Annotated in this window: 50 protein-coding genes and 1 pseudogene (2 of these 51 running past the window's edge); 26 read left to right on the forward strand and 25 right to left on the reverse strand. The window is 60.5% G+C overall.

The features are described from left to right. On the forward strand, positions 1-1,024 hold the 3' portion of the coding sequence (gene apbC / locus LOY28_RS05605; protein ID WP_018926592.1) for an iron-sulfur cluster carrier protein ApbC. The gene continues 71 nt to the left of window position 1, outside the view; only the last 1,024 of its 1,095 coding nucleotides appear in the window; its start codon lies off the left edge, out of view; its stop codon occupies positions 1,022-1,024. 64 nt (positions 1,025-1,088) lie between these two features. Here the strand turns inward: apbC and LOY28_RS05610 are convergent, their stop codons facing one another. Beyond that, entirely contained in the window at positions 1,089-1,847 is a 759-nt protein-coding gene (locus LOY28_RS05610; protein ID WP_018926591.1) for an SDR family oxidoreductase, read from the reverse strand. Between the two features lie 165 nt (positions 1,848-2,012). On the opposite strand from LOY28_RS05610, the gene LOY28_RS05615 reads away from it, so the two are divergent. The 4 genes from LOY28_RS05615 (at position 2,013) to groL (ending at position 5,522) form a co-directional block, all read left to right on the forward strand. Then, on the forward strand, positions 2,013-2,744 hold the full coding sequence (locus tag LOY28_RS05615) for a HugZ family protein (RefSeq protein ID WP_258613191.1): 732 nt from the start codon (positions 2,013-2,015) through the stop codon (positions 2,742-2,744). A gap of 66 nt (positions 2,745-2,810) precedes the next feature. Continuing rightward, positions 2,811-3,287, forward strand: coding sequence for an FxsA family protein (locus LOY28_RS05620; RefSeq protein WP_018926589.1), 477 nt, complete (start codon positions 2,811-2,813; stop codon positions 3,285-3,287). 245 nt (positions 3,288-3,532) lie between these two features. After that, positions 3,533-3,826 carry a co-chaperone GroES gene (locus LOY28_RS05625; protein WP_018926588.1) on the forward strand — a complete coding sequence of 98 codons (294 nt, stop codon included), beginning with the start codon at positions 3,533-3,535 and terminating at the stop codon, positions 3,824-3,826. 49 nt (positions 3,827-3,875) lie between these two features. Beyond that, entirely contained in the window at positions 3,876-5,522 is a 1,647-nt protein-coding gene (groL, locus tag LOY28_RS05630; protein ID WP_018926587.1) for a chaperonin GroEL, read from the forward strand. Positions 5,523-5,697: 175 nt separating this feature from the next. Here the strand turns inward: groL and LOY28_RS05635 are convergent, their stop codons facing one another. Then, positions 5,698-6,441 (reverse strand): phosphatase PAP2 family protein, encoded by a 744-nt coding sequence (locus LOY28_RS05635; protein ID WP_258613192.1) that lies wholly within the window; start codon positions 6,439-6,441, stop codon positions 5,698-5,700. A 53-nt stretch (positions 6,442-6,494) separates the two neighbouring features. Then, positions 6,495-8,444 (reverse strand): LTA synthase family protein, encoded by a 1,950-nt coding sequence (locus LOY28_RS05640; protein ID WP_258613193.1) that lies wholly within the window; start codon positions 8,442-8,444, stop codon positions 6,495-6,497. Between the two features lie 201 nt (positions 8,445-8,645). Between LOY28_RS05640 and colR the strand changes: the two genes are divergently transcribed. The 5 genes and pseudogenes from colR to LOY28_RS05660 all read left to right on the forward strand — a co-directional run bounded on the left by colR (position 8,646) and on the right by LOY28_RS05660 (position 11,778). Continuing rightward, positions 8,646-9,329: a two-component system response regulator ColR gene (gene colR / locus LOY28_RS05645; RefSeq protein WP_007938890.1), complete on the forward strand. Its 684-nt coding sequence runs from the start codon at positions 8,646-8,648 to the stop codon at positions 9,327-9,329. Continuing rightward, on the forward strand, positions 9,319-10,599 hold the full coding sequence (locus LOY28_RS05650; RefSeq protein ID WP_018926584.1) for a HAMP domain-containing sensor histidine kinase: 1,281 nt from the start codon (positions 9,319-9,321) through the stop codon (positions 10,597-10,599). The genes colR and LOY28_RS05650 overlap by 11 nt, the downstream gene beginning before the upstream one ends. 141 nt (positions 10,600-10,740) lie before the next feature. Beyond that, positions 10,741-11,409, forward strand: coding sequence for a class I SAM-dependent methyltransferase (locus LOY28_RS05655; protein ID WP_064616321.1), 669 nt, complete (start codon positions 10,741-10,743; stop codon positions 11,407-11,409). Between the two features lies 1 nt (position 11,410). Further along, positions 11,411-11,554, forward strand: a pseudogene (locus tag LOY28_RS29905) (InaA protein); the annotation flags it as partial. Beyond that, positions 11,551-11,778, forward strand: coding sequence for a hypothetical protein (locus LOY28_RS05660; RefSeq protein WP_082920824.1), 228 nt, complete (start codon positions 11,551-11,553; stop codon positions 11,776-11,778). The pseudogene LOY28_RS29905 and the gene LOY28_RS05660, both read left to right, overlap by 4 nt. Positions 11,779-11,835: 57 nt before the next feature. On the opposite strand, the gene LOY28_RS05665 is transcribed toward LOY28_RS05660, so the two are convergent. From LOY28_RS05665 to LOY28_RS05710, 10 genes are all read right to left on the reverse strand, one after another. Further along, positions 11,836-14,862 carry a multidrug efflux RND transporter permease subunit gene (locus LOY28_RS05665; protein WP_028939448.1) on the reverse strand — a complete coding sequence of 1,009 codons (3,027 nt, stop codon included), beginning with the start codon at positions 14,860-14,862 and terminating at the stop codon, positions 11,836-11,838. Between the two features lie 13 nt (positions 14,863-14,875). Continuing rightward, positions 14,876-16,024, reverse strand: a complete 1,149-nt coding sequence (locus LOY28_RS05670) for an efflux RND transporter periplasmic adaptor subunit (RefSeq protein ID WP_018926580.1) — start codon at positions 16,022-16,024, stop codon at positions 14,876-14,878. A 214-nt stretch (positions 16,025-16,238) separates the two neighbouring features. After that, positions 16,239-17,336 (reverse strand): DUF1513 domain-containing protein, encoded by a 1,098-nt coding sequence (locus LOY28_RS05675; protein WP_018926579.1) that lies wholly within the window; start codon positions 17,334-17,336, stop codon positions 16,239-16,241. 14 nt (positions 17,337-17,350) lie between these two features. Then, positions 17,351-18,415, reverse strand: coding sequence for an imelysin family protein (locus LOY28_RS05680; RefSeq protein ID WP_019651380.1), 1,065 nt, complete (start codon positions 18,413-18,415; stop codon positions 17,351-17,353). Between the two features lie 27 nt (positions 18,416-18,442). Then, the gene (locus tag LOY28_RS05685; RefSeq protein ID WP_019651381.1) at positions 18,443-19,870 is read right to left on the reverse strand and encodes a di-heme oxidoredictase family protein; all 1,428 of its coding nucleotides are present in this window, start codon (positions 19,868-19,870) and stop codon (positions 18,443-18,445) included. Positions 19,871-20,068: 198 nt separating this feature from the next. Further along, positions 20,069-21,403 carry an imelysin family protein gene (locus LOY28_RS05690; protein ID WP_018926576.1) on the reverse strand — a complete coding sequence of 445 codons (1,335 nt, stop codon included), beginning with the start codon at positions 21,401-21,403 and terminating at the stop codon, positions 20,069-20,071. Positions 21,404-21,685: 282 nt separating this feature from the next. Further along, the gene (locus LOY28_RS05695; protein WP_258613194.1) at positions 21,686-23,737 is read right to left on the reverse strand and encodes a bifunctional diguanylate cyclase/phosphodiesterase; all 2,052 of its coding nucleotides are present in this window, start codon (positions 23,735-23,737) and stop codon (positions 21,686-21,688) included. A 342-nt stretch (positions 23,738-24,079) separates the two neighbouring features. Continuing rightward, positions 24,080-24,676: a superoxide dismutase gene (locus tag LOY28_RS05700; protein WP_007938876.1), complete on the reverse strand. Its 597-nt coding sequence runs from the start codon at positions 24,674-24,676 to the stop codon at positions 24,080-24,082. A 176-nt stretch (positions 24,677-24,852) separates the two neighbouring features. Beyond that, positions 24,853-25,455: a LysE/ArgO family amino acid transporter gene (locus LOY28_RS05705; RefSeq protein WP_018926574.1), complete on the reverse strand. Its 603-nt coding sequence runs from the start codon at positions 25,453-25,455 to the stop codon at positions 24,853-24,855. 7 nt (positions 25,456-25,462) lie between these two features. Further along, entirely contained in the window at positions 25,463-25,864 is a 402-nt protein-coding gene (locus LOY28_RS05710; protein ID WP_258613195.1) for an ACT domain-containing protein, read from the reverse strand. A 96-nt stretch (positions 25,865-25,960) separates the two neighbouring features. Between LOY28_RS05710 and LOY28_RS05715 the strand changes: the two genes are divergently transcribed. From LOY28_RS05715 to LOY28_RS05725, 3 genes are all read left to right on the forward strand, one after another. Further along, positions 25,961-26,854: a LysR family transcriptional regulator ArgP gene (locus LOY28_RS05715; protein ID WP_258613196.1), complete on the forward strand. Its 894-nt coding sequence runs from the start codon at positions 25,961-25,963 to the stop codon at positions 26,852-26,854. 61 nt (positions 26,855-26,915) lie between these two features. Then, positions 26,916-27,908, forward strand: a complete 993-nt coding sequence (locus tag LOY28_RS05720; RefSeq protein ID WP_258613197.1) for an NAD(P)-dependent oxidoreductase — start codon at positions 26,916-26,918, stop codon at positions 27,906-27,908. Between the two features lie 116 nt (positions 27,909-28,024). Then, positions 28,025-28,891, forward strand: coding sequence for an ATPase (locus LOY28_RS05725; protein ID WP_258613198.1), 867 nt, complete (start codon positions 28,025-28,027; stop codon positions 28,889-28,891). Between the two features lie 248 nt (positions 28,892-29,139). Here the strand turns inward: LOY28_RS05725 and LOY28_RS05730 are convergent, their stop codons facing one another. Beyond that, the gene (locus tag LOY28_RS05730) at positions 29,140-30,657 is read right to left on the reverse strand and encodes an MDR family MFS transporter (RefSeq protein WP_018926569.1); all 1,518 of its coding nucleotides are present in this window, start codon (positions 30,655-30,657) and stop codon (positions 29,140-29,142) included. A 78-nt stretch (positions 30,658-30,735) separates the two neighbouring features. Continuing rightward, the gene (gene pobA / locus LOY28_RS05735) at positions 30,736-31,929 is read right to left on the reverse strand and encodes a 4-hydroxybenzoate 3-monooxygenase (protein ID WP_018926568.1); all 1,194 of its coding nucleotides are present in this window, start codon (positions 31,927-31,929) and stop codon (positions 30,736-30,738) included. 179 nt (positions 31,930-32,108) lie between these two features. Here pobA and LOY28_RS05740 point away from each other — a divergent pair, with 179 nt between their 5' ends. Then, complete coding sequence (locus LOY28_RS05740; RefSeq protein ID WP_018926567.1) at positions 32,109-33,020, forward strand: helix-turn-helix domain-containing protein; 912 nt, start codon at positions 32,109-32,111, stop codon at positions 33,018-33,020. Between the two features lie 20 nt (positions 33,021-33,040). Here LOY28_RS05740 and LOY28_RS05745 read toward each other — a convergent pair whose 3' ends face one another. Next, entirely contained in the window at positions 33,041-33,217 is a 177-nt protein-coding gene (locus tag LOY28_RS05745) for a hypothetical protein (RefSeq protein ID WP_167331182.1), read from the reverse strand. Between the two features lie 94 nt (positions 33,218-33,311). Continuing rightward, positions 33,312-34,217: a LysR family transcriptional regulator gene (locus LOY28_RS05750; protein ID WP_019581528.1), complete on the reverse strand. Its 906-nt coding sequence runs from the start codon at positions 34,215-34,217 to the stop codon at positions 33,312-33,314. 114 nt (positions 34,218-34,331) lie between these two features. On the opposite strand from LOY28_RS05750, the gene LOY28_RS05755 reads away from it, so the two are divergent. After that, positions 34,332-35,213: an MBL fold metallo-hydrolase gene (locus LOY28_RS05755; protein WP_258613199.1), complete on the forward strand. Its 882-nt coding sequence runs from the start codon at positions 34,332-34,334 to the stop codon at positions 35,211-35,213. 208 nt (positions 35,214-35,421) lie between these two features. Then, a complete protein-coding gene (locus LOY28_RS05760; RefSeq protein ID WP_138866899.1) occupies positions 35,422-36,036 on the forward strand; it encodes an NAD(P)-dependent oxidoreductase in 615 nt (204 codons plus the stop codon). A gap of 130 nt (positions 36,037-36,166) precedes the next feature. On the opposite strand, the gene LOY28_RS05765 is transcribed toward LOY28_RS05760, so the two are convergent. After that, positions 36,167-37,048, reverse strand: a complete 882-nt coding sequence (locus tag LOY28_RS05765; protein WP_018926562.1) for a LysR substrate-binding domain-containing protein — start codon at positions 37,046-37,048, stop codon at positions 36,167-36,169. A 159-nt stretch (positions 37,049-37,207) separates the two neighbouring features. Here LOY28_RS05765 and LOY28_RS05770 point away from each other — a divergent pair, with 159 nt between their 5' ends. From LOY28_RS05770 to LOY28_RS05795, 6 genes are all read left to right on the forward strand, one after another. Then, on the forward strand, positions 37,208-38,845 hold the full coding sequence (locus LOY28_RS05770; RefSeq protein ID WP_258613200.1) for a 5-guanidino-2-oxopentanoate decarboxylase: 1,638 nt from the start codon (positions 37,208-37,210) through the stop codon (positions 38,843-38,845). Between the two features lie 8 nt (positions 38,846-38,853). Beyond that, positions 38,854-40,302, forward strand: a complete 1,449-nt coding sequence (locus tag LOY28_RS05775) for an aldehyde dehydrogenase family protein (protein WP_258613201.1) — start codon at positions 38,854-38,856, stop codon at positions 40,300-40,302. Between the two features lie 218 nt (positions 40,303-40,520). Then, entirely contained in the window at positions 40,521-41,624 is a 1,104-nt protein-coding gene (locus LOY28_RS05780) for an extracellular solute-binding protein (protein WP_019651395.1), read from the forward strand. A gap of 203 nt (positions 41,625-41,827) precedes the next feature. Further along, a complete protein-coding gene (locus LOY28_RS05785) occupies positions 41,828-42,736 on the forward strand; it encodes an ABC transporter permease (RefSeq protein WP_019581522.1) in 909 nt (302 codons plus the stop codon). After that, positions 42,733-43,581, forward strand: a complete 849-nt coding sequence (locus LOY28_RS05790; RefSeq protein WP_258613202.1) for an ABC transporter permease — start codon at positions 42,733-42,735, stop codon at positions 43,579-43,581. The genes LOY28_RS05785 and LOY28_RS05790 overlap by 4 nt, the downstream gene beginning before the upstream one ends. An 18-nt stretch (positions 43,582-43,599) precedes the next feature. Next, a complete protein-coding gene (locus LOY28_RS05795; protein WP_018926556.1) occupies positions 43,600-44,655 on the forward strand; it encodes an ABC transporter ATP-binding protein in 1,056 nt (351 codons plus the stop codon). 123 nt (positions 44,656-44,778) lie between these two features. Here the strand turns inward: LOY28_RS05795 and LOY28_RS05800 are convergent, their stop codons facing one another. Further along, positions 44,779-45,708, reverse strand: coding sequence for an AraC family transcriptional regulator (locus tag LOY28_RS05800; RefSeq protein WP_258613203.1), 930 nt, complete (start codon positions 45,706-45,708; stop codon positions 44,779-44,781). A 336-nt stretch (positions 45,709-46,044) separates the two neighbouring features. Between LOY28_RS05800 and LOY28_RS05805 the strand changes: the two genes are divergently transcribed. Together LOY28_RS05805 and LOY28_RS05810 are read left to right on the forward strand one after the other, a co-directional pair. Then, the gene (locus LOY28_RS05805) at positions 46,045-46,398 is read left to right on the forward strand and encodes an antibiotic biosynthesis monooxygenase family protein (RefSeq protein ID WP_258613204.1); all 354 of its coding nucleotides are present in this window, start codon (positions 46,045-46,047) and stop codon (positions 46,396-46,398) included. 41 nt (positions 46,399-46,439) lie between these two features. Then, a complete protein-coding gene (locus LOY28_RS05810; RefSeq protein WP_018926553.1) occupies positions 46,440-46,670 on the forward strand; it encodes a hypothetical protein in 231 nt (76 codons plus the stop codon). Here LOY28_RS05810 and LOY28_RS05815 read toward each other — a convergent pair whose 3' ends face one another. Further along, positions 46,671-47,300 (reverse strand): flavin reductase family protein, encoded by a 630-nt coding sequence (locus LOY28_RS05815; RefSeq protein ID WP_018926552.1) that lies wholly within the window; start codon positions 47,298-47,300, stop codon positions 46,671-46,673. A gap of 160 nt (positions 47,301-47,460) precedes the next feature. Next, positions 47,461-47,652 (reverse strand): hypothetical protein, encoded by a 192-nt coding sequence (locus tag LOY28_RS05820; RefSeq protein WP_018926551.1) that lies wholly within the window; start codon positions 47,650-47,652, stop codon positions 47,461-47,463. A 206-nt stretch (positions 47,653-47,858) separates the two neighbouring features. On the opposite strand from LOY28_RS05820, the gene LOY28_RS05825 reads away from it, so the two are divergent. After that, a complete protein-coding gene (locus LOY28_RS05825; RefSeq protein WP_018926550.1) occupies positions 47,859-48,614 on the forward strand; it encodes a membrane protein in 756 nt (251 codons plus the stop codon). A 66-nt stretch (positions 48,615-48,680) separates the two neighbouring features. Here LOY28_RS05825 and LOY28_RS05830 read toward each other — a convergent pair whose 3' ends face one another. The 4 genes from LOY28_RS05830 to LOY28_RS05845 form a co-directional block, all read right to left on the reverse strand. After that, complete coding sequence (locus tag LOY28_RS05830; protein ID WP_018926549.1) at positions 48,681-50,000, reverse strand: MFS transporter; 1,320 nt, start codon at positions 49,998-50,000, stop codon at positions 48,681-48,683. A 265-nt stretch (positions 50,001-50,265) separates the two neighbouring features. After that, positions 50,266-51,609, reverse strand: a complete 1,344-nt coding sequence (locus LOY28_RS05835) for a sigma-54 dependent transcriptional regulator (protein WP_258613205.1) — start codon at positions 51,607-51,609, stop codon at positions 50,266-50,268. Continuing rightward, on the reverse strand, positions 51,609-53,369 hold the full coding sequence (locus LOY28_RS05840) for an ATP-binding protein (protein WP_086944484.1): 1,761 nt from the start codon (positions 53,367-53,369) through the stop codon (positions 51,609-51,611). The genes LOY28_RS05835 and LOY28_RS05840 overlap by 1 nt, the downstream gene beginning before the upstream one ends. Before the next feature lie 217 nt (positions 53,370-53,586). Then, positions 53,587-55,110, reverse strand: coding sequence for a fumarate hydratase (locus LOY28_RS05845; RefSeq protein ID WP_007938826.1), 1,524 nt, complete (start codon positions 55,108-55,110; stop codon positions 53,587-53,589). 566 nt (positions 55,111-55,676) lie between these two features. Between LOY28_RS05845 and LOY28_RS05850 the strand changes: the two genes are divergently transcribed. Further along, on the forward strand, positions 55,677-56,581 hold the 5' portion of the coding sequence (locus LOY28_RS05850; protein WP_026286454.1) for a diguanylate cyclase. It continues 202 nt past the right edge of the window; 905 of the gene's 1,107 nt are visible here — the first part of the coding sequence; it begins with the start codon at positions 55,677-55,679; its stop codon lies off the right edge, out of view.

Here is a 56,581-nt window from a genome sequence, read left to right on the forward strand (position 1 = left end):
CCCGGTCAGCGCCGGGTGCGTGCGCAGCATCGATATTCAGGGCGATCGCGTCAGCGTCCAGCTGGAGCTGGGTTACGCCGCCGGTCTGTTCAAGAGTGGCTGGGCGCAGTTGTTGCAGATGGCCATCGAGGGCCTGGATGGCGTGGTCACTGCCCGTGTCGAGATCACCAGCGTGATTGCCGCGCACAAGGCCCAGGCACAGATTCCGGGGTTGGCCAACGTCAAAAACGTGGTGGCCGTGGCGTCTGGAAAGGGAGGCGTGGGCAAATCCACCACGGCCGCCAACCTGGCGCTGGCGTTGGCTCGTGAAGGTGCCAAAGTGGGGATTCTCGACGCGGACATCTACGGTCCGAGCCAGGGCATCATGTTCGGCATCCCTGAAGGCACCCGTCCTCAGGTCAAGGATCAGAAATGGTTCATTCCGATCGAGTCCCATGGCGTCGAAGTGATGTCCATGGCCTTCCTGACCGACGACAACACGCCGATGGTCTGGCGTGGGCCGATGGTGTCCGGCGCCTTGTTGCAACTGGTCACGCAAACGGCCTGGGGCGACCTGGATTACCTGGTCATCGACATGCCGCCAGGCACCGGCGACATCCAGTTGACCCTGGCGCAAAAAGTCCCGGTGGCCGGTGCGGTGATCGTGACCACCCCGCAGGATCTGGCATTGCTGGATGCGCGCAAGGGCGTGGAAATGTTCCGCAAGGTCAACATCCCGGTGCTGGGTGTGGTCGAAAACATGGCCGTGCACATCTGCTCCAACTGCGGGCATGCCGAGCATTTGTTCGGTGAGGGCGGGGGTGTGAAGCTGGCCAACCAGTACGGCGTCGAACTGTTGGCTTCGTTGCCGCTGTCGATGCTGATCCGCGAACAGGCCGATGGCGGCAAGCCAACGGTGATCGCCGAGCCTGACAGCCAGATTGCGATGGTTTACCAGGAACTGGCCCGCCATGTCGGCGCGCGGATCGTGTTGCAGGAAGCTGCGACGCCGGCGATGCCGAACATCACCGTCAGCGACGATTAAATCGCTGAAAAGAGATCGCAGCCTCGCTTCGCTCGACACGAGGCTGCGATCTTTTGATATTGCTTTAGATACGCAACCCGCCATCCAGCTCCAGAATCCGACCGGTGTAGTAGTCATTCTCGAAAATGTAGGCCGCCGACTGGGCGATCTCTTCGGGTTTGCCCATGCGCTTGAGCGGAATCCCGGACGTCATCTTTTCCAGCGCTTCAGGTTTCATGCTCAGGGTCATTTCAGTTTCGATGAAGCCCGGCGCAATGCCCGCCACACGAATCCCGTAGCGCGCCAGTTCCTTGGCCCAGGTCACGGTCGCCGCAGCGACACCGGCCTTGGCGGCGGAGTAGTTGGTCTGGCCGATATTGCCGGCGCGTGAGATCGACGAGATATTGATGATCGCGCCGCTGTTGTTCAGCTCGACCATTTTTGCCGCGACTTCACGGGTGCACAGGAACACGCCGGTCAGATTGACGTCGATCACCGCTTGCCATTGGGCCAGGCTCATCTTGGTCATTTCGCCATCCTTGACCTTCAGCAACAGGCCGTCACGCAAAATGCCGGCGTTGTTGATCAGGCCATGGATCGCGCCGAAATCGTCGGCCACCTGGCTGACCATGTGGGTCACTTGCTCTTCATCGGCGACGTTGCACAAGTAGGCACGGGCCTCGACACCCTTGGCCTTGCAAGCGGCGACGGCGGCGTCGAGTTTTTCCTGGTTCAGGTCCACCAGGGCCAGCTTGGCGCCACGACCTGCAAGATACTCGGCCATGGAGCGGCCTAAACCCTGGCAACCGCCGGTGATAATGATTACTTTGTCAGTGAGTTGCATTCGCATAGCCCCATAGCCGATCGGAGTGTTTCTCCTTCTAGAGGGCCTCTCGATCTGAGCCTGATGTGGCCTGGCTGCACATGAGAACTGCCCCTGTGGCGTACTGGAACTTTCACCCAGACGCCTGTCCGTTTTTTCGACGGAATCTATATAAGGAGTCATAAATTGAGCGTTGTAGTGGCTAAGCATGCCCGAGAATTGCTTCTCAAGGAATACCGTGGAGTGCTCTCGACGCACTCCAAAGCGATGCCCGGTTTCCCGTTTGGCTCCGTGGTTCCGTACTGTCTGGACGAACAGGGCCGGCCGCTGATCCTTATCAGCCGCATCGCACAGCACACTCACAACCTGCTGAAGGATCCGAAATGCTCGCTGCTGGTGGGTGAACGCGAGGCCGAAGACGTGCAAGCCGTTGGTCGGCTGACCTACCTGGCCGAAGGGGAAAAACTCGAGGACACCGCAGCCATCGAAGCGGCAGCCGAGCGTTACTACCGCTATTTCCCGGATTCGCAGAACTATCACAAGGCCCACGACTTCGATTTCTGGGTGCTCAAACCGGTACGCCACCGTTACATCGGCGGCTTCGGCGCGATTCACTGGGTCGACCAACTGACCCTCGCCAACCCGTTCGCCGGCAAGGCCGAAGTGAGTATGGTCGAGCACATGAATGCCGATCACGCCAAAGCCATCGCCCACTATGTCGACTTGGCGGGCCTGCCGAAAACCGTGCTGGCGCAATTGGTCGGCATCGACAGCGAAGGCATGCACTTGCGCATCGGCCAGGGGCTTTACTGGCTGCCGTTTCAAGCGCCTTGTAATACGCCGACACAAGTCCGGGAAGCCTTGGTTTTCCTGGCTCACGCCGAACATTGGCCGAAAAATCAAGTGGCCGATGCTTGAATTCACGAAACGGCGACGTCATCTAAGGAACACTGGCAAGGCTTACTTGCGTTGAGGAACCATTTGATGCGCCCTTTTTTGTTGCTCTTTGTACTGTTTCCGGTGTTGGAGCTGTTCGTATTCGTCAAGGTCAGCGCAGCGATCGGGTTTTTCCCGGCCCTGCTGCTGATCATTCTCGGCTCGATGCTCGGCGTGTTCGTGCTGCGTATCGCCGGTCTGGCTACTGCGCTGCGCGCTCGTGAAAGCTTGAGCCGCGGCGAGTTGCCGGCCCAGACCATGCTCGAAGGCCTGATGCTGGCCCTGGCGGGTGGTCTGCTGATTCTGCCGGGCTTCGTCACCGACGTGCTGGGTCTGATTATGTTGCTGCCGATCTCTCGTCGACTGCTGGCCAATAAAATGCGCCAGCGCGCCGAGGAACAAGCGATGCGCCAGCGTGCGTTTGCCGATGACCTTCAGCCGCGGGGCGGTCCTGCTCCACGTCAGCCGTTGGGCCGTGAGCCTAACGTGATCGAAGGCGAGTTCGAACACCGCGACTCCAAGTAACATGTCCATCGACACGGCACCTTTGGGTGCCGTGTTCATTTTCAGGGTATCGACGTAAAAATTTCGCTCTCGGCCCTTGAAATAGGCTCGCGCGCCCTTATGTAACGGTCACCGCAAGGTTTCTGGCAATTGCGCCAGACAGACTTCCGCGGTTCGCTCGACGAACCGCACCCGGCGCCGCCGGATTTGTTAAACCCGCCGGGACTACACCGGCCGATGAAAACCACAATTAGGAGAGATCGACAATGAAGCTTCGTCCTCTGCATGACCGCGTCGTTATCCGTCGCAGCGAAGAAGAAAAGAAAACCGCTGGCGGTATCGTCCTGCCAGGTTCGGCTGCTGAGAAGCCAAACCAGGGTGAAGTCCTAGCTGTAGGCCCAGGCAAAGTGCTGGACAACGGCGAAGTGCGTGCACTGTCCGTGAAAGTGGGTGACAAGGTGGTGTTCGGCCCGTACTCCGGCAGCAACACTGTGAAAGTCGATGGCGAAGACCTGGTGATCATGGCTGAGAACGAGATTCTCGCTGTTGTCGAAGGCTGATTCCCCGCTCATTTTCCCGCTACTACAAAGTATTTAAGGAATATCGATCATGGCTGCTAAAGAAGTTAAATTCGGCGACTCCGCCCGCAAGAAAATGCTCACCGGTGTCAACGTTCTGGCTGACGCAGTAAAAGCGACCCTGGGCCCGAAAGGCCGTAACGTGATCATCGAGAAGAGCTTCGGCGCTCCGACCATCACCAAGGACGGCGTTTCCGTAGCCAAAGAAATCGAACTCGAAGACCGCTTCGAAAACATGGGCGCGCAGCTGGTCAAAGACGTTGCCTCCCGTGCCAACGATGACGCAGGCGACGGTACCACCACCGCTACCGTTCTGGCTCAGTCGATCGTCAACGAAGGCCTGAAAGCCGTCGCTGCCGGCATGAACCCGATGGACCTGAAGCGCGGTATCGACAAAGCGACCATCGCGATCGTCAAGGAACTGAAAGCCCTGTCCAAGCCTTGCGCTGACACCAAGGCAATCGCTCAGGTAGGTACCATCTCGGCCAACTCCGACAACTCCATCGGCGACATCATTGCCGAAGCCATGGAAAAAGTCGGTAAAGAAGGCGTGATCACCGTTGAAGAAGGCTCGGGCCTGGAAAACGAACTGTCGGTTGTTGAAGGCATGCAGTTCGACCGTGGCTACCTGTCCCCGTACTTCGTCAACAAGCCAGAGACCATGACTGCCGAGCTGGACGGTCCGCTGATCCTGCTGGTCGACAAAAAGATCTCGAACATCCGCGAAATGCTGCCAGTACTGGAAGCCGTTGCCAAAGCCGGCCGTCCACTGCTGATCGTGGCCGAAGACGTTGAAGGCGAAGCCCTGGCGACTCTGGTTGTGAACAACATGCGTGGCATCGTTAAAGTCGCAGCCGTCAAGGCTCCAGGCTTCGGCGACCGTCGCAAGGCCATGCTGCAGGATATCGCTGTTCTGACCGGCGGTACCGTGATCTCCGAAGAGATCGGTCTGAGCCTGGAAAGCACTACCCTGGAACACCTGGGTAATGCCAAGCGCGTGATCCTGTCCAAAGAAAACACCACCGTGATCGACGGCGCCGGCGTTGAGGCTGATATCCAGGCTCGCGTGACCCAGATCCGTCAACAAGTGGCCGACACTTCGTCCGACTACGACCGTGAAAAACTGCAAGAGCGCCTGGCCAAACTGTCCGGCGGCGTTGCAGTGATCAAGGTCGGCGCTGGTTCCGAAGTTGAAATGAAAGAGAAGAAAGCCCGCGTTGAAGACGCCCTGCACGCTACCCGTGCAGCCGTTGAAGAAGGCGTGGTACCTGGCGGCGGCGTGGCACTGATCCGTGCCCTGCAAGCCATCAGCGAACTGAAAGGCGACAACGCCGATCAGGACGTCGGTATCGCTGTTCTGCGTCGTGCGGTTGAAGCGCCACTGCGTCAGATCGTTGCCAACTCCGGCGACGAGCCAAGCGTGGTTGTCGACAAGGTCAAGCAAGGCGCGGGTAACTTCGGTTACAACGCTGCCACCAGCGAATACGGCGACATGATCGAAATGGGCATCCTGGACCCAACCAAGGTGACCCGTTCGGCTCTGCAAGCTGCATCCTCGATTGGCGGTCTGATCCTGACCACCGAGGCCGCTGTTGCCGAAGCACCGAAGAAAGACGGTGCAGCTGGCGGCGGTATGCCAGACATGGGCGGTATGGGTGGCATGGGCGGCATGATGTAAGCCAGCCTTACCCCTATAAAAAAGCCCCGCCTGCGTCGAGCAGGCGGGGCTTTTTATTGCCTTCATTTTGGTAGGTCCGCAGATCGCGTCGCGGCCATCCATCGCGGGCAAGCCACGATCCCACAGTGGATTGCGTAAACCTGTGGGAGCAGGGCTTGCTCGCAATGGCGTCGGTTCAGGCGCTGACCGGTTTTGCCTCGTTCGCCTGTTCAGTCTTGGAGGCCGGCCGGTACAGGATGTTGTAGTACGCACCCAGGCAAAACAGCCAGCAGAAAATCGCCGTCCACACGTTGTGCGAGAAGAAGTGCGCGCCCTGCATCATCCGGCCGACGGAAAACACCGAGCCCAATGTGAAAGCGAAGACAAACGCATAGCGTGCCAGCCGTGGGCGTCGGTCACGCAACACAAAGAACAACGCAAACAGGGTGAAACCGGTCGCCGCATGACCACCGGGCCAGCAGCGGCCTGGCTTGTCGGTATGCGGGCGAGGGCTCAGCAGCTCGCTGTAGGTTTCGTGCCCGCCGAATTGTTCCAGGCTCCATGGGCATTGCACCGCCGTTGCCGCTTTGAGCGGAGTGACAAAGGAGGTTGACAGCGCCAGAGACAACACCAGGCAACCCATTTCACGTTTGAACGGTTTGAGCCTTTCAATGAAAAAGGAGCCGACAAAGCCCAGGATCGAGAACACCGAAAAGGCAATGACCACTTGCTTGGCCCGGTCATGCAGGATGTCTTCCAGGAAATAACTGTGGCGCCCGATGAATGCACCGGCGACCGGATCATAGAACAGCTTGGCAAGGTCCATGTCCAGGGACGTCAATTCGAGCAGCAGCAGGGTGATCGCCGCAATGGCGGGCACTCCCAGATACAGCCAGAAGTTGAGCGGGCGGGAGATGGGACGGACAGCGGTTGATGACATGGTGGATCCTGATGAATGGAAAAACCCCGGGGCATCAGCCCGGGGCCATTCGATTAACGTTCGCTGACTTGGCGGGTGCCCTCCGTGGGCGCTTTCCAGCCGAGCAGCTGTTGCTTGAAGCCATGACTGGCAGTTTGGTAATAAGTAATTGCGCGGGTGATCAACGGATCAACGGTGGTGGCCCGTGATTCGCGACTGTCGGTCAGTGCATCGTCGTGGCGACGCAGACCCTCACGCGGGCTCAGGATCGCTAAATCCTTACCGTCGAACAAGCCCAGATGTTGATAGTTGCCAACCACCACTCGCGGTGGCAGTGGATTGTCCTGCAACAGGTTGCGACCGAAGAACGTCGACTGGTAATCCAGGTTCAGCAGCCCGAGCAACGTTGGCGCAAGGTCGATCTGACTGGCCAGCTGTGCGGTTTCCCGAGCGTCGATCAGCTTCGGTGCATAGATGAACAGCGGAATCTGATAGTTGCTGATCGGCAAGTCTTCTTTGCCAGCGCTGCCAGCCGTGTGATCGGCAACGAAGACGAAGATTGTATTATCGAACCAGGGTTTTTTGCGCGCCTGATCGAGGAACTGACCAATGGCGAAGTCGGTGTACTTCACCGCACCGTCGCGTCCGTTACCGGATTTGATATCGATCCGGTTATCCGGGTAGGTGTAGGGGCGATGGTTGGAGGTGGTCATCAGTTGCAGTAGAAACGGCTGTTGCCTGGCGTAGTCGGCATCGGCCAGTTTCAGGGTCTGGTTATAGAGGTCTTCGTCAGCCATTCCCCAGGCGTTCTTGAAGTGAATCTCTGATTCATCGACGCTGCTCTGGTCGACAACGCGATAGCCGTTGCCGCTGAAGAACGCGTTCATGTTGTCGAAGTAACCGCGCCCGCCATACACGAATACGCTGTCGTAACCCACGGCGCTGAGTTGCTGGCCGAGGCTGGCGAAGCCGCTTTCACGACCCACGCGCTTGACGATCGAGCGCCCCGGCGTCGGTGGAATGGCCAGGGTGATGGCCTCCAGGCCGCGATCGGTGCGGGTGCCGGTGGCGTAGAAATTATTGAAGTACAGGCTTTGTTTGCGCAAGGCATCGAGGTTTGGTGTCAGGTTGCGATCGTCGCCATTGCTGCCCATGTACTTGGCGCTGAAGCTTTCGATGGTGACCAGCACGATGTTGGGTTTTCGTTCGGTGCCGGGATTATCGATCATCCGGCGGATGTCCTGTGGATCCTCGCCGATGAAGCGAGCATTGGGCTCGGTCAGTTCCGCGCGAATCTGTTGCGCGACGACGGAGGTCGGCAGGGTGCTGTAGAACTGCGGGTAATCCAGTTCGTTATTGCGAAAGGCGGCGAAGAACTGGTACGGGCCATTGCTCGCCAGTTCGTTCTGATAGGCATTGCCGCCCTGAGCGCGCGGCGCATCCTGGCTGAGCAGTTGCGCGCTCAGGCCCGCGACGATCAGCAGGCCGAGTGCATTCAGCAGACGCCCGCGCATGGCAGGCAATGGTGCGTCCAGCGCAGCGTTGAAGGATTTGCGCAGCGCAAGGCTCAGGATCACGGCCAGCACCGCGAGCAGGCTCAGCAGCTTGCCGATCGGGTACGACTCCAACAGGTTATTCAGCACTTCGTCGGAGTAGACCAGGTAATCGACGGCGATAAAGTTGAAACGCACACCGAACTCATCCCAGAACAGCCATTCGGCCACCGACGTGAACAGCATGGCGAACAGGCTGACGGTCAGCAGGCCCTGAAGGAACCAGCGATGGCCACGGCGGCGCCACAAGGCCGGCGGGCATAGCAGCAGATAGAGGCCCATGGGCAGCGCCGCGTAGGCAATGAAACCCAGGTCATAAAGCAGGCCGATGCCAAACACGGACAGGAGCCCGCTGCCTGCCTCATCCAGGTGAGTGAGGAGGAGAACGCTTCGGGTCAGGAGAAAAATGACCAGCCAGGAACCGGTTACCAGTAGCAGAAAGCGCATTGGCGCCGTCTTCAAACAATCCATTATCTACATTCCCTATATCAATCGCGCGAAAGTTTCTCTTGAACGCTGTAGTCGGGTTGTGAACCGACAGTGAAAAACTTGTTAGCACCATTATTTGGTTGAGCGCATCGATTCTACGACCGGCCGCCCTAGCCCTGAGTCACACTAGGCCTTAAGCTGCGCGGGCCAAGACGGCCGTTACTGTATACGGAGGAGGTGCCGATGCGAATTCTATTGGTTGAAGACAACCGCGATATCCTGGCCAACCTGGCCGATTATCTGGGGCTCAAAGGTTACACCGTGGATTGCGCGCAGGACGGTTTATCTGGCTTGCACCTGGCGGCCACCGAGCATTACGACTTGATCGTACTCGATATCATGCTGCCCGGTATCGATGGCTACACCCTGTGCAAACGCCTGCGCGAAGACGCCCGCCGTGATACGCCGGTGATCATGCTCACTGCGCGCGATCAACTGGACGACCGTCTGCAAGGCTTCAAATCCGGCGCCGACGATTACTTGATCAAACCCTTTGCCCTGTCAGAACTGGCGGCGCGCATCGAGGCGGTCATGCGCCGTGCCCAGGGTGGCGGTCGCCGTGCCTTGCAGGTCGGCGATCTGAGCTACGACCTCGATACCCTGGAGGTGACGCGCGAAGGCCGTCTGCTGAAACTCAACCCGGTGGGCCTGAAGTTGCTGGCGGTGTTGATGCAGAAAAGCCCGCACGTGCTGCGCCGGGAAATTCTCGAAGAGGCCCTGTGGGGTGACGACTGCCCGGACAGCGACAGCCTGCGCAGCCACGTCCATCAATTGCGCCAGGTGATCGACAAGCCGTTCGCCAAACCCCTGCTGCACACGGTGCACGGCGTCGGTTATCGCTTGGCCGAGGGCCGTGATGGAGTTTAAGCAGAGCCTTTCGCAACGGATCATCATCGCCTTTGCGTTGATGAGCGCATTGGTCGCGGGAGCCTTCGCGATAGGCATCATCGCGACCGTGCACCTGGTGGAGGAGAAACTGATTTCGTCAGGTCTGGGTGGCGATTTGCAACGCCTGTTGCTGATGGACAGCGTGACGGACTGGAGCCACCGCCCCGAGCCGGACCAGTTGTTCTATTTCAGCGGCGGGCCGGGCGATTTTGAGTTACCCAAGGATTTGCGGCACCTGGACTCGGGTTTTCATGAAGTCTTTCGCGACCATCTGTCGTATCACGCCATGGTCGAAATCGTCGACGGACGGCGCTACGTGCTGTTGCAGGACCAGAGCGATTTCGAAGAGCGTGAACGGGTGCTGTTTGCCGTAGTGCTGGTGGGGTTCGTACTGAGCCTGGCGCTGGCGGTATTTCTGGGCTGGGTGCTGGCGCGCAAGGTGATGGCGCCGGTGGTGCGACTGGCCCGCCAGGTGCGCCATCGCGATCAGCTGTTGGGTCTGGCACCGCCACTGGCGCCGGATTATGCCGCCGATGAAGTGGGCGAGCTGGCCGTGGCCTTCGACGCCACCCTCGGGCGCTTGCGTCAGGCGTTGACCCGTGAGCGATTGTTCACCAGTGACGTCAGCCACGAACTGCGCACGCCATTGATGGTGTTGGCCAGTTCCTGTGAATTGTTGCTGGAAAACGCCGGCATCGATCAGCGCGGGCGTGCCCAGGTCGAGCGGATCGCCCGGGCTTGCGCAGAGATGCGCGAGTTGGTGCAGACCTTCCTCATGCTGGCCCGCGCTCAGCATGAAGACGCCAGCATGGGCCCCCAGCAGAGCCTCAGTCAGGTGGCCGACGGGTTGCTTTGCCAATGGCGCGAACCGATCGAAGCCAAGGGCCTGACGTTGAACGTCGAGTTGGGCAACCCGCCGGACACTCGCTATAACGCGACGCTTCTGCACGCGGTGATGGGCAACCTGTTGCGTAATGCGCTGCATTACACCGAGCATGGGTTTATCCGCTTGGCCCTGACGGATACGGGGTTCGTGGTCGAGGATAGTGGTGTGGGCATTCCGGAAGAAAAACGCGAGGCGATGTTCGAGCCTTTCGTGCGCGGCAGCGAAAAGCGTGGCGAGGGCTTGGGGCTGGGGCTGTCGCTGGTGCAACGGATCTGCGAGAACCAGGGCTGGAGTGTCAGCCTGACGAACATGGAGCCCAACGGTTGTCGCTTCCAGGTGGAGTTGAGTCAGAAAAAGCGGTGAATGGGTTGAAAAATAAATCGGCTCCGTAAAACCCTGAAATGATTCCGGGTTTACCTGACGAAATTTTCACCAAGGCATGACCTGACGCTGACACCCCGCAACTTAAGGTGGTTGTCATCAGAAGCTCAGGAGATTGCAGTCATGGCTGGCCCGATAAAGCTCGGCTTCTCCGAAAAATACGACGATCAACCCGCACAGAAAAATGTGCGCAAGCACCAGGTGGGGCTCGGTCGCCGGCTGTCCCAATGGCGTGATGAACACCTGGCGCGAAAGGCCCTGGCGTTGGCCGGTGAACCTGGCCTGGTCCTCGATTTGCCCTGCGGTGCCGGGCGTTTCTGGCCGTTGCTCGCGGAAAAGCACAACCGTGTCATCATCGGGGCCGACAACTCGGTGTCCATGCTCAAGACTGCCATGCGCACTCAACCCGCCGACGTGGTCAAAAGGGTACAACCCTTGCACACGTCTGCATTCGACATTGCCTTGCCCGATAACGCGGTCGACAGCATTTTCTGCATGCGTCTGCTCCATCACATCGGTGAAGCCGAGCAACGACTGACCATCCTGCGTGAATTCGAGCGTGTCACCCGCGACAGCGTGATCGTTTCGCTATGGGTAGACGGCAATTTCAAGGCCTGGAAACGCAAGCGCGCCGAGAGGATGCGTGGGCAGGAAGGTTACCAGACTCGATTTGTGTTACCGGCTGCCACGATTGAAAAGGAGTTCGAGCAGGCGGGTTTCCATATTCAGGGGCAAATGGATTTTTTACCGCTCTATGCCATGTGGCGGGTCTATGTATTACGCAAGAGGTAACAGAATGACAGTGCACTATGCAGCTGCGCCCCATGACCTGAAGCAAGGGCGTCGCCACTCGTCGTTCAGCGATACAGACGGGGAAAAACTCGTCTACTTTTATAACAAGGCGTTTGGCAGCGCTATCAAAGGCTTATCGCAATGAAACTCGAAATTGCACGAGGTTTGTTTTTAGCCGGAGCCTTGGCAGTTGCTTCTTTGGCGGTGGCTGCCTGGGAGCAGCCCCGCACGCAAGTCCTCAGTTCCGTGCACGGCGACGCACGTTGTCCGTTGCCCCGGGTAGCCAAAGCACCCGTGGCCACTCAACCCGATCATGACTTGTTACTGTTCATGTTCGGACTTTCTCAGGGACTGAGGCCACAGAGTTGAACAGATTGAAGCCCAAATAAAAGGCCTCGCAATTGCGAGGCCTTTTGCTTTTTGACGTTAAGGTTTATCGGGTTTGGCCAGCAATGTGTAAATGCATGGCAGCACGAACAAGGTGAACAGCGTCCCGATCGACATCCCCGTTGCGATCACCGTGCCGATGTCGAACCGGCTGACGGCTCCCGCGCCCGTGGCGATGATCAACGGCACCATGCCGAACACCATTGCCGCCGTGGTCATCAATACCGGGCGCAGACGAATGGCCGCCGCTTCCTCTACCGCTTCGCGAGGTGTCAGGCCTTTCTCCTTGCGTAACTGGTTGGCGAACTCGACGATCAGGATCCCGTGCTTGCTGATCAGTCCGATCAACGTCACCAGCCCCACCTGGGTATAGATGTTCATACTCGACCAGCCGAGGAAGAGCGGGATCAATGCGCCACAGATCGACAGCGGCACAGTCACCAGAATCACCAGCGGATCACGGAAGCTTTCGAACTGGGCCGCCAGCACCAGGAAGATGATCGCCAAGGCCAGGGCGAAGGTGACCCACAGCGCGCTGCCTTCCTGAACGTATTGCCGTGAAACACCGGCATAGTCGACGGCGTAACCCGTCGGTGCCTCTTCCCGGGCGATCTGGCGCACGGTGTCGATGGCTTCACCCATGCTGACCAGCGGGACCCCGGAAAGAATCGCCGAGTTGAGTTGCTGGAACTGGTTCAACTGACGCGGCCGCGCGCGGTCTGTCACGGTGATCAGGGTCGACAGGGGGAGCAGTTCGCCCTTGGTGTTCCTGACGTAATAATGGTTCAGCCAGTCAGGGTTATCGCGGTAGGGCCGTTCCACCTGAGCGATGACCTTGTAGCTGCGACCTTCGATGGTGAACCGGTTGATCTCCGCCTCGCCCAGCATCGTCGCAAGAGTACCGCCGAGGTCCTGCATGGACACACCCATCTGCGCTGCCTTGGCGCGATCGATGTCCACCACGACTTCGGGCTTGTCGAAGGCCAGGTCGACGTCGACAAAAGCAAACTTGCCGGATTCCATCGCTCTTTTTTTCACTCGGTCCATCACCTGCAGCAGCGCCTCGTAGCTGTTAGCCGAGTTGATCACGAATTGAAACGGCAAGCCCTCGCCGGTGCCTGGCAGGGACGGCAGGTTGAAGCCGAATATTTGCAGCCCGGGAATGCTTTCCAGTTTGCTCTGGACCAGCGGCAGGATCTGCATCTGGGTCCGGTGGCGTTCATTCCAGGGTTTGAGCAGGAAGCCGCCGATCCCCGATTGCACGCCGTTGAAGCCGTTGATCTGGAACGAAGAGTAGTACTCGGGAAACTCCTTGAAAATGGCGACGAACTCGTCGGTGTAGGCGTTCATGTAGTCGAGGTTGGCTGGTTGCGGGGCGTTGGCCATCATGAAGATCACGCCCTGGTCTTCGTCCGGCGCCAGTTCCGACTTGGTGAACTTGAGCAGTATCGGGATCAGGCACAGCACGATCACCGCGAACACCAGCACTACCGGCCGGGTGTTGAGAGTGCCGTGAAGCACGCGCTGGTAGCGGCGTTTGAGGCCTTCGAAGATCACGTCCAGGCGATGGGCCAGGCCGCTGGGGTTTTCATCGTGGCGCAGCAGCATGGCGCACATCATCGGCGACAGCGTCAGGGCGACGACACCGGAAATCACCACCGCCCCGGCCAGGGTCAGGGCAAACTCCTTGAACAACGCCCCCGTCAGGCCGGTCAGGAAGCCGATCGGCGCATAGACCGCCGCCAGGGTGATGGTCATCGACACCACCGGCATGGCGATCTCCCGTGCGCCCTCGATGGCCGCATCCAACGGTGTCTTGCCTTCTTCGATGTGCCGGTGGATGTTTTCCACCACCACGATGGCGTCGTCCACCACCAGCCCGATGGCCAAGACCATCGCCAGCAAGGTCAGCAGGTTGATCGAGTAGCCCATCATCTGCATGAAGAACATCACGCCGATCATCGACAGCGGAATGGTCACCACCGGGATCACCACCGAACGCAGGGCGCCGAGGAACAGGAACACCACCACAATCACGATCAGCACCGCTTCGAACAGGGTTTTCAACACCTCGTCGATGGAGGCCTGGATGAACAGCGTGGCGTCGTAGGCGATTTCGCCCTTGAGGTTTGGCGGCAGCTGGGCTTCCAGGTCCGGCATGATCTTGCGCACTTCCTTGATCACGTCCAGCGGGTTGGCGCCGGGTGTGGCCTTGATGCCGATGTACACCGAGGGTGTGCCGCCGAAGGAGCTGATGGTGTTGTAGTTCTCCGCGCCCATCTCGACCCGCGCCACGTCTCGCAACAGCACACGACTGTCACCGTCGACCTTGAGCGGAATTGCGCCAAAGGCCTCGGCGGACTTGAGTTCGGTGTTGGCGTTGATGCTGGTGACCACGTACTCGCCTTTCACTTCGCCGGCGGCGGAGAGGAAGTTGTACTGGCGCACGGCGTTGGTCACATCGCTGGCGCTCAGGCCGAAACCGGCGAGCTTCACCGGGTCCAGCCACAGGCGCATGGCGAACACCTGGTTGCCGAGAATCTCGGCTTCGGCCATGCCCGGCAGGGTCGCCAGTTTCGGCTGGATAACCCGGGACAGGTAGTCGGTGATCTGCGGGTTACTCAGCTCGTTGCTGAAGAAACTGATGTACATCAGCGCCGAGGCGCCGGTGGCTTCCTTGCTCAGCACCGGGTCTTCGGCGTCCTGGGGCAGCTGGTTCTTGACCTCGTTGGCCTTGGCCAGCAGTTCGGTGAACAGGCGGTCGGTGTTGGAGCCGATGCGCGCGTAGATCGAGATCACCGAGAAGTTCTGGCGACTGACCGAGGTCATGTAGTCGATGCCCTCGGCGCTGGCCAGGCTATGCTGCATCGGTTGGGTGATATAGCCTTGGATGGTCTCGGCGTTGGCTCCGGGATAAGCGGTGGTCACCGTGATCAGGGCGTTTTCCATTTGCGGGTATTGGCGCAGCGGCAACTTGCTCCAGGCCTGGAAGCCCAGCAGCACTATCAACAGGCTGACCACGGTGGCGAGCACCGGGCGGCGGATGAACGGATCGGTAAAAGCCATGGGGATTCCTTGATCAGTCAGCGCGCGGCTGACTGTTCTTCTCAGCCAGGGTCTTGTCGTCGCTGATGGCAACGTGCACGCCGTGGTCCAGTTTGAGCTGACCAGCCGTGACCACTTTTTCGCCGTTCTGCACGCCTTTGGTGATCATGACCATCCCGTCGCGGCGCTCGCCGGTTTCGACGAAGCGTCGTTCGGCGATCAGAACCGGTTCGCCCTTGTCGTCTTTTTCGAGGCTGCCGTCTTCGGCCTTTTTCTGCGCGACGACATACAGCGAGTTGCCATAAAGGGTGTAGCTGATCGCGCTTTCCGGCACCACGATGTGCGGCTGCGGGTCGGGCAACAACACCTGCAGGCTGGCAAACATCCCCGGCAGGAGTTTGCCATCGGGGTTGGCCAGGGTCGCGCGCACCAGCACGTTGCGGGTGCTGCTTTCTACCTTCGGGTTGATGGCGCTGACGGTGCCGGGGAAAGTCTCCGTCGGGTAGGCCGAGACAATGACCTGTACCGATTGGCCGAGGGTGATCTTCGGCACGTCCTGCTCGGGTACAAAGAAGTCGACGTAGAGGCTGCTGAGGTCTTGCAGGGTGGCGATCATCGTGCCGCTGGCCACGTAGTCGCCGACGTCTACCCGACGAATACCGATGGTCCCGCTGAACGGTGCGAGGATTCGTTTTTTCTCCAGCGCCGCCTTGAGCTGATTGACCGTGGCCCGGCTCTTTTGCAATACCGCCGAGAGTCGGTCGAACTCACCTTTGGAAATAGCCTGGCTGCCTACCAGTTGGCTGCCGCGACCGTAATCCAGTTGCGCCAGTCCCAGGTCGGCCTGGGCGGTTGCCAGCAGGGCGGTTTCCACGGCGCTGTCGAGTTGCAGCAGCGGCTGACCGACCTTGACCTTCTGTCCTGACTCGAACTGAACTTCCTTGACGGTGCCGTCGACCTCCAGGCTCAGATCGACCCCTTGCAGCGCCGTAAGGGTGCCGACCGTTGGCAAACGGCTTTGCCACGGACGTTCGGTGGCGGTGGCCACGGCGACGCTGATCGGTGGTTTCGGCACAGAGAAGCCCTTCATCATCGTATAGATGGAGAAGGCTTTGTAACCGGCCAGGACCAGCACGATTAGCAGGACAACACCCAACATGATCAGCATGCGGCGACGCAGCATATTTCCATTTCCTTGGAGAAAATCAGGTGAGACAGGCGAAAACATTACTCCCACTGCGAAGGGGATTCCAACTGTAGCAGCTGGCGCAGCCTGCGTTCGGCTGCGAAGCAGTCGTAATCCAGACACCGCGGTTCGTCTGATACAACTCGGTGTCTGATTTCACGACTGCTGCGCAGCCGAACGCAGGCTGCGCCAGCTGCTACAGGTTGCGTGTTCAGATCAGGTGAAGGTGGTTGTCCCAGAGCCCCGCAGGCAATTCCAGAGGTTTTGCAACAAGGTTTGTCTGGCGGCAATCGTAGAACCGGCAACGGCCTTGCCCGGAGGTCACGACAAAACCATCGGCCACGGCCCCGACCCCGGCGCAATCGGGAAGCGGTGCATCCAGGCGTACTTCACCGCTGTCCAGGTCCCAGATAAAAAAGCGGTTGCCCCGCGGCGCGGTCAGGGCGACCAGGCGCAGTTCGCTGTGTACGGCAACGCTGGCGGTGTAATGCCCCATGGCCTGCAACTGATGCTCAGGCACCGGGAAGGCCACGAACGGTTGACCGGGACGCTTGATTGCCAGCAGCTCCGAAGACTCGTGAGCATCGCCCATGAACTGCTGACCGGCGACGATGGTGCCGTCACTGGCGATACCCAAGTGCCGCACGCTGTTCATCTGCTGGGCTAGTGTTTCCTTGCTCAGCAGCGTGCCGTCGCGTTGCATCAGCACCAGGCTCGGCTCCATGGCATTGAGGTTCATCTCGACCCGGCTTTCAGCCTCGGTGCGAATGCCGCCGTTGGCCACCACCAGCGTCTCGCCATCGGGCATCCACGACACTTGATGCGGGCCGACGCCGTGGGTGGAAATTTCGCCGCTGTGCACCAGTCGCTCACCTTCGAACTTATACACACCAAGCAGGCCACGGCCCGGATCGGAGGTGTCGTTCTCGGTGGCGTACAACCAGTCACCGCTCTGGTGAATCACCGCGTGACCGTAGAAGTGCCGGTTCGGCTGCGACACCACGGTTTGCAATAGCGTGCCGTCGCGCAGGTCGATCAGGTAGCTCTCGGTGCCCGGACGCCGAGCGACGAATAGCGCAATCGGCAGTGTCGGGTGGTTGATGATGTCATGGCAGCGCTGACCGACCTGGGTGGCAAACACCCGGGTGCCGTCCAGTCGATAACCGACGGCATAGTGCTTGCCGTCACCGTCGTCCCGCGCCGAGAGCAGCAGCGGGCTTTTGTCCTTTTGCTTGAACAGCGTCCAGCCGCCCAGTGTCACCGCACCCAGCAGCAAACTCCCTAACGTCAGAGCCTGGCGTCGCAGCATGGCACTTGCCCTCATCAGTCGCCGTCGTTGGCGTTGAAGCCCAGTTGGATGCCCAGCGCCTTGGCCAGTTCGCCTTCGTGCAAGCGGTGGACAACGTTGAGGCTGTCATAGATGTCGTTCAGCTGCTGGCGACCGGCATCGTCGGTGAGCATGTCGGTCAGCGAGCGCTGGTTGCCGGCAAGCAGTTTCAGGGACGCTGCGTAGGCCGCGTCGATCTTGTCGGCCAACGGTTTTTGCTCGTTCGGCAGCAGACCGCGCAGGCCTTTGTTGTCGACACCCACCCAGACGGTTTGCGCAGCGCTCAGGCTTGCTTCCATGCCTTTGAGCGACGATTGGCTGCGCCAGGCATCGGCCTGGAATGGCTGTGGCGTACCCTTGCTCTGACGGCCCATCGGCGTGCCGAGTTTTTTCTTCAGGGTGTCCAGTGCAGTCACTTGCACACGCAGCAGATCGGCGATCGCTTCGTGTGAGTCGGCGTAGCGCTGGTTGGGGAATTTGCTCATCTGCGCGAGCATGCCGTCGTTGGTGTTCCAGCGCGACAGGATCTCTTCGGCCAGTTGCTTCTGACGCTCGCCAATGGCGGTCAGCAGCGGGCAGTATTTGGCTTTCTGAGCGCTGTCGGCCATGTCGATCTTGCTGTCGAACAGGATGTATTCATAAGCCGAGAGGCCTTGCACCACGACGCTGGACTTGGCCAGGGCGGCAGCATCGATCTGCGGCTGCGCAGTGACCAGTTGCTCGACTTGACGGCCGACGAGGTTTTTCTTGTCCGGCCAGAACTGCACCTGCCACGAACGGTTGCCTTCGGCCAGCGGCCCGATCAGCAGCGGTTGCAACTCGGCCCAGGCTTTTTGCGCGTGCAGGAAGTCGGCGCGAGCGGTGTCCAGGGTTTCCTTGCCTTGGCAGAACGCCAGGGCGCTGACCGCCAATTGCCGGTCGGCTTCCACCCAACGACTGTAGCTCGGCAGGATCACTTGCTTGGCGATGGCCGCCGAGGTGACCGCTTGCGGATCCTGGGGCGAACAGGCGCCCAGGGCGAGGGCGGCAAGGCTGGTGAACAACAATTTGGGACGGAACATGTCGGGCTCCCGCTGAAGGAATACGTATTAAAGGGAATTCAAAAACGCCAGCAACGCCGCGCGCTGCTCGGCGTTGAAAGACAAAACCTGTTGTTGCGCCGCTTTTGCCTCGCCGCCATGCCAGAGCACGGCTTCGAGCAGGTTGCGGGCGCGGCCGTCGTGCAAAAACTGGGTGTGTCCGCTGACCGTCTGCGTCAGGCCGATGCCCCACAACGGCGGCGTACGCCAGTCGCGGCCACTGGCCTGGAACTCGGTGCGGTTGTCGGCCAGACCGTCGCCCATGTCGTGCAGCAGCAGATCGCTGTAAGGGCGAATCACTTGATTGGCCAATTCAGGTTCCGCGGCGTTGGCGGCGGTGGTGTATTGAGGGGTGTGACAGGACTGGCATCCGGCCTGGAAAAACAGATTCTTGCCGGCCAGCACCTCAGGTGCGCCAACATCGCGACGGGCCGGCACGGCGAGGTTACGGCTGTAGAACAGCACCAGACGCAAAATGTTGTCGCTGACTTCCGGCTCGCCATCGGGGCCATTGCCGTTGGGCGCCTGTTTGCAAGCAGTTTGGGCGTCGGTGCAGTCATCAATGGGTTTCAGGCTGGTCGTGAGGCCCATATCACCAGAGAACGCATGAACATTCTGCTGATTGAGGTTCGGTTGCCCGGCTTTCCAGCCAAATCGTCCGAGAACAGTCTTCTGCTGCGCGTCGTCCCAGACCCGGTTCGGTCGTCCGGCGATGCCGTTTTTCTCCCGGGCCTGAGCCTCGGCGTTGGCCAGGATGGCCTCGTCGGGAATCGCTTCAAGCAAGCCCAGGCCAATCATCGGCGGTGCGATGCGCGCCGAGAAACGTGTGTCCGGGTGCATCGGGCCGTAGCCGAGTTGGGTCATCTGCAAGATTGGTTTACGCAACTCGATTTCGCTGCCGTCCTTGAAGCGTACCGGGACCGGCGTGTAATCGACACGCACCTTGCCTTCCGGGGCGACGCCGGGCACTGCCATGTCCTGGAACTGGCCGCCGTAGACCGGCTCCGGCACCACGCCCAGTTGTTCGATGACCTTGGCGTAGGCGGGGGCATTGGGGATCGACAGGCGTACCAGCATCGACACCGCATTCGGCGCATCGGGCGTTGGCGGATGACCGCGCCCGTCCTTGATGTGGCAGTTCTGGCAGGCGTTGGTATTGAACAACGGGCCGAGGCCATCGCGGGCGGTGGTGGTCGACGGCGCGATCACCCAGGGGCTGCGAAAGAAGCTATTACCGACGCTGAAGTCGACGCGTCGTGACGGCGCCAGATTGGCGGAGGGCAAGGAGAATGCGTTCTTATCGGTCTTGCGCACTGTTGCGCTGCCACCGGACCGGGCTTCACCAGGTTCGGCCTGGGTAAAACGCGGGGCGTCATCGCAGGCACTCAGGCCCAGGGCCAGCAACAGTGCAGACAAGCGAAGAGGCAGCGTGGGCATCGGACATCCTGCAAGACGAGCAAAACAAGGGCGCAAAGTCTAACAGGGCAGGGGAGTTTGAATAAGAGGAATTATCGTTTGGTTGATGTGAGGCAGGGTTTGATGTCAGACCGCGATGAGGTCATCAGCATCACCCAAAAGACAGGCATGAAAAAGGCGACCCGAAGGTCGCCTTTGTATTCGCTCAGCCAGCGTTGATCAGAACTCGTGATCAGCGTTGTCCGGGTTCAGGTCGCTGATGCCCAGTTTGCCGGCAGCGGCTTCGATCGAACCGGTCTGCTTGACCAGAGAGGCAATGGCGTCGCGCACGATCTGATTGCCAGCGGTGTTGCCGGCAGCGATCAGTTGGTCGTAGTGCTCACCCTTGTTGGCGTGGTCGACCATGATCTGGATCTTGGCTTCGGTCGCAGCCAGGTCGGCTTTCAGCGCGGCATCGGCAGCCGGGTCGGCCTTGGCCACCAGGGACGACAGGCTGGCGCCGGTCATTTTGGTGCCGTCGACACGGGTGTATTCGCCCAGGTACACGTTACGAATGCCTTTGGCATCGTAGAAGTGCGAGTTGTGGGTGTTGTCGCTGAAGCAATCCTGTTCGTCTTCCGGGGAGTTGGCTTCCAGGGAAACCTTCATGCGCTCGCCCGCCAGTTCGCCCAAGGACAGGCTGCCCATGCCGAACAGCATTTTGCGCAGACCGGATTCAGCCGGCTCCGCTTCCAGGGTGGCGCGGTAGTTGTCGGCCACGTTCGGCTTCCAGTTACCGACCATTTCTTCCAGGTCGTTGACCAGCAGTTGGGTCACGGATTTCAGGTAAGCGCGACGACGATCATTGTGACCGCCGGTAGCGCCTTTGCCTTCCAGGTAGTCGGAGGCTGGGCGGTTGCCGGCGCCAGGGCCGGTGCCGTTCAGGTCCTGGCCCCAGAGCAGGAATTCGATGGCGTGGTAGCCGGTGGCGACGTTGGCCTCGGAACCGCCCAGCTCGTTCAGGCTGGCGAGTTTTTCCGGGGTGATGTCTTTCACGTCGACCTTGTCTTCGCCAATCTGAATCTGGGTGTTGGCGATGATGTTGGCAGTAGCGCCCGGGTTACCCAGTGCGTGTTCGTAGGATTTGTCGACGTAGTCGATCAGGCCTTCGTCCAGTGGCCAGGAGTTCACCTGACCTTCCCAGTCGTCGATGATGGTGTTGCCGAAGCGGAACACTTCGCTCTGCAGGTAAGGCACGCGGGCCGCGACCCAGGCAGCCCGGGCGGCTTTGAGAGTGTCGGCGTCCGGCTTGGCGAGGAACGCGTCGACGGCGGTTTGCAGGGTTTTCGCGGTGGATTCGGCATCGCTGTAAACGGCAAAGACCATGTCGGCGTAATGCGCGACCACAGCCTTGGCGGCGGCTTCATCGACTTTAGCTGTGGTAGCAGGCGCAGCTGTGCTGGCGGCCGGGGTCGGCGCTTGTTGAGCGGCAGCCTTGTCTTTGCCTTCGCCGCAACCGGCGAGGGAAATAGCGATGGCCAGCAGACTGGCGGTGGCCAGAGGCATACGAATCATGGCGAACATCCTGCTTCGGTGATGGAGTGGGCGCGCACGGGCGGCGCGCAAAAGTGCGACATAATGCAAATCTTTCGCATTACCTGTAAAGGGTTACGCCTGCAAATATTTCTTATTCACCTGTGGCGAGGGAGCTTGCTCCCGCTGGACAGCGAAGCTGTCCCAAATTCTGCAACCCGGTTCTTCCAGATGGATCGCGTCAACCTGGTGGCGACTGCTGCGCAGCCGAGCGGGAGCAAGCTCCCTCGCCACAGGGCTCCGTCAACTGCTACAAAGGTTGTTTCAGAGGATGGCTGCGTTATTGCGCTGCGCCTGTTTCAGATAGACGCTCAATTCCCGCGCCGGCAGCGGTTTGCTGTAGTGATAACCCTGACCTTCGTGGCAGCCTTCGGAGATGATGTAGGCCTCTTGCTCGGCGGTTTCCACGCCTTCGGCAATCACCTGCATGCCCAGGCTTTTGCCCAGCTGGATGATGGCCCGGACGATGGTCGCATCGTCGTCGTCATCGAGCAGGTCCTGAACGAAGCTCTTGTCGATCTTGATCTTGTCCAGCGGCAGGCTTTTCAGATAACTCAATGACGAATAACCGGTGCCGAAGTCGTCGATGGCGATCAGCGCGCCGGAGCGACGCAGGCTCAGCAAGTGCTGGGCGGCGGTGCTGATGTCTTCCATCAGGCCGGTTTCGGTGACTTCCAGCTCCAGGCTGCGCGGTGGCAGGCGGTAGATCTGCAGCAGGTTATTGACCACCCGCGGCAACTCGGCGTGGTGCAATTGCACGGTGGACAGGTTCACCGCCATGCGCAGGTCGACGAAGCCCTGATCGTGCCACTCGCGCAGTTGTTTGCAGGCCTGGTCCAGCACCCATTCGCCGATGGCGATGATGGTGCCGTTCTGTTCGGCCAGCGGAATGAACAGGTCCGGCGGCACCAGCCCATGCTCGGGATGCTGCCAGCGAATCAACGCCTCGACACCTACCACGCGATGATCGCGGTAGCTGATCTGCGGCTGGTAGACGAGGTAGAACTGGTCACGGATCAAGGCGTCGCGCAGATCTTTTTCCAGCTCGCGACGCCGACGCATTTCCGTGTCGACGCTGGCGATATAGAACTGATAGCGGTTGCGCGAGCGCGTCTTGGCCAGGGTCATGGTCTGCTCGGCTTTTTGCAGCAGCTTCTCGGTGCTGTCACCGTCCTCGGGGAACAGGGTGATGCCGATGGTGGCGCGCAGGCGGATTTCCTGATGATCGAGGGCGAACGCCGCTTCCAGATCATCGAGAATGCTTTGGGCCAGTTCGGCGGCTTCGTAGGGTTGTTCGATGTCGGCCTGGACCAGCGCGAACTGGTCGCCACCCAAGCGGGCGAGGGCGCCAAGGCGGCCGCTGTGAGCCCGCAGGCGATCGGCCAGGGCCAGCAGCAACTGGTCGCCGGTCTGGTAGCTGAACTGTTCGTTGACGCCTTTGAAGTCATCGAGCCCGACACACAACACCGCGACCCGACGCTGCAATTTGCCGGCGTCGACAAGGATCTTGTCCAGCTGTTGCTGCAATTGCTGGCGGTTCGGCAGACCGGTGAGAAAATCGTACTGGGCCATGCGTAACAGGCTGTTTTCTGCTTCGTGGCGCAGGTGAGTGTTGCGCTCAATGGATTCGAGCAGCTGGTTGGCAGTGTTGATCCAGACCCCCAGCTCGTTTCTTTCATGGCCCTTGAGCTGCGGAATCTTGTGGGCGCTGGGGCGGTCCGGGTTGATCTCAGTCAGATGTTCGATGATCCGCGACAATGGTTTGGTCAGCAGCCAGTGGTAAACCAGATACAACACCAGGCTCATGGCCAGGGCGCGCAAGACGCCAGAGATGAAGATGATCACCGAACTGACGATGAAGCTCTGGCCGTAGGTGGCGGTGTCGAGGGTAATGCTCAGGTCGCCGTAGTACTCGCTGTAGGGACCGCGACCCACCAGTTGGGTGGTGAACGTGCGTTCCTGGCCGAGGATCAGGTCAGTCAGCCAGCGGCTGTGGGACTGCTGAAGCTCGCGGGATTTTTGCGCGAGCATGGCTTCGTGGGGGTGGCCGATGGAGGCCATGCGCACGGCGTCATCCTGGAACAGGCCTTCGATCACCTGCATGCCCATTTCCCGATCCAGGCTGTAGACCGCCTGAGTGGAGGGATCGCGGAACATGTCGAGGATGCGCTGGGCATCGTTGGCAACCGCCTGACGTGTTTTATAGGCATCGAAAACAATCTGTGCGCAGCTCAAGACCACGCCGACGATCAATGCCGACAGGAGCACGACCCGGAGTAACTTCACCGACAAGCTGTTCTTGAGTTCCAGCTTCAAAGGGTTATTCCTTGTTCCGTGCGGGTAGCGTCAAGTTGCCATGAGTATTGGCAATCCCGTGATGGCAGTCAAAGGGACAATCCAACCCGGGGGATATTGCCGGTAGCTTGGCCGATATGCTGCTGTTTGGAGTATTTGCCCTATTAACACTGTGTCGGTTGCCGGGGCCCTCAACTTGAGGCGGTTGAGGCAATTTTTCCTAGTGTTGATGTTAGACCGCTGTACTGCGGGGGCAAGAGGGCGAATGCGGCGCGCGTTGTGGGAAAGCACGCCTTACGTACGGATTTTCGATGGCATAAAAAAACCCGGCATAAAAGCCGGGTTTTTTGACTGGCGCGAAGCTTAAGCGGTGAAGGTTTTGCCTTCGAACTGCTCAGCCACGAATTTCCAGTTGACCAGGTTCCAGAACGCTTCGACGTACTTCGGACGAAGGTTGCGGTAGTCGATGTAGTAAGCGTGTTCCCAGACGTCGCAGGTCAGCAGCGGGGTATCGCCGCTGGTCAGCGGGTTGCCGGCGCCGATGGTGCTGGCCAGGGCCAGGGAACCGTCAGCCTTTTTCACCAGCCAGCCCCAACCGGAACCGAAGGTGCCGATGGAGGTTTTGCTGAACTCTTCCTTGAACTTGTCGAACGAACCGAAAGCAGCGTTGATGGCATCAGCCAGAGCGCCGGTTGGTTGACCGCCGGCGTTTGGCGCCAGGCAGTTCCAGTAGAAAGTGTGGTTCCAGACCTGAGCGGCGTTGTTGAAGATACCGCCCGAGGAAGTCTTGACGATTTCTTCCAGGGTCTTGCCTTCGAACTCGGTGCCTGGCACCAGGTTGTTCAGGTTCACGACATAGGTGTTGTGGTGCTTGTCGTGGTGGTATTGCAGAGTTTCCTCTGAAATGTGCGGCTGCAGGGCATTGTGCGCGTAAGGCAGCGGCGGCAATTCGAAAGCCATGATGATTCTCCTAATCAGGTCAGTTGCGGTGAGCGCAAGGCCGATCACGGGCGGCCAGACATGCGCCGGGGAGTTTGTACTCTTTGCGGCGCAGGGATCGGATCATAGCACCGGGGGTGCGGCATAACCACGCAACAACTGTGTGGAATAGAGGTTCCAGAGCCTTTTGGAATAAATCATGAAGCGATGATCAACTGGAACGCTACAGCGAACATCATCACGGCCACCAACAGGTCGAGGATTCGCCAGGTGCTCGGCCGCGCCAACCACGGCGCCAGCCACGCTGCGCCAAGGGCCAGGGTAAAAAACCACAGCAACGATGCACTGGCCGCACCCACGACATAAGCACCGGGCTCGGTTTGTTGTGCGCCAAGGGAGCCGATCAGCAACACGGTGTCCAGGTAGACGTGCGGGTTGAGCAGGGTCACCGCCAAAGCGCTGAGCAGTACCGCCCGCAATGAGCGCACGGTCTGGTTCTCGCCTTGTTGCAGGCTTTGTTTCGAGCACGCCCGACGCAGGGCCAGGCTGCCATACCACAGCAGAAACGCCGCGCCCCCCCAACGAGCGATGGCCAACAGAGTCGGGTTCTGCGCCAGCAACGTCGCCAGGCCGAACACCCCGGCGGCTACCAGCAACGCATCGCAGGTTACGCAGAGCGCCGCCACCGGCAGGTGATGTTCACGTCGAAGGCTCTGCGCCAACACAAACGCATTCTGAGTGCCGATCGCCATGATCAGCCCGGCGGCCACCAACAGGCCGTTCACATAGCTTTGCCACATAAGATTTTTACTCCGCGTTGGCCGCCAGATCCCGCAGTACCTGCAGGGCGCGTTCGGCATCGGCCTGGCCGACGAACAAATGGTCGTGGTAGTAGCCGGCAATCACGTTGCAACTGATGCCGGCCTGGCCCAGTGCCGTGGCGAACGCGGCGGTCAGGCCGACGGCTTCAAGGGCTGAGTGCACGTTCAAGGTGATCCAGGCAGCGATGTAGTCGAAGCTGAAACCGGCCTTCTCGGCGTGGGAACGTTGCAGAATCACCGTCAGCCCTTCCTGTTCGCGGAAGTTGCCGACAATCTCAAGGCCTGCGGGCAGCTTGCCGTCAGGCAACGTGCAGAACACGTATTCGCCGTCGTTGAGTTGCGGGCTCATGCTGCGCAGCAGGGTTGCCAAAGAGGTTTCGCCAGCCATGTCGGTGATCCTTGTTCAAGAGTTCTTGCTGGCCATTCTCCGGTGGGAAGTTGTATAAGAAAAACCAATAGTGCTGATCGCTCATTAGGAAAACTGATGTTCGACTACAAATTACTGTCCGCCCTCGCCGCCGTGATCGAGCAGGCCGGATTCGAACGCGCCGCGCAGGTCTTGGGCTTGTCCCAATCGGCCATCTCCCAGCGCATCAAACTGCTCGAGGCGCGGGTCGGCCAACCGGTGCTGGTGCGGGTCACGCCACCGGCTCCGACGGAGATTGGCCGGCGATTGCTCAACCATGTGCAGCAGGTGCGATTGCTGGAGCGCGATCTGCAAAGCCTGGTGCCGGCGCTGGACGAAGAAGGCCTGCCGGAACGCCTGCGCATCGCGCTGAACGCTGACAGCCTGGCCACCTGGTGGGCTGCGGCGGTGGGGGATTTTTGCGCGCAGGAGCATCTGTTGCTCGACCTGGTGGTGGAAGACCAGACCGTCGGCCTCAAACGCATGCGCGCAGGCGAAGTGGCGGGGTGTCTGTGCGCCAGTGAGCGGCCGGTGGCCGGTGCGCGCAGTGTGCTGTTGGGGGCGATGCGCTACCGTGCGTTGGCCAGCCCTGCATTCATTGCCCGGCGTTTTCCCCAAGGTGTGCGCGCCGATCAGTTGGCCAGAACCCCGGCGCTGGTATTTGGCCCGGACGATTTCCTGCAGCATCGTTACCTCGCGTCAGTCGGCGTGAATGGCGGTTTCGAACACCATTTATGCCCGTCTTCCGAAGGTTTTCTTCGTCTCACGGAAGCAGGGCTTGGCTGGGGCCTGGTGCCTGAATTGCAAGTGCGCGAGCAACTGGCGCGCGGCCAATTGGTGGAGCTTTTGCCAGATAAGCCGATCGATGTGCCGCTGTACTGGCATCATTGGCGCAATGGCGGTCAGCTGTTGGGGTTACTCACCGATCAATTGGTGCGCTCGTCGAAGCAATGGCTGGTGCCGTTGGACTGACGGCTGGCGTCAAGACCTCACGTCCTACGCAATATGCAAAACGAAATATTCGGAGCAATACATGAAGATTCTGGTCACCGGCGCAAGCGGCTTCATTGGCGGACGCTTTGCGCGTTTCGCCCTGGAGCAGGGCCTGGATGTGCGGGTCAACGGTCGCCGGGCCGAGAGCGTCGAGCATTTGGTGCGCCGTGGTGCCGAGTTCATCCAGGGCGACTTGAGCGACCCGCAACTGGCGCGCGACCTGTGTTCCGACGTCGAAGCCGTGGTCCATTGCGCCGGCGCTGTCGGTTTGTGGGGGCGCTATCAGGATTTCCATCAAGGCAACGTCGAGGTCACCGAGAACGTGGTCGAGGCCTGCCTGAAACAACGGGTGCGGCGCCTGGTGCACTTGTCGTCGCCATCGATTTACTTCGATGGTCGCGATCACCTGGGGTTGACCGAAGACCAGGTGCCCAAGCGCTTCAAGCATCCTTACGCCGCAACCAAATACCTGGCCGAGCAAAAAGTTTTCGGTGCGCAGGAGTTCGGCCTCGAAACCCTGGCCCTGCGCCCGCGTTTCGTGACGGGCGCAGGCGACATGAGCATTTTCCCCAGGTTGCTGAAGATGCAGCGCAAAGGGCGGTTGGCGATTATCGGCAATGGCCTGAACAAGGTTGACTTCACCAGTGTGCAAAACCTCAATGAGGCGTTGTTCAGTAGCTTGCTGGCCAGCGGTTCGGCCTTGGGCAAGGCCTACAACATCAGCAACGGAGCGCCGGTGCCGTTGTGGGATGTGGTCAATTACGTGATGCGCGATATGGATGTGCCACAGGTGACCCGTTACCGTTCCTACGGCTTGGCCTACAGCCTTGCCGCGCTCAACGAGGGTGTTTGCAAGCTGTGGCCGGGTCGTCCCGAGCCGACCCTGTCGCGGCTGGGCATGCAGGTAATGAACAAAAATTTCACCCTGGACATCAGTCGCGCCCGGCATTATCTGGATTACGATCCGAAAGTCAGCCTCTGGACCGCCCTCGATGAATTTTGCGCCTGGTGGAAGGCTCAGGACATTCGCTGACACACAAGGGCCGGCCCTCACTGAACCGAGTTCGGGGTTCAGGGTCAACCGGTGCGGCAGCGAGGGTTATACTTCGCCGCATCAAGCCATCACCGCGTTTTACAAAGGTTGACTCAATGTCCATGCGTAACGATGCCAACGACGACTTCGACGATGTACCGAGCCTGCGTGCCGACAGCCTCGACGACGATGATTTTCCGACCACCGCGCGCACTTCCGTGCATTCGCGCACCACACCGGTAGTCAAGGTCAAAGGCCCGAGCACCGGCCCGCTGTGGGCGTTGGTCGGTGCGTTGTTCTTTGCCTTCGCTGGCCTTGCCTGGTGGAGTTTCCAGCAGATATCGCTGATGGAACAACAACTGGTGGCGACCCAGGAAAGTTTCGCCCGTATCAGTGAGGAAGCGGCGGGGCGCTTGCAGGACATTTCCGGCAAGGTCGTGGCCAGCCAGTCCACGGTCAACACCGGCAGTGAAGCGTTGAAGCTGCAAATAAAACAACTGGAAGGCAAGCTCCAGGACCAGAGCAAACAGCTGGAAAGCAAACTCCAGGATCAGAGTAAACAGCAGCAAGGCGTGCTCGGCCAGACCTCCGATCTGGACAAGCGCCTGGCGCAAATGACCACGCAGGCCAGCGAACAACAAGCCGCCAATGCTCAGTTGCAGGCCCAGGTCAAAGCCTTGAGCGGCGAGCTGGCCGCGTTGAAGAGCGCGCCGGCCGATACCAGCAAAGTCGACGCCCAACTCAAAAGCCTTGGCGCCGATATCGCTGCGCTGAAGCGGCAAGGTAACCCGAGCGCCGTCGAGCGTCTGGAGCAAGACATGATCGTGCTCAAAAGCCAACAGGACAACCGCCCGGCCGCGGCGCAAGGTGGCAACAATACCGCCGAGTTCGACGCCTTCCGTGGCCAGGTCACCCGTAACATCAACACCCTGCAGGCGCAGATCCAGAACCTGCAACAACAGCTGCACGCCCGGCCTCAATAGCCCGATGCAGTGATGTTGTGTGGAGTGGGCCTGTGGAGTGGGACTTTTGTGGCGAGGGAGCTTGCTCCCGCTCGACTGCGCAGCAGTCGCAAATCAGGCACCGCAGGTTATCTGAATAGCGGTGTTGAATGGGTTTGGGGCGGCTGCGCCACCCAACGGAAGCAAGCTCCCTCGCCACAGAAAGCAACACAACGCCTGGTCGTTAGTGGTGTCCGGGCTGACGTCTTCGCGGGCAAGCCTCGGTCTTTCTAGCGAACCTTGTCTTCCCGCCCGCGCAACACCCTGTTCGGCATGGCAATCGCCGCCGCCAGCCCCAGCAGCGACACCGCCGCGCTGACCATCAGCAAATGCCTGAAGGTCAGCAGCAGCTCGGCGCGCAAGGCGTTTTGCGCATCCCCCGGCGCGGCGTTCAAACCATCGAGCAAGACATTCCCCGAACGACCCTCGGCAATCAGCGACGAGCCGGCCAGGTGCGCGAAACTGGAATCCTGCAACAACGCCAGCAACAGTGCCGACATTAACGCCACGCCCACTGCGCCGCCCAGAGCGCGGAACAGATTGGTGGTGCTGGTGGCAACGCCAATGTCCCGTTGATCCACCGAGTTTTGCGTGCCCACCAACGACGTCGGGAACTGCATGCCGCCAGCGATTCCGCAGAGCAACATGAACAGGCTGCTCAGCACAAATGCCTGCGGCGCACTGAACGCCATGCCGAGAATCGCCAACGGCATGAGCAACGCGCCGGTCAGGATCATCGGTTTGTAACGACCGGTCACCGAGGTCCGGCGCCCGGCAAAATAGGCGCCTATCGGCAAGCCCATGGCCAGCGGCAACAGGTGCAGTGCCGCGCTGTCGGCCCCGGCGCCGGTGACGCTCTGGAAGCGCAGCGGCATCAGCACGATCAGGGAAATCGCCTGGAAACTGGTGAAGAAAATCGTGCACCAGCAAAGGATCGCATTGCGGTTGGCGAACAAATGCATCGGCAGCAACGGTTCCCGCGCCCGCCGTTCATGCCAGACGAACACCGCCAGCACCGCCACCGCACAACCGAGCAAACCCGCCACTTCGGGACTGCGCCACGAATGCCCCTGGCCAACCTGAGTGATGCCCAGCAACAACGCCGTCAGGCCAATGATCATCAGCAACGTACCGAGGTAGTCGATGATCGGCTTGCGCTGCGGCACCGGCAGCCCTACCAGCGTGCGATAAGCCACCCACCAGGCACCCAGGCCCAACGGCAGGTTGATCAGGAATACCCAGCGCCAGGACAGGTATTCGGTCATGTAGCCACCGAGTACCGGGCCGGCCACGCTAGCCACCGCGTACATGCTGCTGAAGTAGCCCTGATAGCGACCGCGTTCGCGCGGTGGAACGATGTCGCCGATGATCGCCTGGCTCACCGAAATCATTCCGCCGGCGCCGATGCCTTGAAAGATCCGCGCCAGCACCAGTTGCTCCATGCTTTGCGCCATGCCGCAGAACAATGAAGCCAGGGTGAACAAACCCATGCCGAACAGCATCAACCGGCGGCGGCCATACAGATCGCCGAGCTTGCCGTAGATCGGCACCGCCACGGTCATCGCCACCATGTAGCCGGAAATGACCCAGGCCAGCAGGCTGACGTCCTTGAACTGCGCGGAAATCGCCGGCATCGACACAGCGACGATGGTCTGGTCCAGCGCGCCCAGAAAGATCGCCAGCATCAGGGCGATCAGCACGCTGCGAATGGCCGGTTTGGGCGTTTCAGGCCGGTTGAGATTGGTCACGATAAAACCTGCGGGCAGTGATGGACCCGCAAGGAGCAAGGCGAGCGGGAGTGCTCGCCAGTGTAAGTCGGTAGGAGCCTATTCGATAGCCTCGTATGGAAGGCCGACGTAGTTTTCCGCGATGGTTTTTCGGCCCGCCTCGGAGTCAACGAAATAGGCCAGTTCCGATTCGCTGATGCGCTGACTGAACGCGTCGTGCTCGTCGAAGCGATGCAACATCGAGGTCATCCACCAGGAAAACCGTTCGGCTTTCCACACCCGCCGCAGGCAGATTTCGGAATACTTCTCCAGCAAATCAACACGGCCTTCGCGGTAAACCTTCAGCAGAATATTGAACAACGTACTGACGTCGCTGGCCGCCAGGTTCAGGCCTTTGGCACCGGTGGGCGGGACGATGTGCGCGGCGTCGCCGACCAGGAACATCCGCCCGTACTGCATCGGCTCGACCACGAAACTGCGCAGCGGCGCGATGCTTTTCTCGATCGACGGGCCGGTCACCAGCACATCGGCGAGGGCCGCTGGCAGACGGGATTTGAGTTCGTCCCAGAAGCGTTGGTCGGACCAGTCATCGACCTGATCCTGGGCCGGTACCTGAAGGTAATAACGGGTGCGTGTCGGCGAACGCATGCTGCACAACGCAAAGCCCCGTTCATGCCGCGCATAGACCAACTCCTCGTGAACTGGCGGAGTGTCAGCGAGAATCCCCAGCCAGCCGAACGGATACACCCGCTCGAATACCTTCAGGCAGTCGGCAGGAATCGACTGTCGCGCCACGCCATGGAAACCGTCGCAACCGGCGATGTAGTCACAATCGAGTCGATACGTTTCGCCGTCCTTGTCGAAGGTCACATAGGGTTCAGCGCTTTTCATGCCGTGGGGGACGACGTTGCCGGCCGAATAAATTGTCTGCGCGCCAGTGTCCCGACGAGCGGCCATCAGGTCGCGGGTGACCTCGGTCTGGCCATACACCATCACGGTTTTGCCACCGGTCAATGTTTGCAGATCGATGTGTACCCGGCGCCCGTCCAGGGCCAGTTCGAAGCCGGTGTGGACCAGCCCTTCGGCGTCCATACGCTGGCCCACTCCGGCCTGACGCAACAGCTCTACCATGCCTTGTTCGAGGACACCGGCACGGATGCGTCCCAGCACATAGTCCGGGGTCTGGCGTTCGAGAATCAGGGTGTCGATGCCGGCGTTATGCAGCAATTGGCCGAGTAGCAAACCAGAGGGGCCGGCGCCGATGATGGCGATTTGGGTTTTTAGTGTTTTCATTGTTTTTATGACTCGCAAGCTCCACGCGACCAACGCCGGTGGATGATTTTTATGGATCGAGTGCTTGCATTTTTCACTTGCGGGTCCGTCAATTGAAGGTGAAAACTGAGCCGATACCTGTACATTCTGCCAATCGGTGCGATTATCGCCCCGTTACCTTCGAGGCCTGGATTGAAGTGATGAACAAGCCCGCCCTGCCATCGATTCCGGTGTTCAAACTCTACGGTGAAAGCCTGGATTGGCCGACCCCCGATTTGCTCCACTGTGAAACCATTTCAAAACGCAGCCGCGAACATCAATGGGAAATAAAACCCCATCGCCACGCTGATTTGTGTCAGTTGCTCTTCGTCTTCAAAGGTCAGGCAGAGCTTGAAATCGAAGGGAAACGCTCACAATTGGCTGAGCCGGCAATCATCATCCTGCCGCCGTTATCGGTGCATGGTTATCGGTTTTCCGAGGACGTCGAAGGATTCGTCGTCACCCTGGCCGCGCCGCTGGTCGCCCATCTTCAGGCGCAGTTGGGCAATTCGGTAAATGCCCTGGCCCAAGCCGAAAGCTACCCGGCGGGCAAGGACAGCGAGTACCTCAACAGCCTGTTTTCAGCGCTGCAAAGCGAATACACCGGCCATCAGCCGGCGCGGGAAATGCTCATGCATTCTCTGGTCAGCGTGATCATGGTGTGGGTCAGCCGCCAGGTGATCCAGCGCCGCGCTGCCAATCAGCGTCCGCAGCGTGCCCGGGAATACCTCAACGGTTTTATCCAGCTGGTGGAGGAGACCTATCGCCAGCACGTCAAGGTCGAGGACCTGGCCCATCGGCTGGGGATTTCCGTGTCCCACCTCAACGGCACGTGCCGTGAACTGGCGGGGCAACCGGCGTTGCAGATCATGCACGAGCGTCAGTTGCTGGAGGCCAAGCGCTTGCTGACCTACACCAGCATGACCATTTATGAAATGTCCGATGTGCTGGGGTTTTCCGATCCGACCAACTTCACACGCTTGTTCCGACGTCGGGTGGGGATCTCGCCCAAGGCTTTTCGCGACCGCTTGAAAGCCGATCAGGACGCTGCCGATCAGAAGAGCGAGACCTGACCCTCGCCACAAGGTGTTCGTCAGCGGAGGGCGTTGAGGCTTGCGCTGTGGGGGATGCAGCGCTCGAAGTTGCAGCTCGCGAAGTCATGGGGCACTTTGCGCAACTGTTCGACACGCCAGGCGGCTGTGCCATACAGCGCCAGCGTCGCCGCGCAGGTGATGAAAATGGCGAGGTATCTTCTTGTTTTGATGTTCATGGCGTTGACCTCTGAACGAATACCCTTGGGTACTGCTTTGAGCATAGGTCAGCGCCGGTGAGTTGCCATCAAAACCACCCCACATTCACTCCGGTTAAAGGCCCACATCCCATGCCGGTTCTTCGGGAAATCTGAGCACCAGAAAATCCAGCATGCTGCGCAACGCCACCGGCATGTGCTTGCGTGAGGCATACACCGCATAGATGTTCATCTGACGGGGCTCGGCCTGGGGCAGCAGGCGGATCAGTTCGCCGCTGTGGATATGCATGCCGGCCAGGTAACTGGGCAGCATCGCCACACCGGCCCCGGCCATCGCCGCGCGCAACAGCGTGCTGGCTTCGTTGGCGCTGATGTTGCCCTGTACCGGCACCGAGACCGGTTCGCCATCCTGCTCGAAATGCCAGAGGCTTTTGCCGAAGTAGGAGTGGGTCAGGCAATTGTGCAGGCTCAGGTCTTCGACCCGCTGCGGCGCCGGGTGCTCGCGCAGGTAAGCGGGGGAGGCGCAGATCACCGAGCGGCAGACCGTCAGCCGCCGGGCGATCAGATTCGGGTCCAGGTCGTTGCTGGTGCGGATGGCCAGGTCGATGCGCTCATCCACCAGGTTCACCGTGCGGTCGAGCATTTGCAGATCGATGCTTACGCCGGGGTAACGTTTGACGTAGGCGGCCATGGCATCCGCCAGTTGCGCCTGGCCGAACGAGGTGCTGACGCTGATCCGCAGCAGGCCGCGCGGTGCGTCGTCCGGCTCGCTGACGGCGGCTTGCATGTCGCTGGATAAATCGAGCATCTGCCGGCACCGGGGCAGGATTTCGCTGCCGGCGGCGGTCAGGCTCAATTTGCGCGTGGTGCGGTGCATCAGGCGTGCGCCGACCCAATCTTCCAGCTCCGCCAGATACCGTGAAACCACCGGCCGCGACAGGTCCAGGTGATCGGCGGCGGCCGATTGGCTGCCCAGGTCCACCACCGTAACGAACACCCGCATTGCTTGTAGACGATCCATGATTTGCCCGCTTTCAGAAACAAACTATGTTCAAGCATCGCATTTTTTGTATCGAACCAGGCAACTAAGCTCTATCCCATCGCCAAGCACGGCATTCGGACAACGGAGCAACAGATGATCAGTTTCACTTCAATCAAACGCATTCTTCTGGCAACCGCGGCACTGGGCTTCGCGGCCCACGCCGCTGCGGCGTCGACCCTGACCCTGGACGTCTACAACCCGGGCACCAACGCAATCTTCCCGGTGACCTCGGTACTGGTCAGCGGCGAGAAAGAAGCGATTCTGGTGGACGCGCAATTCGGCAAATCCCAGGCTGAACAGGTGGTGGAAAAAATCCGCGCCAGCGGCAAACAACTGACCACCATCTACATCAGCCACGGTGACCCGGATTACTACTTCGGCCTCGACACCGTGACCAAAGCGTTCCCGAAAGCCAAGGTACTGGCCTCGCAACCGACGGTTGATCACATCAAGAAAACCGTCGACGGCAAACTGGCGTTCTGGGGGCCGAAAATGGGCGCCGACGTGCCGAACAAAACCATCGTGCCGCACGTGCTCAAGGGCGACAGCCTGATGCTGGAAGGGCAGAAACTGCAGGTGCTCGGCCTGGATGGCAAGCAACCGGATCGCAGCTTTGTGTGGATTCCGTCGATCAAGGCAGTGGTCGGTGGCGTGGTTGTCGCCGAAAACATTCATGTGTGGATGGCTGATACCCAAACTGCGCAGTCCCATGCCGATTGGCTGACGACGTTGCACACGATCGAAGCCTTGAAGCCGAACACCATCGTGCCGGGTCACTACTTGGGCGAGAGCGCTCGCTCCCTGGCGGCTGTGCAGTTCACCGCTGATTACATCAAGGCGTTCGACGAAGAAACCGCCAAGGCGAAAGATTCAGCCGAACTGATCGGCGCGATGAAAAAACGCTACCCGACCCTGGGCGAAGAAAGCTCGTTGGAGCTGAGTGCCAAAGTCGCCAAGGGCGAGATGAAGTGGTAACCCGTCGGACCTGAAACTGAACAAGCCTTTGTGGCGAGGGAGCTTGCTCCCGCTGGAGTGCGAAGCGCTCCCTGCACTCCATCAGGCACACCGCATTTACAGGTTTTACGACTGCTTCGCAGCCGAGCGGGAGCAAGCTCCCTCGCCACAAAGGTTGTGCTGATTGCACACACGCTATACATCACAGTTACATCAACTGGAGAACGTCATGAGCAAAATCGCAATCATCGGTGCCACCGGTCGTGCCGGTAGCCAACTGTTGGAAGAAGCCCTGCGTCGCGGTCACAGCGTCACCGCCATCGCCCGCGACACCTCTAAAATCGGCCAGCGTGCCGGTGTCGTCAGCAAAAACGTCGACGTGCTCGATGCTGCCGCTTTGCAAGCCGCCGTCGCTGGTCATGATGCAGTAATCAGTGCTGCACATTTCTCCACCATCCCCGCCAGCGCCGTCATCGAGCCGGTGAAGCAGGCCGGGGTCAAGCGTCTGCTGGTGGTGGGCGGTGCCGGTTCGCTGTTGCTGCCGGGCGGCACACGGGTGATCGACAGCGAAGGTTTTCCGCCGGAGTACAAGGCTGAGGCCAGCGCCGGTGCCGATTTCCTCAACACCTTGCGTCAGGAACAGAACCTGGACTGGACCTTCCTGTCGCCGTCGGCGGAGTTTGTCGAAGGTGAGCGTACGGGCACGTTTCGAGTCGGCAAGGATGACTTGCTGGTGAGTGCGCAGGGCCGCAGCTGGATTACCTTTGCCGATTACGCGATCGCGTTGCTGGATGAAGTGGAAACACCGAAGCATTCCCGCCAGCGGTTTACGGTCGGGTATTGAGTGATTGATCGTTCCCACGCTCTGCGTGGGAATGCCTCAACGGACGCTCCGCGTTCGGCTCCGGATGGGACGCGGAGCGTCCCGGGCTGCATTCCCACGCGGAGCGTGGGAACGATCATCGGGGGGGCGGTTACCGTGCCTGCGCCTGCTCCACCAACCACCCCATCAATTCGCGCAACTTCGGCGAAGGCGCAGGTTTTTCGGGGAACACCAGGTAATACGCCAATCCGGTTTTCACCTTCAAATCAAAGGGCATGACCAGCCGCCCGGCGCTCAGGTCATCGCCGATCAACGACCAATCGCCAATCGCCACGCCTGTCCCCTGGGACGCCATCGACATCGCCAGGTCCAGGGTTTCGAAGTGCTGGCCCTTGCCGACATTACTCAGATGAATATCCGCCGCTTTCAACCAGGCTTTCCAGTCCCGTTCATCCCGGGTCGGATGCAGCAACAAGTGTTGTTGCAGGTCTGCCGGTGTCTGCAAGGCCAGTGGCCCTTCAAGCATCGGCCGGGAACACACGGGCGTCAGTTGCTCATCGAACAAATGATGGGAGGCCAGTGAGCTCTCCGGCGGCGGGCCATACATCACCGCCGCGTCGAACTGTTCACGATGAAAGTCCACGCCGTGTTTCACCGTGGTGGTCAATTCCACCGGCACATCCGGGCGTTCCTTTTGCCACTGCAACAGGCGCGGCAACAGCCAGCGCATCACGCAGGTCGGCGCCTTGAGTTGCAAGGTTTCGCGCTTCTCGCCGATCTGCTCCACGGCCTCATCGATCAGGCCGAAAATCTGCTGCACCCGTGGCAACCACTCACGTCCTTCGGCGGTCAGGCTCAAGCCCCGCGCCTGGCGAATGAACAGTTCATAACCCAGATGATCTTCCAGCCCGGCGATCTGCCGGCTCACCGCGCCTTGGGTGATGTGCAGCTGTTCGGCGGCCCGGGTGAAGTTGCAGCACTGCGCGGTGATCAGAAAAGTGTGCAGCGCCGGCAGGGGAGGCAGTCGTTTCATTGGGATCCAAGGTATGACGTGAGGACATGGCTAGTATGACTTTTTATCCATTGTTGCGGCTATGTGTCGCCCGTTCCAATGAGGCCATTCCCGGGCCTGCCAATCCATCATAAACACTGCGCAGGCCCGGCGTCTCAAACGAACAAAAAGGGCAAACACATGGCGACGTGCGGCGAAGTATTGGTCAAGTTACTCGAAGATTACGGGGTCGAGCAGGTGTTCGGCATTCCCGGGGTGCATACCGTGGAGCTGTATCGTGGGCTGGCCCGTTCGAGCATCAACCACGTCACTCCACGTCATGAACAGGGCGCCGGGTTCATGGCCGACGGCTATGCTCGCACCAGCGGTAAGCCGGGCGTGTGCTTCATCATCACCGGCCCCGGCATGACCAACATCACCACCGCCATGGGCCAGGCTTACGCCGACTCGATCCCGATGCTGGTGATCTCCAGCGTGCAATCGCGCAGCCAATTGGGCGGCGGGCGCGGCAAGCTGCATGAGCTGCCGAACCAGAGCGCACTGGTCGGCGGCGTGGCGGCGTTCTCCCATACCTTGATGTCGGCGGCGGAATTGCCGGGCGTGTTGGCGCGGGCCTTCGCGCTGTTCCAGGCCGGGCGTCCGCGTCCGGTGCACATCGAAATCCCGTTGGACGTACTGGTCGAAGAGGCTGATGACCTGCTCGCCAGCGTGCCGGTGAACATCGACCGCGCCGGTGCTTCGCCCAGCGCGATCAGCCGCATGACCGACCTGCTGGCCGGTGCCAAACGCCCATTGATTCTCGCGGGTGGCGGCGCCATCGATGCGGCGGCCGAGCTGACTGAACTGGCCGAGCTGCTGGATGCGCCAGTGGCCCTGACCATCAATGCCAAAGGCATGCTCGAATCCAGCCACCCGCTGCTGATCGGTTCGACCCAAAGCCTGGTGGCCACCCGTGCGCTGGTGGCCGAGGCTGACGTGGTGCTGGCCATCGGCACCGAACTGGCCGAAACCGATTACGACATCACCTTCGCCGGCGGCTTCGAAATCCCGGGCGTGCTGCTGCGCGTGGACATCGACCCAGACCAGACCGTGCGTAATTACCCGCCGAAGGTGGCGTTGGTGGCCGACTCGCGCAATGCCGCCCAGGCCCTGCTGAGTGCGCTGTCCCACAAGTCGCTGGCCGAGCGCCGCAACGACTGGGGCCAGGTGCGCGCCGCTCGCTTGCGAGAAGAGCTCGCCGCGACCTGGGACGCCCCGACCCTGGCCCAGACCCGTTTCCTGGAAACCGTGCTGCACGAATTGCCGAACGCGGTGTTCGTCGGCGATTCGACCCAACCGGTGTACACCGGCAACCTGACCTTCAACCCGGAGCGTCCGCGTCGCTGGTTCAACTCGTCCACCGGTTACGGCACCCTCGGTTACGCCTTGCCGGCGGCGATTGGCGCCTGGCTCGGTGGCAGCGTCGAAGGCGGCACGCGCCCTCCGGTGGTGTGCCTGATCGGCGACGGCGGCCTGCAATTCACCTTGCCGGAACTGGCCAGTGCGGTGGAAGCGCGTACGCCGGTGATCGTGTTGCTGTGGAATAACCAGGGCTACGAAGAGATCAAGAAATACATGGTCAACCGCGCCATCGAGCCGGTGGGCGTGGACATCTATACCCCGGACTTTATCGGTGTGGCCAAGGCCCTGGGCTGTGCGGCCGAAGCGGTCAACAGTGTTGACAGCTTGCGTGATGCGTTGCGCCTGGCCACCGATCGTCAGGGCCCGACCCTGATTGAAATCGACCAGACCCAGTGGATGAAGGCGGTGTCGCAATGAGTGCTCCCATGACCTTTCCGACGACCCTCGACGGCCTGTTCATCGATGGCCAATGGTCCGCTGGCAACGAACATCTGCGTGTGATCAACCCGGCGACCGAAGCCCTGCTGACCACCGTTAACGGCGGCGATGCTCACGCTGTCGATCAGGCCGTCACGGCTGCGGCCAACGCGTTCAAGCAATGGTCGAAAACCACCGGTGCCGAGCGCGGGGCGATCCTGCGCAGAATCGCCGCGGGCGTGCAGGCCGGGCGCGAACAGTTGATGAAGTTGCAGTCGAGCAACAACGGCAAACCGCTGTTCGAAGCGGCCATCGACGTCGACGACGTGATCGCCACCTTCGAGTATTACGCCGGTCTGGCTGAAGGCCTGGACGCGAAACAAGACAGTGTCGTGGCATTGCCGAGCGACGATTTCAGCGCCCGTTTGCGCCGCGAACCGTGCGGTGTGGTGGGGCTGATCGTGCCGTGGAATTTCCCGATGGTCACCACCGCCTGGAAACTCGCCCCGGCCCTGGCCGCCGGTTGCTGCGTGGTGCTCAAACCGTCTGAAGTGACGCCGCTGCCGGAGCTGGAACTGGCGACGATCATTGCCGAGGCCGGTGTGCCAAACGGTGTGTTCAACCTGGTCTGCGGCACCGGCCTTGCGGTCGGCGCACCGCTGTCGGCTGACCCGCGCATCGCCAAGATTTCCTTCACCGGCAGCAACGCGGTGGGCGTGCAGGTGATGCAGCGGGCGGCGGAAACCGTGAAAGGCGTGAGCCTGGAACTGGGCGGTAAATCCTCGCTGCTGGTGCTCGCCGATGCCGATATCGAACTGGCCGTGGAAGTGGCCTGTGGCGGCGGTTTCTTCAACGCCGGGCAGATGTGTTCCGCGACCAGCCGCGTGCTGGTCGCCGATGAACTGGCGGATGAATTTGTCGCGCGATTGAAGGCCCGTGCCGAAGCCATTCGCGTGGCCGACCCGTTCGACCCGAACGTGGAGATGGGCGCACTGGTCAACCAGGCGCAATACCAGCGGGTGCTGGGCCACATCGATCGCGGTTTGAGCGCTGGCGCGAAGCTGATCTGCGGCGGCAATCGCCCGGCGGACCTGTCGCGCGGATATTTTTTGCAGCCAACCGTTTTCATCGACGCGCCCCTCGAGAGTGCGTTGTGGTGCGAAGAGATTTTCGGTCCGGTGATTTGCGTGCGCAGTTTCAGCTCTGAAGCCGAGGCGATCGCCTTGGCCAACGACAGCCCGTTCGGTCTGGTCGCCAGTGTGGTCACGCGCGACAGCGAGGCCGCCGATCGGGTCGCCAGCGCTTTGCAGGCGGGGCTTGTGTGGATCAACGCGCCGCAAGTGATCTTCCCGCAGACCGCCTGGGGTGGCTACAAACAGAGCAGCATCGGCCGCGAATTGGGGCCGTGGGGTTTGCAGGCGTTCCAGGAAATCAAGCATGTGATTCGGGCCGTCTGACAGCACGAAAACAGTGAGCGCATGCCTCTTGATGAGGCATGCGCCAACGTCATGGCTTCAATGAGTTTTTATCGATAGTCAGGTGTTTTGCACGACCTCAGGATGAACCCGCCGGCACAGCTCAAGTCCTTTGAAACCGGGGACTTTAAGCCGATCTGGCCGCGCGGATGCAACGGTTGCGACCAACCTCATACTTAAAAAAACAAAGGGAGTCCTTCATGGGCAAGCATGATCTGAACAGACGTCAATTCATCAAAACCGTGGGTGTGGCGTCGGTAGCCGCGGCAGCCATGAGCATGCCGTTCATCCGGGCCAATGCCAGCGACACGCGCTTTGCGGGCAAGACCCTGCGCTTGCTGACCTGGTCCGATGACACGGGCCTTGCAGCATTGCGCAATATCGCGGCGACCTTCGAAGACAAGTACGGCTGCAAGGTCATCGCTGACCGCACCGGCAGTACCTCGGAAATGGTCGCCAAACTCAAGGCCGGCGGTGATCGTCCACAGTACGACATCATCACCCTGGCCGGCGTCGGCGCCGAAGGCCTGGCCGCCGCCAACCTGCTGGAAAAACCCGACCTCAACCGCATCCCCAACCTGGTGGACGTGCCGGAGAAATATCGCACCGGCGCCAATGGCCACGGTATCGGTTACCTGCTGTGGTGCAACAGCCTGGTCTACAGCACCCGTACCCAGAAAGAAGCCCCGGACAGCTACGCCGCGATGTGGGACGCCGACCTGGCGCCGAACATTTTCCTGCCGCCGCCGAACTGGACCGAGGCCATGGACCTGATCATCATCGCCGCCAAACTGGCCGGTGGTGACGAACACAACATCGAGCCGGGCTTCAAGAAACTCGCCGAGCTCAAGAGCCGCGTGGTGACCCTGGGTGAAAACCCGAACCAGATCGCCGAGCTGTTCCGCACCGGGTCGCTGGACATGGGCGGCTTGTACGCACCGGCGTTTTTCCCGAAACAGATCCGCGACCCGGCCTACGGTCTGGGCGCCACGTTCGGCATGAAGGAAGGTTTCTACACCGACCTGATGCTCTCGGTGATGCCGAAAAACCGTCCGGGCGATACCGACCTGGCCTACGCCTTCATCAACCACTCTCTGGACCCGCTGGTGCAGGGCAAGATGGCCGAAGACATCTACAACGGTCCGGTCAACGCCAAGGCGATCATCTCCGCCGAAGCCCGCAAGAGCCCGTACATCCTTACGCCGGAGCAGATTGCCGAGAAGGCGATCATGCACGACAACGCCTTCCTGGCCACCGTGCATGACCAATGGATTCGTCGTTACACGGAAATCTTTTCTTCCTGATTTCTGCGGTTTGAAGATTCATTGTGGCGAGGGAGCTTGCTCCCGCTCGGCTGCGTAGCAGCCGCAAAACCAGGCACCGCGTTCTATCTGAAAGGGCGCGGTGATTGATTGGGGTCGCTGCGCAACCCAGCGGGAGCAAGCTCCCTCGCCACAGGTTTTGCCGAATCTCAGTCTTGCTGCTTTCCATTGACGAGACCCTTGCTATGGAACACCAACCTCTGACCCATCCGGTAAGCGTCGCACCCACGCGCGCTAATCGGGGTGTCTCACCGACAGTGCGTGCGTGGTTTTTCCTCTCGCCGTCGATGCTGTTTCTCGGCGTGCTGATTGCCGCCAGCCTCCTGGTGCTGCGCATGAGCGTGGGCACCAAAGGTGCGGAGTGGTCCGGCTTCAGCCTGGCCAGTTACGCGCAATTGCTGGAACCGTACTACCTCAAATCCTTGCTGCTGACCCTGCGCCTGGCGCTGATCAGCGCGGTGATCGCGGTGCTGCTGGCGATCCCGGTGGCCTACACCATGTCGCGGCTGACCTCACCGTTCGTGCGGCGGATTTTCCTGGCGGCGGTGCTGTTGCCGTTGCTGGTCAACCTGTTACTGCAAAGCTATGGCTGGCTGGTGATTCTCGGCCCGGGCGGGATGCTCAATCAGGCGTTGATGGGCCTGGGCCTGATCAAGCGGCCGATCATGCTGCTGTACAACCAGAACGGCGTGTTGATGGGCCTGGTGCAAACCGCGTTCCCGTTGGCCGTGCTGCCGATTGCCAGTGCCATGCGCGGAGTCGCCCGCACTTACGAAGAAGCCGCTGCAACCTTGGGCGCCAGTCGCCTGCAGGTGTTTCGCCAAGTGGTGTTGCCGATGAGTTTTCCGGGGATCATCACCGGCGCGACGTTGGTGTTTGCCTACAACGCCAGCAGCTTCGTGGTGCCTTTGCTGCTCGGCGGTCGGCGCGTGCCGATGCTGGCGGTAATGGTCCATGACCAGATCGCCCCGCTGATGAATTGGCCCGCCGCGTCCGCTGCCGGCGTGGTACTGATCGTTACCACCCTGGCCATCATGACCTTGTCCGAATACATCACTGGCCGTCGTCGGCGCATGCTGGAGGCTTCCCAATGAGCACTTTGATCAAGAAGCGTCAGTCGTTGCTGCCGGGCGATACCGGCAAGTTCGCCGGCATCCTCTCGGGCTTCATTTTGCTGTTGGCGGTGCTGCCGATCCTGACCATGATCGTCATGTCATTCAGCGGCGCGTCGAACCTCGACTTTCCGCCCAGCAGCTACAGCCTGCAATGGTACAAGGCCGCCTGGCACACCTTCGTCTCACCGGATGCCAGCGACGTGCTGAGCCTGGGCAAAGCCATGAGCACCAGCCTGATGGTGGCCTGCCTGACCATGATCTTCGCCACGATCATCGCGGTGCCGGCGGCTTACGCGCTGACCCGTTGCGAGTTCCGTGGCAAGGCCGTGGCGCTGCAATTGATGTCGCTGCCACTGGTGTTCCCGATGGTGGTGTTGGGCCTGGCCTTGCTGCTGGTGTTCGACAGCCTGCCATTCCAGATCACCACCTCGCGGCTGGTGATTGCCCATGTGATTCTGGCGCTGCCGTTCGTGGTGAAAAACTGCACGGCAGCGATGCTCTCCATCGGCAGCGAAGTCGAAGAGGCCGCGCAAATGCTCGGCGCTTCACCGACTCGGGCGATTGTCGATGTGGTGGTGCCGTTGATGAAGTCGGGGATTCTGGCGGGCATGCTGCTGGCGTTCATCGTCTCGTTCAACGAATTCACCGTGACCTATTTCCTCTACACCATCGACGTCATGACCGTGCCGATCTGGATGTACAGCCGCACCGTGTCATCGCTCGACCCTACCGTTTTCTCGTTTGCCGTGCTGATCGTGCTGATCGACTTCGTGCTCATTTGGGCGCTGGAAAAGTTGGTTGGCGAAGGCGGCGTTTCGTTCTGATTTCTTGAGGTGATTCAAATGACTGGTCTGATTCTGGAAAACGTCGAGAAACATTACGGCTCGGCCTGCGCGGTAAAGGATGTAAACCTGCATTTGCCCGAGGGCAAACTGGTGTGTTTCCTCGGCCCGTCGGGCTGCGGTAAAACCACTTTGCTGCGGATGATCGCCGGGCTCGAAACCCTGACCGGCGGCGAGATTCGCCTGGACGGTGAAGACATCGGCCATACCCCTGCGCATCAGCGCAATTTCGGTATGGTGTTTCAATCCCTGGCGCTGTTCCCGCACATGACGGTGGGGGAGAACATTGCCTATCCGTTGAAACTGCGTGGGGTCAGCAAGGCCGATCAGCAGGCGCGGGTGGTGGAGTTGCTTGAGCTGATTCAACTGCAGGAAATGATTGATCGCCCAGTGGCAAAACTCTCCGGCGGTCAGCGTCAGCGCGTGGCGATTGCGAGGGCGATTGCTTCGCGGCCGAAAATCCTGCTGCTCGACGAACCGCTGTCGGCGCTGGACGCCAAGTTGCGCGAGTCGATGCAGGTGGAAATCCGTCAGCTGCAACAGCGCTTGAACATCACCACCATCATGGTCACCCACGACCAGCGCGAAGCCATGACCATGGCCGACATCGTGGTGGTGCTGGGTGAGCATCGGGTGCAGCAGGTGGGCACGCCGATTGAGATTTATCGGCACCCGGCCAATGAATTCGTCGCGGACTTCATCGGTTCGGGGAATATTTTCCCGGCCACGGCGTTGGGCAATGGCAAGGTCAGCCTGCCCGGCGGTGATGCGCTGCAAGTGCCGATCTGCAGCAGCATCGTGGTGGGGGAGAAGGTGAAAATGCTGATTCGCCCCGAAGACCTGCAATTGTCGCAACCCCAGGCGACGGCGGGGAATCGCTTGCTGGGTAAGGTGACGTTTGTGCGGGATATCGGCGCGACCATCGAAACCACCGTCGAATGTTCCGGGGTGTCGTTTACCGCGTTGAGCACGCCGTGTCAGGACGTTGGGTTGAGCATTGGCAATCCGGTGTCGGTGACCTTGCCGGCTGAGGCGTGCCGAGTACTGAGCGCCTGAACAAACACCGCCATCCTCGTAGGAGCGAGGCTTGCCCGCGAAGGCTATTTCATACTCAGCATTGATGCTGGCTGATACGACGCCTTCGCGGGCAAGCCTCGCTCCTACAGGGTATGAATCTGACTACACGGACAACCGCAACCGCGCCAAATCCCGCAGCGGCGGTGCCCCGAACAATCGGCTGTACTCGCGGCTGAACTGCGAAGGGCTTTCATACCCCACCCGATACCCCGCCGCCGACGCTTCCAGCCCTTCGGCCAGCATCAACCGCCGCGCTTCTTGCAGGCGCAACTGTTTCTGATACTGCAGCGGACTCATCGCCGTCATCGCCTTGAAGCGGTGATGCAGCGTCGACACGCTCAGGTTCACTTCCCGCGCCAGGTCGTCGATGCGCAGCGGTTGCTCATAATTGCCGTTGAGCCATTTGATCGCTTGGCTGATGCGATGGCTCTGGCTGTTGGCGATGGCAATCTCATACAGCCGATGTCCCTGCTGGCTGCGCAACAGCCGATACAGAATCTCCCGACGAATCAGCGGCGCCAGCATGGCGATGTCTTTCGGTGTGTCCAGCAAACGCGCCAGGCGCAGCACGGCGTCGAGCATGGCCGCGTCGATCCGCTCGACATACAGGCCTCGGCCCGTGGGCCGTGTGGGCAGGCCGATGGGGCCGGCGTCGGCAATCAGCGCGGTGATTTCCGCCGGGTCGATGTCCAGCCGCACCGCGAGGATCGGTTCTTCGGGCGAGGCATTCACCACCCGCCCGCTCAGGGGCATCGAGACCGATACCACCAGGTAATTCAGCGGGTCGTAATTGAAGTGTTCGTCCGCCAACCGAACTTCCTTGCGTCCCTGGGCCATGATGCACAGGGCCGGTTGGGCCAGCCCCGGGGCGAAATCATGGGATTTGCTGTGACGCGACATGAACAGCGAACCGACGGCGGTGGCATAGGAACCATCGTCCAGCGTGTTGCGACGGATGAGGTCGGCCAGTTCCGCGCGCTGTTTTTCCATGTCAGCGGGAAGCGGAGCCTGAAAGTGATCGAGCGACGACATGCAGGGAATCCTCCGTGAAGTGTTGGTCATGGGCCGAGCTTAAATTTGTGCAAGGGACAGCGGTAGACACATCCTGTCAAAAGCTTGCCTGATTCTGCGCGGGGTGAATACACGAGGCTGCCATAGCAGGGCAATGTGGATGAAACTTGCTTAAAAGTGGTGTGACAGCGGTGTGACAATACTTTGCGCGCTGTTACAGAGGCTTTTTGCAGTTGCGCAGGATTGTGCAATAAGCCGGCAGAAATCGACTAACGCTGACTGTGATGCGCCGCCTAATCTTGGATCCTGTCGCAGCCCGTCCCACGGCTGCCACTCGACTCCCTGGGAGGGTTGAACATGTCTACGCAGATCCCCGTCAGTCATATGGCCTTCGTTCGCGCCCGCGCCGGGCGTTCGGCAGAACTCGGTGCGCGCCTGAGCGCCCTGATCGAACCGTCGCGCAACGCGCCGGGTTGCCTGAGCTTCGCCCTGCAGCACTCGCAATGTGATCCCGAGCTGTGGCTGGTGTCCGGTTTCTGGGCCAGCCAACAGGCGATGACCGCTTACTTCGGCAGCCCGGCGATGCAGATTTTTACCGAGCTGGTGCAGGAAATGGTGGTCAACAGCCTGGATTTCCATACTTTCAAGGATGTCTCGGCGACCCAGGCCCTCGGCCAGTCCCAGGCAGCGGTACACAAACTGGCCGGTTGAGGGTTTAATGGCGCAACTCTCCATTAGCCAGGATCCGCGACATGGCACGTAAAGCTTTTGAACACTTCGAAGCCGTTTCAGCAGTAGTACCGAGCGAGGGCGGTTACCACGCCGCGATTGCCGTCAAAGCCCTCGGTGGTTCCGGTGCCCCGGTTTTTCACAAAGTGCTGGAAGGCCAGACGTTCAAGACCGCTCATGAAGCCGACGAGGCCGCGGCCAAAGAGCTGACCCACCTCAAAGACGTCAAACAAGACGCCGACCTGCTCTGGTAATCACTTGACCGCCCCCGGGCGGAACATCTTGAACAGTGCCTCTGGCCCCAGCTGAAAATAATCCGCTGGCCCGCCGCCGCGCAGAATCGGTTCTGCCGCGGCGGTGTCGTACACCCCATCCTTCAACAGCCATTTGGCGATGTGCACGGCGACCACTTCGCCGAGAATCAGCCAGCTCGGCACCACTTCCTTGTTGGCGCGCTGCAACTGAATGATCTGCGTGACCTTGCACTCGAAGGACACTGGGCTTTCGGCGACCCGTGGCACCTGAATGATCTTCGACGCGGCGGTGGTCAGCCCGGACAGTTCGAACTCGTTGACTTCCGGCCCGACCATGGCGCAGCTCTGGTTCATCTGCTCGGCCAGCGGACGCGTCGCCAGGTTCCAGGCGAACTCGCCGGTCTGCTCGATGTTGTTCAGGCTGTCTTTGCGCCCGACACTGGAAAACCCGATGATCGGCGGGATGTAGTTGAAGGCGTTGAAGAAGCTGTAGGGCGCCAGGTTCAGGCGACCGTTGGCGTCCTGGGAGGAAATCCAGCCAATGGGACGCGGGCCGACGATGGCGTTGAACGGATCATGGGGCAGGCCATGGCCGTTGGCGGGTTCGTAGAAGTGGATATCGTCGGGCATGGAGTGAGTTCCTGAGGGCGTTCGGGAGGTGAGCATGGTGCAAGGGCCAGCGGCAGATTTCAATCAGTGGGAGTGGGGCTTCTGTGGCGATCACCGGGTTTTGCTTTCCCCAGAAATGACTAAGCCCGGCCAGAGCCGGGCTGTGTGGTGCGTACAGGGATCAGTTGGTACGGGCAGCGTCGGTGCGATCGACGCTGTCGGTAGCGACTTTGGCCGCGTCGGTGCGGCTGTCGTCAGCGGTGTTGCTTTGCGCAGTGAAGACGGCGGAACCGGTGCGGTCGTAACCATCGGCGGCGAAGGTATTGGCCGCCAGCACAGAGAGGGTCAGGGCAAGCATCAGTTTGGTTTTCATGGGTAACTCCAGTTTGCACATTGCAATGAATTGATCGACGGGGGGCAGGATGCGTACTGGGCATTAACCAGCGATTAATCGGGCTCTCTTGTCTGCGTGACAGAATTTTCATCCTGCACTTACCTATTTTTCACCGCTCCACCGCCAGTCTGCGCACCGGTCAATAACCCGAAGAAACGACTGCCACGAACTGGAGCTTGCCTTGAATGAATAAACTTCCTCAGATCACCCTGGCGTTCTGGGTCATGAAAATCTGCGCAACGACCCTGGGTGAAACCGCGGGGGATTTGTTATCGATGACCCTTAATGTCGGTTACGCCATCAGCTCGCTGATCCTGATCAGCGTCTTTGTGCTGACGCTGGTCACGCAGTTGATGTCCAAAACTTACAAGCCGGTGCTGTACTGGATCGTGATTCTGTCGACCAGCACCGCTGGCACCACCATGTCCGACTTCATGGACCGCACCCTTGAATTGGGCTACGCCACGGGTTCGATGATCCTGATTGCGATTCTGCTGGGGATATTCGCGGCCTGGCGCTTGAGCGGCGATTCGCTGAACGTCACCAAGGTCCAGACCTTCCGGGGCGAGATGTTCTATTGGATGGCGATTCTGTTTTCCAACACCCTGGGCACGGCGCTTGGCGATTACCTGGCCGACGACTCGGGCCTGGGTTTTGCCGGCGGCGCACTGTTGATCGGTTCGACCATTGCGCTGGTGGTGCTGTTGAAATACTTCACGAAGATTTCGTCGGTGCTGCTGTTCTGGGTGGCGTTCGTGTTGACGCGGCCATTCGGCGCAACCTTGGGCGACTTCCTGACCAAACCCCATGCAAAGGGTGGCCTGGATTTCGGCACCATCGGTTCGTCGCTGGTGTTGGCGGGGGTTCTGGTGGTGATGATTGCGGGGGCGTCTTACGTGCAGGGCAAGTACGCGAAGCAGACGGCGGCCGAGTTGACTTGAGACTGAGTCGTCCTCTTCACGGGCTTGCCTGCGAAGAGGACGGTACAGCCACTATCAATATTGCTGTCAGTCGGTCTCGATCCGCGAATGCTTGCGGGTGTCTTTCATGGTCACGTACACCAGCAACGACACCGCGATGCACGCCGTGACATACCAGTAGTAACCGGTTTCCATGCCGATGCTCTTGAACCACAGGGCGATGTATTCAGCGGTGCCGCCGAAGATCGACACGGTCAGTGCGTACGGCAGGCCGACGCCCAGGGCGCGGATTTCGGTCGGGAACAATTCGGCTTTGACCACCGCGTTGATCGAGGTGTAGCCGCTGACGATGATCAGCGCCGCCATGATCAGGAAGAACGCGCCCCACCAGCTCTGGATGGTGTGCAGGGTGGTCAGGATCGGTACGGTGAACAGCGTCCCGAGAATACCGAAGGCAATCAGGATCGGCCGACGACCGACTTTATCCGACAGCCCGCCGATGATCGGTTGCAGGCACATGAACAGAAACAGCGTGGCCGCGGAAATCGTGGTGGAGTCGGAAATGCTCATGCCGACGGTGTTCACCAGGTATTTCTGCATGTACGTGGTGTAAGTGTAGAACGCCAGCGTGCCGCCCATGGTCAGGCCGACCACGGTCATCAGTTCCTTGGGATGGCGCAGCAAGGTGCGCATTGCGCTTTCTCGGGCTTTCTCTTTCTTGGTGAACGACTCGGTTTCTTCCATGCCGCGACGCAGGTACAGCGCGACCACGGCACACAACGCGCCGATGGCGAACGGAATGCGCCAGCCCCAGGCGTACAGCTCTTCGGTGGTCAGGAAGTTTTGCAGCACGATCAGCACACCCAGGGCGATGAGCTGGCCGGAGATCAGCGTCACGTATTGGAAACTGGAGTAGAAGCCGCGACGTTCCTTGGTCGCCATCTCGCTGAGGTACGTCGCCGAGGTGCCGTACTCACCCCCCACCGACAAACCTTGTAGCAGGCGGGCGAACACCAGCAGGATCGGCGCGCCGATACCGATGGTTTCATAGCCCGGGCTCAGGGCGATCAGCAGCGAGCCGAAGCACATCAGGTAGACCGACGCCATGAGCGCGGCTTTACGGCCGGCCTTGTCAGCGTAGAGGCCCATCAGCCAACCGCCGATCGGGCGCATCAAAAAGCCCACGGCGAAGATTGCGGCGGTGTTGAGCAGTTGGGCGGTGGTGTCGCCTTTGGGGAAGAAGACTTTGGCGAAGTACAGGGAGAAGGCGGCGTAGACGTACCAGTCATACCACTCGACCATGTTGCCGACAGAGCCGCTGAAGATCGATTTGATCCGGCTGGCGGTGCTTCTTTCTTTAGCCGGCACGGCAGCCGACCCAAGGGGCAGGGCGTTGGAGTTATCCATTGAAGGATCCTTCGTTTAATTGTTTTTGTGGAGCGCGTGTAAACGCAGCCTGCAGGGGCTATAGCAGGAGCTGTGCCAAGGAGAGGAGGGCCGGTTTAGAGGGGATGGCGGGTTTTGTTGAGCGGAAATCCGCTTATCGTGCATAAGGCTACAAGCGGATTTCCGCGCACGCCTGGCCCCTGTAGGAGCGAGGCTTGCCCGCGAAGAACGATAACGCGGTTTGTCAGATACACCGCGGTGACTGCTTCGCGGGCAAGCCTCGCTCCTACAGGTATGGGTCGTTCCGGATAAACATCTCCCGGCTCAACCCATGCCGCTGCATCTTTTCATTGAAGGTACGGCGCGGCAGTTGCAGTTCTTCAAGCACCGCTTTCACATCGCCCTTATGCCGGGTCAGCGCCGCGCGCAAGCAATGCGCTTCGAAGGCTTCCTGCTGCGCCGCCAGTGACTGGCCGGGATCGATCCCCACCGGTTCCGGTTCGCCGAGGCCCAGCACCTGGCGCTCGGCGACGTTCGCCAGTTCGCGTACATTGCCTGGCCAGTCGTGGCTCAGCAGATGGCTCAATTGCGGCCCGCTCAACGGTGGAAAGGTACGGCCAAGGCGTTCGGCGGCACTCTGCGCGAAGAACTCGAACAGCAGTGGAATGTCTTCACGCCGATCACGCAACGGCGGCAGCCGCAGCTCGGCGACGTTCAAGCGATACGCCAGGTCCTCGCGAAAACGCCCGGCCCGGGCTTCATCCAGCAAGTCGGGTTTGGTCGCGGCGATGATCCGCAAATCCACGCGGATGCTCTGATTGGAGCCCAAGCGCTCAAGCTTCTGCTCCTGCAACACCCGCAGCAGTTTCACCTGCTGCGCCAGCGGCATGCTTTCGATTTCATCGAGAAACAGTGTGCCGCCGTCGGCGTATTCGAGCTTGCCGATGCGTTTGCCCTGGGCGCCGGTGAACGCGCCGCTCTCATGGCCGAACAGTTCGGCCTCGAACAACTGCTCGGGAATCGCCGCGCAGTTCAAGGCGACGAAGGGCTTGTCGGCGCGGGGACCGAAGTCGTGCAGGCAGCGGGCAACCAGTTCCTTGCCGCTGCCGGTTTCGCCACGGATCAGCACATTGACCGGCAGCGTCGCCAGATCCAGCACTTGCCGGCGCAGCGTCTGCAAACCACGGGACACTCCCAGCAGGGTGGCATCGAGTTTGGCGCGATTGTCGGCCTGCTCGTGCAGGGCACGGTTTTCCAGCACCAGCCGGCGCTTGTCCAGCGCCCGACGCAGGCTGCTCAGCAGGGTTTCCGGGCTGAAGGGTTTTTCGAGGAAATCGTAGGCGCCATCGCGCATCGCTTCGACGGCCATCGGCACATCGCCGTGACCGGTCAGCAAGATCACCGGTAAATCGGCGTCGCGGCGCTGCACTTCGGCCAGCAGTTCCAGCCCGCTCATGCCGGGCATGCGCACATCGCTGAGAATCACCCCAGGGAAGTGTTTCGGCAGTTGCGCCAGGCACTCATCGGCGCGGCTGAACAGCTGCACCTCGAACCCCGACAGGCTCAGCCACTGTTCGACGGCGCTGCGGATGCTGCTTTCGTCATCGACCACCATCACCGAATTGAGCATCAGGCAGCTACCTCCAGATCAATGGGCAACGTCAGGCTGAACACCGCGCCTTTTTCGCCATTATCGGCGCTCAGGCGTCCGCCCGCTTCGTGGACGATGGCAAAGGACACGGCCAGCCCCAAGCCCAGGCCATCACCCACCGGCTTAGTGGTAAAGAATGGATCGAACACCTGGCTCAAGTGTTCTTCGGCAATGCCGCCGCCATTGTCGATCACACTCAGGCGCCATAGCTGTTCATCGGCTTCGAGGCGGATTTCCAGACGCTTGCAGGGTTTGCCCTGCATGGCGTCCAGGGCGTTGCGCAGCAGGTTGATCAGCACCTGTTCCAGACGAATCGCATCGCCACGCACCCAGGCCGGACGGGTCAGATGCAGCACCAGGCTGACCTGTTCATCGCGCAGGCGCGCGTCGAGCAATTGCAGGGCCTGATCCACCACCGCCGCCAGATCCAGCCGTTCGCGCAAACCGCTGGGGCTTTTGCGCGCGAAGGTTTTCAGGTGGCCGGTGAGGGCAGCCATGCGCGTGAGCATGTCGTCCACCGGTTTGAGCGCCTTGTAGGCGTCGTCGACCCGGCCGTGATCGAGTAGCAACCTCAGCGTAGCAAGCTGCATGCGCTGGGCGGTCAGGGGCTGATTGATTTCATGGGCCAGCGCTGCGGACATCTGCCCCAGCGCCGCGAGTTTGGCCGATTGCACCAGTCCGTCCTGAGCGGTGCGCAGGTCACGGGTGCGTTCTTCCACCAGTTGTTCGAGTTCTTCGCGGCTGCGTTGGCGCATTTTGGCCAGTCGCCAGCGTTGATTAAGGAACAGCAACAGAAACACCAGCGCCAGCCACAACCCGGCAGCGGCGAGCGCGGCGTTACGGATGTCTTCGAAGGCGACTTGTGGGCGGCGCAGCAGGTGCAAGGTCCAGCCTTCAGTGGTCAGCGGTAGCGATTCCCACAAGTAGTTTTCCGTGCCGTCAGGACCGACGACGCGCGCCAGATCACTGTTGTCGTCAAAGCGCTGCAGCGATTGGTAATCCAGCGGTGTCAGCGGTTGTTTGTCGTATTGGCGGGTGGCCTTGAGCTCGGTGTGATCGCTGTCGTTCAACGGTTTCAACAGGCGATAGCGCCAGCCCGGCTGGTTGGCAATGAAGATGATCCCGCGTGCATCGCTGACCAGCAACGTGTCGCTGCCCTGACGCCATTCGCGCTCCAGCTCCGGGAATTCCAGTTTCACCACCATGGCGCCGAGGAACTCGCCGCTGTCGCGGGTCACCGCGCTGGAGAGAAAGTAACCGGGAATGCCACTGGTGACGCCTACCGCATAAAAGCGCCCGGCGCCCTGGGTGCGGGTCTGGCTGAAGTAAGGGCGAAAACCGTAGTTGTGGCCGACGTAACTGCTGGGCAAACGCCAATTGCTGGCGGCCACGGCCAGGCCGGTGCGGTCGAGCAGTTCCAGGGTCGAGGACTGCGCGGCACCGTTGATTTTTTCCAGTTTGCGGTTCAGTGCGTCCTGCTGCTCAGGCGTTACCGGGCCATCGAGCGCGGCGCGCAACTCCGGGTCCAGCGCCAGCACGGCGGGCAGGGCGCGGTAGCGGTCGATCAGGGTATGCAGGGAATTGGCGTACAGCGCCAGTTGCTGGTTGGCGCGGGCGGCGTCTTCTTCCAGCGCCTGGCGTTCGGCGTGGCGGATGGCCAGGGTGGCGGCGAGGACGGCACCGGCGACGATCAGCAGGGAGTACAACGACAGACGCAGGGTACGGGAGGTCGGCAGCATGCTGGCGCAAACAGAGAGTAAGTCGGGCGGGCACCATACCATGCAGGTGATCGGCTCGGCGTCCTGTTCGCGCACTCACCGATCGTTCGGGCGACTGACAGGCTTGAGAGTTGCCAAAGTACCAGGTTTTTCTATCGCGAACGGTTTGGACACTGGATAAAAAAAACGGCCGGGTCATCCATAACGATGAGCCGGCCGTACGGGCAGACTGAAGCGCTTACTGCACTTCCACCGCCAGGCTTTCGCTGATCTTCTGCTGCCAGATCGCAGGGCCAGTGATGTGTACCGACTCACCCTTGCTGTCCACCGCAACGGTGACCGGCATGTCTTTCACGTCGAACTCGTAGATCGCTTCCATCCCCAGTTCGGCGAACGCCACCACGCGGGATTTCTTGATCGCTTGCGCCACCAGGTAAGCCGCGCCGCCGACTGCCATCAGGTAAACGGCTTTGTGGTCCTTGATCGCTTCGATTGCGGTCGGGCCGCGCTCGGATTTGCCGATCATGCCCAACAGGCCGGTTTGCTCGAGGATCTGACGGGTGAACTTGTCCATCCGCGTAGCGGTAGTCGGGCCAGCCGGGCCAACCACTTCTTCGCGCACCGGATCAACCGGGCCGACGTAGTAGATGAAGCGACCTTTCAGGTCCACCGGCAGGGTTTCACCCTTGTTCAGCATCTCGACCATGCGCTTGTGCGCGGCGTCGCGACCGGTGAGCATCTTGCCGTTGAGCAGGACGGTTTCGCCCGGCTTCCAGCTCTGCACTTCTTCCGGCGTCAGGGTGTCGAGGTTGACGCGACGGGCCGACGGGCCGGCTTCCCAGACGATTTCCGGGTAGGCGTCCAGCGGTGGCGCTTCCAGCGAGGCCGGGCCGGAACCGTCGAGCACGAAGTGCGCGTGACGGGTGGCGGCGCAGTTCGGGATCATGCACACCGGCAGGGAGGCGGCGTGGGTCGGGTAATCCATGATCTTCACGTCGAGCACGGTGGTCAGACCGCCCAGGCCCTGGGCACCGATGCCCAGTTGGTTGACCTTCTCGAACAGCTCCAGGCGCATCTCTTCGATACGGTTCTGCGGGCCGCGTGCTTTAAGCTCGTGAATGTCGATGGATTCCATCAACACTTCCTTGGCCATCACGGCGGCTTTCTCGGCGGTGCCGCCGATGCCGATGCCGAGCATGCCCGGTGGGCACCAGCCGGCGCCCATGGTCGGAACGGTTTTCAAAACCCAGTCGACGATCGAGTCGGACGGGTTGAGCATGGCCATTTTCGACTTGTTCTCGGAACCGCCGCCCTTGGCCGCCACGTCCACTTCCACGGTGTTACCCGGAACGATGGAGTAGTGGATAACGGCCGGGGTGTTGTCCTTGGTGTTTTTACGAGCGCCCGCCGGGTCGGCGAGGATCGAGGCACGCAGGACGTTTTCCGGCAGGTTGTAAGCCCGGCGCACGCCTTCGTTGATCATGTCGTCCAGGCCCATGGTGGCGCCATCCCAACGTACGTCCATGCCTACGCGCACGAACACGGTGACGATGCCGGTGTCCTGGCAGATCGGGCGGTGGCCGGTGGCGCACATGCGCGAGTTGATCAGGATTTGCGCGATGGAATCGCGGGCTGCCGGCGATTCTTCACGCAGGTAGGCCTCGTGCATCGCCTGGATGAAATCCACGGGGTGGTAGTAAGAAATGAATTGCAGTGCGTCAGCAACGCTCTGAATCAGGTCGTCTTGCTTGATCACGGTCATCGAGTCGCGCTCCTCTAAAAGACGGGAACATTCAATAAGGTGCCTGCGGCTTGGGTGCATCGGTCGGTCGCAGACACCTTTCAAGGCACGCCGGGCATGCTGGCGCGACGCTAAAAAGGCGCGGCAGTATACCGCGCATCAAAGGCGGGTACATCTGTTGACAGTCAAACGTTGGTCGCATACATCGCCGGTGCGGATCGCCACGAATCCTGATATAGCCGCACAACGCGAACCTGTAGCAGCTGCCGAAGGCTTCGTTCGGCTGCGAAGCAGTCGCAATATCAGAGATTTGCGGTATGTCAGGCAGACCGTGTCAGCCGGATTCACGACTGCTTCGCAGCCGAACGCAGCCTCGCAAGCTCGACAGCTGCTACAGCGAACGCAGTCTTCGGCAGCTGCTACCTGGAATGCAGCAAGGCTCGACTCACAGGAAGCGGGTCATGGGTTTGACGCCAGATTTTCGCCACAAAAATTGAATGGTCATTTATCAGACTCGCCACTAAAGTGGCATCCGGCCTGTAGAGTAGGACACTCTGACAGCCTCCTTTCGCACGGTGAATCAACGATTGACCCATAACGCCATCCAGCGGCTTTTGCTCAAACGCTTTGCCCTTGCGGCCGGCACTTATGCCCTGGCCTTGCTGCTGGTGTGGCTGGCGTTTTTCACCGGCCATTACAACGACTCCCTTGCTGGCATGGTGATCGGCAGCGTGTTGACGGTGTTCAGTCAGGCCGTGTTGTTCGCGGTGTTTTACAGCGGCACGAACCTGCGGTGTTCCGACCCCAGCCTGACCGAAGTGCAAATTCTGCTGGGGCTGGGTTGGCAATCCTGGCTGATCGCCCATCTGGACGAGGCGCGCGGTGCGTTTCTGGTGTTTTACCTGCTGATCCTGTTGTTCGGGCTGTTTCATCTGTCGCGTATTGCTTTTGTGCGTTGCGCGTTGCTGGTGTTTTTCAGTTTCAGCGCCATCACGTTATGGGAGCTCTACCACTTCGAGCTGCACGACCCGACGCAGTCCCTGTTGCAGGTGTGCGTGCTGTTTGTGGTACTCGGCTGGCTGGTGCTCTATGCCCGTTACGTCCAGGTGTCGCGCCAGCGTATGCGGCAGCGGCGGTTCGCCTTGCAGGCGCATCAAGACACCCTGCGCGGGATGATGCGCCAGCTCGAAGGCCTGGTGGCGACCGACGAACTCACCGGGCTGTTCAACCGCCGGCATTTCCTGCGCCTGGCCTCCCGCGAGTTGAATGCCATGGAAGTCGGTGTGGTGCATGGCCTGGCGCTGATCGACCTCGACCACTTCAAACGCATCAACGATGTTCACGGCCACGCCGCCGGTGATCAGGTGCTGCAAGCGTTCGCCGGAGTGGCCACGGCCTGCCTGCGCGATGGCGATATTCTGGCCCGTTACGGCGGTGAAGAATTCGTGGTGCTGTTGCCCGATTGCGATGCCGAGCGCCTGACGGCCTGTTG

The sequence above is a fragment of the Pseudomonas sp. B21-017 genome, assembly GCF_024749245.1.
Lineage (GTDB): Bacteria > Pseudomonadota > Gammaproteobacteria > Pseudomonadales > Pseudomonadaceae > Aquipseudomonas.

Excerpts from the sequence above, each read along its gene's own strand:
- LOY28_RS05720 (WP_258613197.1), top strand. The coding sequence starts at position 26,916 with ATGAAGATTCTGGTCACCGGCGCAAGCGGCTTCATTGGCGGACGCTTT.
- LOY28_RS05750 (WP_019581528.1), bottom strand. The coding sequence starts at position 34,217 with ATGGATCGTCTACAAGCAATGCGGGTGTTCGTTACGGTGGTGGACCTG.
- LOY28_RS05800 (WP_258613203.1), bottom strand. The coding sequence starts at position 45,708 with ATGTCGTCGCTCGATCACTTTCAGGCTCCGCTTCCCGCTGACATGGAA.
- LOY28_RS05745 (WP_167331182.1), bottom strand. The coding sequence starts at position 33,217 with ATGAACATCAAAACAAGAAGATACCTCGCCATTTTCATCACCTGCGCG.
- LOY28_RS05620 (WP_018926589.1), top strand. The coding sequence starts at position 2,811 with ATGCGCCCTTTTTTGTTGCTCTTTGTACTGTTTCCGGTGTTGGAGCTG.
- LOY28_RS05755 (WP_258613199.1), top strand. The coding sequence starts at position 34,332 with ATGATCAGTTTCACTTCAATCAAACGCATTCTTCTGGCAACCGCGGCA.
- LOY28_RS05650 (WP_018926584.1), top strand. The coding sequence starts at position 9,319 with ATGGAGTTTAAGCAGAGCCTTTCGCAACGGATCATCATCGCCTTTGCG.
- LOY28_RS05840 (WP_086944484.1), bottom strand. The coding sequence starts at position 53,369 with ATGCTGCCGACCTCCCGTACCCTGCGTCTGTCGTTGTACTCCCTGCTG.
- LOY28_RS05845 (WP_007938826.1), bottom strand. The coding sequence starts at position 55,110 with ATGACCGTGATCAAGCAAGACGACCTGATTCAGAGCGTTGCTGACGCA.
- LOY28_RS05785 (WP_019581522.1), top strand. The coding sequence starts at position 41,828 with ATGGAACACCAACCTCTGACCCATCCGGTAAGCGTCGCACCCACGCGC.
- groL (WP_018926587.1), top strand. The coding sequence starts at position 3,876 with ATGGCTGCTAAAGAAGTTAAATTCGGCGACTCCGCCCGCAAGAAAATG.
- LOY28_RS05640 (WP_258613193.1), bottom strand. The coding sequence starts at position 8,444 with ATGGATTGTTTGAAGACGGCGCCAATGCGCTTTCTGCTACTGGTAACC.
- LOY28_RS05665 (WP_028939448.1), bottom strand. The coding sequence starts at position 14,862 with ATGGCTTTTACCGATCCGTTCATCCGCCGCCCGGTGCTCGCCACCGTG.
- LOY28_RS05715 (WP_258613196.1), top strand. The coding sequence starts at position 25,961 with ATGTTCGACTACAAATTACTGTCCGCCCTCGCCGCCGTGATCGAGCAG.
- LOY28_RS05660 (WP_082920824.1), top strand. The coding sequence starts at position 11,551 with ATGAAACTCGAAATTGCACGAGGTTTGTTTTTAGCCGGAGCCTTGGCA.
- LOY28_RS05825 (WP_018926550.1), top strand. The coding sequence starts at position 47,859 with ATGAATAAACTTCCTCAGATCACCCTGGCGTTCTGGGTCATGAAAATC.
- LOY28_RS05685 (WP_019651381.1), bottom strand. The coding sequence starts at position 19,870 with ATGCCCACGCTGCCTCTTCGCTTGTCTGCACTGTTGCTGGCCCTGGGC.
- LOY28_RS05710 (WP_258613195.1), bottom strand. The coding sequence starts at position 25,864 with ATGGCTGGCGAAACCTCTTTGGCAACCCTGCTGCGCAGCATGAGCCCG.
- pobA (WP_018926568.1), bottom strand. The coding sequence starts at position 31,929 with ATGAAAACACTAAAAACCCAAATCGCCATCATCGGCGCCGGCCCCTCT.
- LOY28_RS05610 (WP_018926591.1), bottom strand. The coding sequence starts at position 1,847 with ATGCAACTCACTGACAAAGTAATCATTATCACCGGCGGTTGCCAGGGT.
- LOY28_RS05670 (WP_018926580.1), bottom strand. The coding sequence starts at position 16,024 with ATGCTGCGTCGCCGCATGCTGATCATGTTGGGTGTTGTCCTGCTAATC.
- LOY28_RS05675 (WP_018926579.1), bottom strand. The coding sequence starts at position 17,336 with ATGCTGCGACGCCAGGCTCTGACGTTAGGGAGTTTGCTGCTGGGTGCG.
- LOY28_RS05835 (WP_258613205.1), bottom strand. The coding sequence starts at position 51,609 with ATGCTCAATTCGGTGATGGTGGTCGATGACGAAAGCAGCATCCGCAGC.
- LOY28_RS05810 (WP_018926553.1), top strand. The coding sequence starts at position 46,440 with ATGGCACGTAAAGCTTTTGAACACTTCGAAGCCGTTTCAGCAGTAGTA.
- LOY28_RS05775 (WP_258613201.1), top strand. The coding sequence starts at position 38,854 with ATGACCTTTCCGACGACCCTCGACGGCCTGTTCATCGATGGCCAATGG.
- LOY28_RS05680 (WP_019651380.1), bottom strand. The coding sequence starts at position 18,415 with ATGTTCCGTCCCAAATTGTTGTTCACCAGCCTTGCCGCCCTCGCCCTG.
- LOY28_RS05790 (WP_258613202.1), top strand. The coding sequence starts at position 42,733 with ATGAGCACTTTGATCAAGAAGCGTCAGTCGTTGCTGCCGGGCGATACC.
- LOY28_RS05690 (WP_018926576.1), bottom strand. The coding sequence starts at position 21,403 with ATGATTCGTATGCCTCTGGCCACCGCCAGTCTGCTGGCCATCGCTATT.
- LOY28_RS05625 (WP_018926588.1), top strand. The coding sequence starts at position 3,533 with ATGAAGCTTCGTCCTCTGCATGACCGCGTCGTTATCCGTCGCAGCGAA.
- LOY28_RS05770 (WP_258613200.1), top strand. The coding sequence starts at position 37,208 with ATGGCGACGTGCGGCGAAGTATTGGTCAAGTTACTCGAAGATTACGGG.
- LOY28_RS05830 (WP_018926549.1), bottom strand. The coding sequence starts at position 50,000 with ATGGATAACTCCAACGCCCTGCCCCTTGGGTCGGCTGCCGTGCCGGCT.
- LOY28_RS05740 (WP_018926567.1), top strand. The coding sequence starts at position 32,109 with ATGAACAAGCCCGCCCTGCCATCGATTCCGGTGTTCAAACTCTACGGT.
- LOY28_RS05760 (WP_138866899.1), top strand. The coding sequence starts at position 35,422 with ATGAGCAAAATCGCAATCATCGGTGCCACCGGTCGTGCCGGTAGCCAA.
- LOY28_RS05700 (WP_007938876.1), bottom strand. The coding sequence starts at position 24,676 with ATGGCTTTCGAATTGCCGCCGCTGCCTTACGCGCACAATGCCCTGCAG.
- LOY28_RS05820 (WP_018926551.1), bottom strand. The coding sequence starts at position 47,652 with ATGAAAACCAAACTGATGCTTGCCCTGACCCTCTCTGTGCTGGCGGCC.
- colR (WP_007938890.1), top strand. The coding sequence starts at position 8,646 with ATGCGAATTCTATTGGTTGAAGACAACCGCGATATCCTGGCCAACCTG.
- LOY28_RS05805 (WP_258613204.1), top strand. The coding sequence starts at position 46,045 with ATGTCTACGCAGATCCCCGTCAGTCATATGGCCTTCGTTCGCGCCCGC.
- LOY28_RS05815 (WP_018926552.1), bottom strand. The coding sequence starts at position 47,300 with ATGCCCGACGATATCCACTTCTACGAACCCGCCAACGGCCATGGCCTG.
- LOY28_RS05725 (WP_258613198.1), top strand. The coding sequence starts at position 28,025 with ATGTCCATGCGTAACGATGCCAACGACGACTTCGACGATGTACCGAGC.
- LOY28_RS05765 (WP_018926562.1), bottom strand. The coding sequence starts at position 37,048 with ATGAAACGACTGCCTCCCCTGCCGGCGCTGCACACTTTTCTGATCACC.
- LOY28_RS05795 (WP_018926556.1), top strand. The coding sequence starts at position 43,600 with ATGACTGGTCTGATTCTGGAAAACGTCGAGAAACATTACGGCTCGGCC.
- LOY28_RS05655 (WP_064616321.1), top strand. The coding sequence starts at position 10,741 with ATGGCTGGCCCGATAAAGCTCGGCTTCTCCGAAAAATACGACGATCAA.
- LOY28_RS05635 (WP_258613192.1), bottom strand. The coding sequence starts at position 6,441 with ATGTCATCAACCGCTGTCCGTCCCATCTCCCGCCCGCTCAACTTCTGG.
- LOY28_RS05780 (WP_019651395.1), top strand. The coding sequence starts at position 40,521 with ATGGGCAAGCATGATCTGAACAGACGTCAATTCATCAAAACCGTGGGT.
- LOY28_RS05705 (WP_018926574.1), bottom strand. The coding sequence starts at position 25,455 with ATGTGGCAAAGCTATGTGAACGGCCTGTTGGTGGCCGCCGGGCTGATC.